Annotated in this window: 45 protein-coding genes, 1 pseudogene and 1 riboswitch (2 of these 47 cut by a window edge); of the genes and pseudogenes, 18 read left to right on the top strand and 28 right to left on the bottom strand. The window is 72.2% G+C overall.

Features of this window, described 5'->3' with window-relative positions; all coding sequences use genetic code 11:
- The 8 genes from FDO69_RS01920 to FDO69_RS01955 form a co-directional block, all read right to left on the bottom strand.
- Window positions 1–540 carry the beginning of an ABC transporter permease gene (locus FDO69_RS01920; RefSeq protein WP_104777798.1) on the bottom strand. 1410 nt of this gene lie to the left of the window's left edge, so only the first 540 of its 1950 coding nucleotides appear in the window; it begins with the start codon at window positions 538–540; the stop codon falls past the left edge of the window.
- Window positions 540–1646, bottom strand: coding sequence for a quaternary amine ABC transporter ATP-binding protein (locus FDO69_RS01925; protein WP_420878476.1), 1107 nt, complete (start codon window positions 1644–1646; stop codon window positions 540–542). Before FDO69_RS01925 ends, FDO69_RS01920 begins: the two co-directional genes overlap by 1 nt.
- Window positions 1643–3175, bottom strand: a complete 1533-nt coding sequence (locus tag FDO69_RS01930) for a GMC family oxidoreductase (RefSeq protein WP_104777799.1) — start codon at window positions 3173–3175, stop codon at window positions 1643–1645. Before FDO69_RS01930 ends, FDO69_RS01925 begins: the two co-directional genes overlap by 4 nt.
- A gap of 114 nt (window positions 3176–3289) precedes the next feature.
- Complete coding sequence (locus FDO69_RS01935) at window positions 3290–4810, bottom strand: aldehyde dehydrogenase family protein (protein WP_104777800.1); 1521 nt, start codon at window positions 4808–4810, stop codon at window positions 3290–3292.
- A 282-nt stretch (window positions 4811–5092) separates the two neighbouring features.
- Entirely contained in the window at window positions 5093–6082 is a 990-nt protein-coding gene (locus FDO69_RS01940) for a malate dehydrogenase (protein ID WP_104777801.1), read from the bottom strand.
- Between the two features lie 409 nt (window positions 6083–6491).
- Window positions 6492–7799: a helix-turn-helix domain-containing protein gene (locus FDO69_RS01945; protein WP_234387810.1), complete on the bottom strand. Its 1308-nt coding sequence runs from the start codon at window positions 7797–7799 to the stop codon at window positions 6492–6494.
- 384 nt (window positions 7800–8183) lie between these two features.
- Entirely contained in the window at window positions 8184–8783 is a 600-nt protein-coding gene (locus FDO69_RS01950) for a DUF3017 domain-containing protein (protein ID WP_234387811.1), read from the bottom strand.
- The gene (locus tag FDO69_RS01955) at window positions 8773–9627 is read right to left on the bottom strand and encodes a bifunctional methylenetetrahydrofolate dehydrogenase/methenyltetrahydrofolate cyclohydrolase (RefSeq protein WP_104777804.1); all 855 of its coding nucleotides are present in this window, start codon (window positions 9625–9627) and stop codon (window positions 8773–8775) included. Before FDO69_RS01955 ends, FDO69_RS01950 begins: the two co-directional genes overlap by 11 nt.
- A gap of 275 nt (window positions 9628–9902) precedes the next feature.
- Here FDO69_RS01955 and FDO69_RS01960 point away from each other — a divergent pair, with 275 nt between their 5' ends.
- From FDO69_RS01960 to FDO69_RS01975, 3 genes are all read left to right on the top strand, one after another.
- The gene (locus FDO69_RS01960; protein WP_104777805.1) at window positions 9903–10484 is read left to right on the top strand and encodes a hypothetical protein; all 582 of its coding nucleotides are present in this window, start codon (window positions 9903–9905) and stop codon (window positions 10482–10484) included.
- Between the two features lie 288 nt (window positions 10485–10772).
- Window positions 10773–12344, top strand: a complete 1572-nt coding sequence (locus tag FDO69_RS01970; RefSeq protein WP_104777806.1) for a protein kinase domain-containing protein — start codon at window positions 10773–10775, stop codon at window positions 12342–12344.
- 121 nt (window positions 12345–12465) lie between these two features.
- On the top strand, window positions 12466–13077 hold the full coding sequence (locus FDO69_RS01975) for an ALF repeat-containing protein (protein WP_104777807.1): 612 nt from the start codon (window positions 12466–12468) through the stop codon (window positions 13075–13077).
- A 69-nt stretch (window positions 13078–13146) separates the two neighbouring features.
- On the opposite strand, the gene purH is transcribed toward FDO69_RS01975, so the two are convergent.
- Together purH and purN are read right to left on the bottom strand one after the other, a co-directional pair.
- Window positions 13147–14709: a bifunctional phosphoribosylaminoimidazolecarboxamide formyltransferase/IMP cyclohydrolase gene (gene purH, locus FDO69_RS01980; protein ID WP_104777808.1), complete on the bottom strand. Its 1563-nt coding sequence runs from the start codon at window positions 14707–14709 to the stop codon at window positions 13147–13149.
- Window positions 14706–15344, bottom strand: coding sequence for a phosphoribosylglycinamide formyltransferase (purN, locus tag FDO69_RS01985; protein ID WP_104777809.1), 639 nt, complete (start codon window positions 15342–15344; stop codon window positions 14706–14708). The genes purH and purN overlap by 4 nt, the downstream gene beginning before the upstream one ends.
- A 322-nt stretch (window positions 15345–15666) precedes the next feature.
- Between purN and FDO69_RS01990 the strand changes: the two genes are divergently transcribed.
- Window positions 15667–16470, top strand: a complete 804-nt coding sequence (locus tag FDO69_RS01990) for a hypothetical protein (RefSeq protein WP_104777810.1) — start codon at window positions 15667–15669, stop codon at window positions 16468–16470.
- A 4-nt stretch (window positions 16471–16474) separates the two neighbouring features.
- On the opposite strand, the gene FDO69_RS01995 is transcribed toward FDO69_RS01990, so the two are convergent.
- Window positions 16475–18259 (bottom strand): cell division protein PerM, encoded by a 1785-nt coding sequence (locus FDO69_RS01995; RefSeq protein WP_104777811.1) that lies wholly within the window; start codon window positions 18257–18259, stop codon window positions 16475–16477.
- Between the two features lie 96 nt (window positions 18260–18355).
- On the opposite strand from FDO69_RS01995, the gene FDO69_RS02000 reads away from it, so the two are divergent.
- Entirely contained in the window at window positions 18356–19621 is a 1266-nt protein-coding gene (locus FDO69_RS02000) for a helix-turn-helix domain-containing protein (RefSeq protein ID WP_104777812.1), read from the top strand.
- 278 nt (window positions 19622–19899) lie between these two features.
- On the opposite strand, the gene sucD is transcribed toward FDO69_RS02000, so the two are convergent.
- The 6 genes from sucD to FDO69_RS02030 all read right to left on the bottom strand — a co-directional run bounded on the left by sucD (window position 19900) and on the right by FDO69_RS02030 (window position 28833).
- Window positions 19900–20784, bottom strand: a complete 885-nt coding sequence (gene sucD / locus FDO69_RS02005; RefSeq protein ID WP_104777813.1) for a succinate--CoA ligase subunit alpha — start codon at window positions 20782–20784, stop codon at window positions 19900–19902.
- 21 nt (window positions 20785–20805) lie between these two features.
- On the bottom strand, window positions 20806–21987 hold the full coding sequence (sucC, locus tag FDO69_RS02010) for an ADP-forming succinate--CoA ligase subunit beta (protein WP_104777814.1): 1182 nt from the start codon (window positions 21985–21987) through the stop codon (window positions 20806–20808).
- Window positions 21988–22555: 568 nt separating this feature from the next.
- A complete protein-coding gene (locus tag FDO69_RS02015) occupies window positions 22556–23626 on the bottom strand; it encodes a hypothetical protein (protein ID WP_104777815.1) in 1071 nt (356 codons plus the stop codon).
- A 199-nt stretch (window positions 23627–23825) separates the two neighbouring features.
- Entirely contained in the window at window positions 23826–24992 is a 1167-nt protein-coding gene (locus FDO69_RS02020; RefSeq protein WP_104777816.1) for a VWA domain-containing protein, read from the bottom strand.
- A gap of 139 nt (window positions 24993–25131) precedes the next feature.
- Complete coding sequence (locus FDO69_RS02025; RefSeq protein WP_104777817.1) at window positions 25132–27522, bottom strand: DUF5682 family protein; 2391 nt, start codon at window positions 27520–27522, stop codon at window positions 25132–25134.
- A gap of 180 nt (window positions 27523–27702) precedes the next feature.
- Window positions 27703–28833, bottom strand: coding sequence for an ATP-binding protein (locus FDO69_RS02030; protein WP_104777818.1), 1131 nt, complete (start codon window positions 28831–28833; stop codon window positions 27703–27705).
- Window positions 28834–28978: 145 nt separating this feature from the next.
- Here FDO69_RS02030 and FDO69_RS02035 point away from each other — a divergent pair, with 145 nt between their 5' ends.
- Together FDO69_RS02035 and FDO69_RS02040 are read left to right on the top strand one after the other, a co-directional pair.
- Window positions 28979–30334, top strand: coding sequence for an SWIM zinc finger family protein (locus FDO69_RS02035; RefSeq protein ID WP_104777819.1), 1356 nt, complete (start codon window positions 28979–28981; stop codon window positions 30332–30334).
- A gap of 154 nt (window positions 30335–30488) precedes the next feature.
- Window positions 30489–32267 carry a DUF5691 domain-containing protein gene (locus FDO69_RS02040; protein WP_104777820.1) on the top strand — a complete coding sequence of 593 codons (1779 nt, stop codon included), beginning with the start codon at window positions 30489–30491 and terminating at the stop codon, window positions 32265–32267.
- Between the two features lie 167 nt (window positions 32268–32434).
- On the opposite strand, the gene FDO69_RS02045 is transcribed toward FDO69_RS02040, so the two are convergent.
- Complete coding sequence (locus FDO69_RS02045; protein ID WP_104777821.1) at window positions 32435–32851, bottom strand: coenzyme B12-dependent isobutyryl CoA mutase small subunit; 417 nt, start codon at window positions 32849–32851, stop codon at window positions 32435–32437.
- Between the two features lie 521 nt (window positions 32852–33372).
- On the opposite strand from FDO69_RS02045, the gene FDO69_RS02050 reads away from it, so the two are divergent.
- A complete protein-coding gene (locus FDO69_RS02050) occupies window positions 33373–34236 on the top strand; it encodes an esterase/lipase family protein (RefSeq protein WP_104777822.1) in 864 nt (287 codons plus the stop codon).
- 219 nt (window positions 34237–34455) lie between these two features.
- Window positions 34456–36018, top strand: a complete 1563-nt coding sequence (locus FDO69_RS02055; RefSeq protein ID WP_234387812.1) for a M23 family metallopeptidase — start codon at window positions 34456–34458, stop codon at window positions 36016–36018.
- Between the two features lie 96 nt (window positions 36019–36114).
- Here FDO69_RS02055 and pcrA read toward each other — a convergent pair whose 3' ends face one another.
- Window positions 36115–38592, bottom strand: a complete 2478-nt coding sequence (gene pcrA, locus FDO69_RS02060; protein ID WP_104777824.1) for a DNA helicase PcrA — start codon at window positions 38590–38592, stop codon at window positions 36115–36117.
- Between the two features lie 315 nt (window positions 38593–38907).
- Window positions 38908–39080, top strand: a riboswitch (cyclic di-AMP (ydaO/yuaA leader).
- Window positions 39081–39088: 8 nt separating this feature from the next.
- Here pcrA and FDO69_RS02065 point away from each other — a divergent pair.
- Both FDO69_RS02065 and FDO69_RS02070 read left to right on the top strand, forming a co-directional pair.
- Complete coding sequence (locus tag FDO69_RS02065; protein WP_104777825.1) at window positions 39089–40258, top strand: C40 family peptidase; 1170 nt, start codon at window positions 39089–39091, stop codon at window positions 40256–40258.
- Window positions 40259–40354: 96 nt separating this feature from the next.
- Entirely contained in the window at window positions 40355–41296 is a 942-nt protein-coding gene (locus tag FDO69_RS02070) for an SLAC1 family transporter (protein WP_104777826.1), read from the top strand.
- On the opposite strand, the gene FDO69_RS02075 is transcribed toward FDO69_RS02070, so the two are convergent.
- The gene (locus FDO69_RS02075) at window positions 41274–41627 is read right to left on the bottom strand and encodes a hypothetical protein (protein ID WP_104777827.1); all 354 of its coding nucleotides are present in this window, start codon (window positions 41625–41627) and stop codon (window positions 41274–41276) included. The two genes, FDO69_RS02070 and FDO69_RS02075, sit on opposite strands and share 23 nt — an antisense overlap.
- A 421-nt stretch (window positions 41628–42048) precedes the next feature.
- On the opposite strand from FDO69_RS02075, the gene FDO69_RS02080 reads away from it, so the two are divergent.
- On the top strand, window positions 42049–43107 hold the full coding sequence (locus FDO69_RS02080; protein ID WP_104777828.1) for a C40 family peptidase: 1059 nt from the start codon (window positions 42049–42051) through the stop codon (window positions 43105–43107).
- A 9-nt stretch (window positions 43108–43116) separates the two neighbouring features.
- Here the strand turns inward: FDO69_RS02080 and FDO69_RS02085 are convergent, their stop codons facing one another.
- Both FDO69_RS02085 and FDO69_RS02090 read right to left on the bottom strand, forming a co-directional pair.
- Window positions 43117–43857, bottom strand: a complete 741-nt coding sequence (locus tag FDO69_RS02085) for a LuxR C-terminal-related transcriptional regulator (protein ID WP_104777829.1) — start codon at window positions 43855–43857, stop codon at window positions 43117–43119.
- Window positions 43854–45146: an ATP-binding protein gene (locus FDO69_RS02090; protein WP_104777926.1), complete on the bottom strand. Its 1293-nt coding sequence runs from the start codon at window positions 45144–45146 to the stop codon at window positions 43854–43856. Before FDO69_RS02090 ends, FDO69_RS02085 begins: the two co-directional genes overlap by 4 nt.
- Window positions 45147–45323: 177 nt before the next feature.
- Between FDO69_RS02090 and FDO69_RS02095 the strand changes: the two genes are divergently transcribed.
- Window positions 45324–46775: a PspC domain-containing protein gene (locus FDO69_RS02095; protein ID WP_104777830.1), complete on the top strand. Its 1452-nt coding sequence runs from the start codon at window positions 45324–45326 to the stop codon at window positions 46773–46775.
- The gene (locus tag FDO69_RS02100; protein WP_104777831.1) at window positions 46762–46992 is read left to right on the top strand and encodes a hypothetical protein; all 231 of its coding nucleotides are present in this window, start codon (window positions 46762–46764) and stop codon (window positions 46990–46992) included. The genes FDO69_RS02095 and FDO69_RS02100 overlap by 14 nt, the downstream gene beginning before the upstream one ends.
- Before the next feature lie 8 nt (window positions 46993–47000).
- Here FDO69_RS02100 and FDO69_RS02105 read toward each other — a convergent pair whose 3' ends face one another.
- Entirely contained in the window at window positions 47001–47531 is a 531-nt protein-coding gene (locus tag FDO69_RS02105) for a DoxX family membrane protein (RefSeq protein ID WP_167526501.1), read from the bottom strand.
- A gap of 143 nt (window positions 47532–47674) precedes the next feature.
- Window positions 47675–49015, bottom strand: a complete 1341-nt coding sequence (locus FDO69_RS02110; RefSeq protein WP_104777833.1) for a hypothetical protein — start codon at window positions 49013–49015, stop codon at window positions 47675–47677.
- 371 nt (window positions 49016–49386) lie between these two features.
- Between FDO69_RS02110 and FDO69_RS02115 the strand changes: the two genes are divergently transcribed.
- Complete coding sequence (locus tag FDO69_RS02115; RefSeq protein WP_104777834.1) at window positions 49387–50115, top strand: hypothetical protein; 729 nt, start codon at window positions 49387–49389, stop codon at window positions 50113–50115.
- Between the two features lie 68 nt (window positions 50116–50183).
- On the opposite strand, the gene FDO69_RS02120 is transcribed toward FDO69_RS02115, so the two are convergent.
- On the bottom strand, window positions 50184–50978 hold the full coding sequence (locus tag FDO69_RS02120; protein WP_104777835.1) for a class II aldolase/adducin family protein: 795 nt from the start codon (window positions 50976–50978) through the stop codon (window positions 50184–50186).
- Between the two features lie 189 nt (window positions 50979–51167).
- Between FDO69_RS02120 and FDO69_RS02125 the strand changes: the two genes are divergently transcribed.
- Window positions 51168–51641 carry a pyridoxamine 5'-phosphate oxidase family protein gene (locus FDO69_RS02125; RefSeq protein WP_167526502.1) on the top strand — a complete coding sequence of 158 codons (474 nt, stop codon included), beginning with the start codon at window positions 51168–51170 and terminating at the stop codon, window positions 51639–51641.
- A gap of 15 nt (window positions 51642–51656) precedes the next feature.
- Here the strand turns inward: FDO69_RS02125 and guaA are convergent, their stop codons facing one another.
- A complete protein-coding gene (guaA, locus tag FDO69_RS02130; protein ID WP_104777836.1) occupies window positions 51657–53237 on the bottom strand; it encodes a glutamine-hydrolyzing GMP synthase in 1581 nt (526 codons plus the stop codon).
- A gap of 318 nt (window positions 53238–53555) precedes the next feature.
- Between guaA and FDO69_RS02135 the strand changes: the two are divergent.
- Window positions 53556–53849: pseudogene (locus FDO69_RS02135) on the top strand (chorismate mutase); the annotation flags it as partial.
- Between the two features lie 712 nt (window positions 53850–54561).
- On the opposite strand, the gene FDO69_RS02145 reads toward FDO69_RS02135, so the two are convergent.
- Entirely contained in the window at window positions 54562–55743 is a 1182-nt protein-coding gene (locus tag FDO69_RS02145; protein ID WP_104777838.1) for a hypothetical protein, read from the bottom strand.
- Between the two features lie 214 nt (window positions 55744–55957).
- Here FDO69_RS02145 and FDO69_RS02155 point away from each other — a divergent pair, with 214 nt between their 5' ends.
- The gene (locus tag FDO69_RS02155) at window positions 55958–56944 is read left to right on the top strand and encodes an LAETG motif-containing sortase-dependent surface protein (RefSeq protein ID WP_167526503.1); all 987 of its coding nucleotides are present in this window, start codon (window positions 55958–55960) and stop codon (window positions 56942–56944) included.
- A gap of 106 nt (window positions 56945–57050) precedes the next feature.
- On the opposite strand, the gene FDO69_RS02160 is transcribed toward FDO69_RS02155, so the two are convergent.
- Window positions 57051–57671, bottom strand: partial view of a GMC family oxidoreductase N-terminal domain-containing protein gene (locus tag FDO69_RS02160; RefSeq protein ID WP_104777841.1) — the final stretch only. 1167 nt of this gene lie beyond the right edge of the window; only the last 621 of its 1788 coding nucleotides appear in the window; its start codon lies beyond the right edge, outside the window; its stop codon occupies window positions 57051–57053.

A 57671-nucleotide genomic window follows, 5' to 3' on the forward strand; every position in this document is an offset into this window, starting at 1 on the left:
CGGGCGCAGGACGCGGTCCATCCGGTCGGACAGCCCGGCGGCGAGACCGAGCACCGCGCCGACGGCGACCGACGCGATGACCGCGACGACCATCAGGGCGAGGGTCTGCATGGTCGGCACCCACATGCCGAGCAGCCCGCAGGCGAGGAACGCGACGGCCGTGCCGAGCGCCAGCTTCACGCCCGCCACGCGCCAGGCGACCAGCGCGCCGATGGCCGTGACGCCCGCCCAGCCGACGGCCAGGAGGGTGAGGTAGACGGCCCGTACGGCGATGACGACGATGTTGCTGACGTGGCCGAAGAAGTAGAGGAACAGCGGGTGGCTGTCGCGGTTGTCGATGATCCAGTCGCTGGCCTTGGCGAGCGGCTGGGAGAAGTCGAGGGTCAGGGCGCTCGGCCAGCTGCCGCTCGCCCAGCGGGCGTTGGCCAGGGGCACGAGGATGGCGGCGGCCACGGCGAGCAGCAGCAGCTTGTGGACGGCCCGGTGCTTGAGGAAGGCGGGCAGGCCGACGCGCGGCGGGGATGCGGTGATGGTCGCCATCACACCGCCTCCTTGGGCTGCCGCGTCCCGGGCGGAGCGAGCTGCTCCGTCCCGGCGACGACACCGAGCAGCGTGTCGGAGTCGACCACGCCCACGCACCGGCCCTTGTCCACGACCCGGGCCGGAGCGCCGGCGCGGGCGACCGCCTCGATCGCCTCGGACACCGTCGCGTCGGGGCGCACGGCCGGTCCGCTGCCGTCCTGGTCCGCCGAGGGGCGGCGCATGGCCGTGCGGACGGTCAGGACCTGCTCGCGCGGGACGTCCCGGACGAACTCGCGGACGTAGTCGTCGGCGGGCGCGCCCACGATCTCCTCGGGCGTGCCGAGCTGGACGACCCGGCCGTCGCGCATCAGGGCGATGCGGTCGCCCAGCTTCAGGGCCTCCTGGAGGTCGTGCGTGATGAAGACCATCGTGCGGCCCTCCTCGTGGTGCAGCCGGATGACCTCCTCCTGCATGTCCCGCCGGATCAGCGGGTCGAGCGCGCTGAACGGCTCGTCGAAGAGCAGGACCTCGGGGTCGGCGGCGAGCGCGCGGGCGAGGCCGACACGCTGCTGCTGACCGCCGGAGAGCTGGCCGGGGCGGCGGTGCTCCATGCCTTCCAGACCGACCTTGGCGACGACCTCGGCGGCCCGCTCGCGGCGCTCGGCCTTGCCCATGCCCTGGATCTCCAGGCCGTAGGCGACGTTGTCGAGGACCGAGCGGTGCGGCAGCAGGCCGAAGTGCTGGAAGACCATCGCGGCGCGGTGGCGGCGCAGTTCGCGCAGCCGGGAGCGGTCCATGGCGCGGACGTCCTCGCCGTCGATGGCGATGGTGCCCGCGGTCGGCTCGATCAGCCGGGTCAGACAGCGCACCAGCGTGGACTTGCCGGAGCCGGACAGGCCCATGACGACGAAGACCTCGCCCTTGCGCACGTCGAAGCTGACGTCCCGGACGGCGGCCGTGCAGCCGGTGCGGGAGCGCAGCTCGGCGGGGTCGAGGGCGGTGAGCTCGGGGTCGGCGGGAACGCGGTCGGCCTTGGGGCCGAACACCTTCCACAGGTTCTCGACGGAGAAGACGGGGGCGGTGTCCATGGTCTGCTCCGTGGGGGGTTCGAGGGTCGCGGTCACTTGGAACCACCACCGATCAGCTCGGCGGCCTTCTCACCGACCATGAGGACTCCGATCATCGGGTTGACGGTGGTCATCGTGGGGAACACGGAGGCGTCGGCGATGCGGATGCCCTCCAGGCCGCGGATGCGCAGCTCCGGGTCGACGACGGCCGACCGGTCGTCGGCGGCGCCCATCTTGCAGGTGCCGGCGGGGTGGTAGACGGTGTGCGCGACCTTGCGGGCGTACTCGCCGAGCTCCTCGTCGCCGGTGACGTCCGGGCCGGGGGCGACCTCGCGCTTGAGCCAGTGGGCCAGGGGCTCGGTCCTGGCGATCTCGCGGGCGATCTTGATGCCGTCGACGAGGGTCTTGCCGTCGTAGTCGTCCTCGTCGGTGAAGTAGCGGAAGTCCAGCGCGGGCTTGACCTCGGGGTCGGCGCTGGTCAGGTAGAGCCGGCCGCGGCTCTTGGGCTTGGGGATGTTCGGGGTCATGGAGACGCCGAACTCCGGCCGCTGGTAGCCCAGTCGCTCCGGGTTGTCCGTGAAGGGGATCTGGTAGAAGTGGAACATCAGGTCGGGGTGCGCCAGTTCGGGGTCGCGGCGCACGAACAGGCCCGCGTCGGAGTCCATCGCGGAGTTCTCCGGGATGGGGCCGTTGGTCTCCCAGACGATGACCGACTCGGGGTGGTCGAGCAGGTTCTCGCCGACACCCGGCAGGTCGTGCGTGACGGGGATGCCCAGCTTCTCCAGATCGGCCTTGGGGCCGATGCCGGAGTGCATCAGCAGCCGGGGCGAGTCCACGGCACCGGCGCACAGCAGGACCTCGCCCCGGGCCTTGACGAGGATCTCCTCGCCGTCCTTGGTGCGCACGTGCACGCCCTCGGCACGGTTGCCGTCCAGCTGGAGCTTGTACGCCCAGGTCTCCAGCATGATCGTCAGGTTGGGCCGCTCGTCCATCACCGGGTGGAGGTAGGCCACCGACGCGGAGGACCGCTTGTTGTTCTCGGGGTGGTAGGCGAGATCGAAGAAGCCGACGCCCTCGGTGAACGGCTTCTTGTTGAAGCCCTCGACGCGCGGCACACCCAGGGCCTCCTGGGCCGCGTCGACGAAGTCGCGGGCGATGGCGTTCCGGTCCTTCTCGTCGACCGGGACGATGTTGTTGAGCAGCCGGGCGAAGTACGCCTCCATCTGCACCGCGCCCCAGCCCTTGGCCCCGGCGGCCTCCCACTCGTCCCAGTCGGCCGGCAGCGGCTTGAAGGCGATCAGGGTGTTGTGCGAGGAGCAGCCACCCAGGACGCGGGCCCGGCTGTGCCGGATATGCGAGTTTCCGCGTGGCTGTTCGGTGGTCGGGTAGTCGTAGTCGAGCTCGCCGCCGAGCAGGCCCATCCAGCGGCGCAGGGTCAGCACGTCATCGCGTCCGACGTCGCTGGGGCCGCCCTCGATGACGGCGACGGTGACGTCCGGGTTCTCGGTCAGGCGGGAGGCGATCACAGAACCAGCGGTTCCGCCGCCTATCACGACATAGTCGTACTCATGACTGGTGTGGGACATGGCGTACTTGCTCCAGTGGGGATGAAGTGAACGAGCTCGGGGGACGGGGACGTTCAGCCCGGGGTGTGGGGGTCAGCCCGGGATGAGGGGTCGGCGGCCCGGCGGGGGCGGGAGTCAGCCCGCGAACCAGCGCACCGGCTTGGGAGCGAGGTTCTGGTAGACGTGCTTGGTCTCTCGGTACTCGGCGAGTCCGGCCGGCCCCAGCTCGCGGCCCACTCCGCTCTTGCCGAAGCCACCCCACTCCGCCTGCGGCAGGTAGGGGTGGAAGTCGTTGATCCAGATGGTGCCGTGGCGCAGCCGGCCGGCCACGCGGCGGGCGCGGCCCGCGTCGGCCGTCCAGACGCCGCCCGCGAGTCCGTACTCGGTGTCGTTGGCGAGGGCGACGGCCTCGTCCTCGGTACGGAAGGTCTCGACGGTGAGGACCGGCCCGAAGACCTCCTCCCGGATGACGCGCATCTCGCGGTGGCAGTGGTCCAGGACGGTCGGCTCGTAGAAGTAGCCGTTCTCGGGGCGCTGCGGGGACGGCTCGGGACGCTTGCCCCCGGAGCGCAGCACCGCGCCCTCCTTGAGGGCGGACTCGACGTACATCTCGACCTTGGCGCGCTGCTGCTCGGAGACGAGCGGGCCGCACTCGACGCCGTCCTCGGTGCCGCGGCCGAGGCGGATCCTCTCGGCGCGCCGGGCGAGTTCGGTGACGAAGCGGTCGCGGACGGACTCCTCGATGATGAGGCGGGCGCCGGCCGAGCAGACCTGGCCGCTGTGGATGAAGGCGGCGTTGAGGGCCTGGTCGACGGCGGTGTCGAAGCCCTCCTCGGTGGCGCAGGCGTCGGCGAAGACGACGTTGGGGTTCTTGCCGCCGAGTTCGAGGGCGACCTTCTTGACGGTCGGTGCGGCGGCCTGGGCGACCTTGGTGCCGCTGACCAGGCCGCCGGTGAAGGAGACCAGGTCGACGTCGGGGTGCTCGGACAGGCGCGCGCCCACCGAGTGGCCGGGACCGGTGACGATGTTCGCGACGCCCTCGGGGAGCCCGGCCTCGACGAGCAGCTCGATGACCGCGATCGTCGTCATCGGCGTGATCTCGCTCGGCTTGATGACGAAGGTGTTGCCGGCGGCGAGGGCGGGAGCGATCTTCCAGCTGGCCTGGAGCAGGGGGTAGTTCCAGGGCGTGATCATCGCGCAGACGCCGATCGGCTCGTGCACGACGACGCTGTGGATGTCGGGCGAGCCGGCGTCCACGACCCGGCCGGGCGCCTCGCCGGCGACCAGGTCGGCGAAATAGCGGAAGGCGTCGGCGACACAGTCGATGTCGACGCGGCCCTCCTCGACGGTCTTGCCCGCGTCCTGGGCCTCCAGCCGGCCCAGCTTCTCGCGGTCCCGCACGAGGAGATCGGCGACGCGCCTCAGCAGCGCGGCCCGCTCGGTGACAGGCGTGTGCGGCCAGGGGCCCTCGTCGAAGGCGCGCCGGGCGGCGGCGATCGCCAGATCGGTGTCCTTCTCGTCGCCCTCCGCGACCACGGCGAAGGGCAGGGCGTCCGCGGGGTCGAGGATCTCGCGGGTGGCCCCGGAGGTGGCCGCCCGCCACTCTCCTCCCGCATGGATGGTTTCACGCGCCTGAAGTTCGGTACTTTCCGCCATGATCGCTCTTCGCCTTCCGTTCCTGATCAGCGCCCCTGTGTCACATTCGTGTCACTAAGAGACCGAGTTCGCCTGCCCTCCTCCCGCAATTGCATGCGCGCCCATGGCCGAAAGTGCGCTGTGTCACGGGAGATGGGGGCAAATCGCCGCAAACCATCCATGCATCAGGTACGTGGCGTCACACCGTGCGAGGTCGGAAGACGTCCGGGTGCGGAAAGGCCGCAGGCCCCGCACCGGAAGCAACCGGTACGGGGCCTGCGTACGAACGCGGAGAGGCTCCGGTCAGATGAGGCCGAGGCCGCGGACCGCCTCGCGCTCCTCCTCGAGCTCCTTGACGGAGGCGTCGATCCGGGCGCGGGAGAACTCGTTGATGTCCAGGCCCTGGACGATCTCGTACGTGCCGTCCTTGGTGGTGACGGGGAAGGAGGAGATCAGGCCCTCCGGGACGCCGTAGGAGCCGTCCGACGGGATGCCCATGGAGGTCCAGTCGCCCTCGGCGGTGCCGTTGACCCAGGTGTGGACGTGGTCGATGGCGGCGTTGGCGGCCGACGCGGCGGAGGACGCGCCACGGGCCTCGATGATCGCCGCACCGCGCTTGGCGACGGTCGGGATGAAGTCCTCGGCCAGCCACTTCTCGTCGTTCACGACCTCGGCGGCGTTCTTGCCGGCGATGGTGGCGTGGAAGATGTCGGGGTACTGGGTGGCGGAGTGGTTGCCCCAGATGGTCAGGCGCTTGATGTCGGCGACCGTCGAGCCCGTCTTCTTCGCGAGCTGGGTCAGCGCGCGGTTGTGGTCCAGGCGGGTCATCGCGGTGAAGCGCTCGGCCGGAACGTCCGGCGCGGCGGCCTGGGCGATGAGGGCGTTGGTGTTGGCCGGGTTGCCGACGACCAGGATCTTGACGTCGTCCGCGGCGTGGTCGTTGATCGCCTTGCCCTGCGGCTTGAAGATGCCGCCGTTGGCCTCCAGCAGGTCGCCGCGCTCCATGCCCTTGGTGCGGGGGCGGGCGCCGACGAGCAGACCGACATTGGTGCCGTCGAAGGCGACGTTCGGGTCGTCGGTGATGTCGATGCCCTGCAGGAGCGGGAACGCGCAGTCGTCCAGCTCCATGGCCGTGCCCTCGGCCGCCTTCAGGGCCGGCGTGATCTCCAGCAGGCGCAGCTTCACCGGCACGTCCGCGCCGAGCAGCTGACCGGAGGCGATGCGGAAGAGCAGGGCGTAACCGATCTGGCCGGCCGCGCCGGTGACGGTGACGTTCACGGGAGTGCGGGTCATGGCGTTCTCCGTATGACAGCTGGCGGTGGGGCGGGGTCCCTGCCCCGGACGTTTGATCGATCTCTTGGCGTCAAGAGATCGATCCAGCGGTCAGGCTATCGCGCATCCGGGATCCCGGACGTCCGGGTCGGTGTGGCCCGGCCCACAACACCGCCCCGGTGCGTACGCATGTGCGCCCCCCATGCAAGAGGCGGCCGCCCGTCCGGGAGAGGAGGACGAAGGCGGCCGCCTGGGGGATACCGACCGTGCCGGACTCCCGTGGGGGTACGGTTCACGTGCCCCGGATTCCGGCGGGCATTCCCCCCTTTCGGAATTTCTCCGCCGCCCAGGTCGGCAGACGCGGCCTGCACCCCCTCACCGGGCTTTCTCCCCGCCCGCCCGGGTCAGCGGATGCCGCCGTGTCGCCCCCTCAGTCGGTGCAGCCCTTCTGTCCGGTTCCCAGCGTCGCGCAGGCCTTGGCGTCGGCGGCGCTCTTCACGGCCACCATCGGGGTGTAGGCGATGCTGTCCCCGGTCGCGGTGATGCTGCCGGTCTGCTTCGCCTTGCCCGAGCCGATCTGGACCTCGTCGCCCTGGGTGGCCTGCGTGATACGCCCCCAGGCCGCCTGGCAGGTCTTGCTGTAGCGGACCTCGACCGTGGTCGTGCCGACGGTCGCCGTCTGCGCGGTGGTCACCAGGTCACCACTGCACCCCATGGCCTCCGCGTCCTTGCCGGTGCAGTCGGCACCGCTGCACTTCACGCCGGGCGGCAGCTTCTGGTCCCTGCTGACGGTCGGCGAGGGCGACGGGGCGCCGCCCTCGGCCTCGTCGCCCCCACCGCCGCCGGTGAGGTAGAACGCGCCGGCGATCACCACGAGCACGCCCACGACACCCGCGACGAAGGTCACCGTCCGCTTCTTGCCCGCGGCGGCGGAGGCGGAAGCCGTGCGGCGCGTCCCCCCTGCGCCACCGGCCCCGCCCGCCCGGTTCGGGACGGCGTCCTGCGGTTCGCCGTACGAGCCCGCCCCCGCACCGGGGGTCCGGCCGGGGCCGCCGGGCGACCCGGCGGAGGTTCCGGGGCCCGAGCCGGGCCGGGATCCCGTGCCCGCGCCGGAACCGGCGGAGCGCCCGCCCGTCGGCGACGGGCCCTGGTACCCGGCCAGTCCCCACGAGTTGACCTCGGGCTCGGCGGTTCGGCCGCTCTCCCGCAGATCCGAGCCGGTGGAGTCCTGGACCTCCGGAGCCGTCGGCTGGGGCGGCACGGTCGGGGCCACACCGGCCGGTCCCGCGATGCCCGGCGTGACCGTGGTGCCGCCGCTCCTGCGGGCGGGCCCGCCGCTGCCCGTGGAGGCCGCTCTGCCCTCACCCGCCGAGGCCGCCTTGCCACCGGCCGAGGGATCGCTGAAGTCCTGCCCGCCGAACTCCCCGAGCGCCGCACGCGCCTGGGAGATCCGGATGGCCTCCATCGTCATGTCGTGCCGCATCTCCGAGCGGCTCCAGGCGCGCTCGGCGAGCTCCCACATCGTGGTCAGGTGCACCGGGTTGGTGCCCGTGACCTCGGCCAGGGCCACGATCGCGCCCTTGGGGGCGAGCAGCCGGCCGTTCAGGTATCGCTCCCACGACGTCTTGCTGTAGCCCGTGCGGTCCGCGACCGACGCGATGCTCAGACCACCGCGGTCCACGAGCCTGCGCAGCTGGCTGGTGAACTCCCTGATCTGTGGATCGAGCTCATCCGGCAAGGCCTTCCAACGAGGCATTGCTCCCCCTCTTCCCCCCGAAACGTGCTGATATTTCTCGCGCTGCTCGCCCCGCGCGCGGCGGCCTCGGCCGAGTCCCCGTTCTGGATACCCACAGGGATGCGCCCAGCCAGGATCTCAGTTCCCTGACGAGGGGCGCACAGGAGCATGGTGACCGCGCGCGATACACCCTGGACCGTCCTGATTGTCCATGCCGACCCCGCTGTCGCACCACTTTGTGTGGTATTGGAAGCCAGACGTACCGGAACTGTCACTTCCGTGCCACAGCGCACTGACAGCCGTTGAACAGGCCGTTCGCGGTGCAGGAAGGTGGGGCGTGGCGGCGGCCCGTCCTTCCTCGGGGGAGAGGACGGACCGCCGTCCTCGTCATTCGCTGGTGACCGTGAAGTGCAGGGTGTCCTTCAGGAACGGGATCTGCAGCCACGGATTCGGCTGTGCCATCAGCGCCAGCATGACGATCACCATGCCCAGCAGGCCGTAGGTGACGATGTCCGTGAAGCGGGAGCGGACGGCGAGCATGCCGACGTCCGGCAGCAGCCAGCGCAGCGCGCCACCACCCAGCAGGGCGGCGCCGATCAGCAGCGTCCCGAGCCGGAACAGGCCGAACGCGGTCACCAGCAGCCCGACCCCGGCCAGCCCCAGCACGGCGAGCACGGGCCACTGCCGCGCCGGCGCGGGAGCGTCCCCGGGCGCTGCCCGGCCGCCGCCCTCGGGGCGCGCGGTGTCCTTGGTGAACAGCGGGAAGCGCCGGGTGACCCGTCGCGGCCGCCCTTCGGCGTCGGGCGCGCTGACGGGGTCCCGGACGGTGAGCTCCTCCGCCGACTCGTGTCCGTGTGGGGCCTCTTGACGGTCCGGGGCCGTGCGTCCGCCCGGGGTCTCGTGCCCGCTCGACGGCTCGTGCCCGCTCGAGGTCTCGTGCCCGCCCCGGACCTCGTGCCCGCTCGGGGCCCGGTGCTCAGCCGGCACTGCGCTCCGCCGCCTCGACCACGTTGACGAGCAGCTGGGCACGGGTCATCGGGCCGACTCCGCCGGGGTTCGGGGAGATCCAGCCGGCGACCTCGGCGACGTCGGGGTGGACGTCGCCCACGATCTTGCCCTCGGCGCTGCGGGAGACGCCGACGTCGAGGACGGCCGCGCCGGGCTTCACGTCCTCGGCACGGATCAGATGGGCGGAGCCGGCCGCGGCGACGATGATGTCCGCGCGCTTGAGGTGCGCCGACAGGTCACGCGTGCCGGTGTGGCACTGCGTCACGGTGGCGTTCTCGCTGCGGCGGGTGAGCAGCAGCGGCATCGGCCGGCCGATGGTCACACCGCGTCCGACGACCACGACCTCGGCACCCTTGATCTCCACGCCGTAGCGGCGCAGCAGCGTCAGCACGCCGTTGGGGGTGCAGGGCAGCGGGGCGGGCTCGTTGAGGACGAGGCGCCCCAGGTTCATCGGGTGCAGCCCGTCCGCGTCCTTGTCCGGATCCATCAGTTCGAGGATGCGGTTCTCGTCGATGCCCTTGGGCAGCGGCAGTTGCACGATGTACCCGGTGCAGGCCGGGTCCTCGTTCAGCTCGCGGACGGCCGCCTCGATCTCCTCCTGGGTCGCCGTGGCGGGCAGTTCGCGCTGGATGGAGGCGATGCCCACCTGCGCGCAGTCGCGGTGCTTGCCGGCGACGTACTTCTGGCTGCCGGGGTCGTCCCCGACCAGGATCGTGCCGAGGCCGGGCGTGACGCCCTTCTCCTTCAGCGCCGCCACGCGGGCGGTCAGATCGGACTTGATCGCGGCTGCGGTGGCCTTGCCATCGAGAATCTGGGCGGTCATGTCCCCATCCTCGCGGATGACCCCGCCACGGTTCCAATCCGACCGCAATACGGGCACCGCGGGGTCCGCCCTCCCGTATCCGCCCATGATCGGCGATGTTGCACTTGCACAACACATCGGGAATGCGGCTGGACAAGCCGGTCAGTGGTGAAGAACGATGAGCCGACAAGTGCCGCGGGCAGTTCAACGGGGGGACGGTCGCAATACTGAAGTTTTTCCTCCGTGCGGATGTCACGCGTCGTCCCCGCACTCGGACCAACGGAGGAAAGTCCCCCATGAGCTACGGCGACCCCAACAACCCCTACGGCGCTCCCCAGGGGCAGCAGCCGCAGCAGCAGCCGGGCTACGGTTACCCGCAGGACCAGGGGCAGGCTCCCGGTTACGGCTACCCGCAGGCGCCTCCGGTCTCCCCCTACGGCGGCCCCGCCGCGCCGACCACGATGCCCGGCTCGGTGGGCGCGGCCCGCGTGATGATGTGGGTCATCGTCGGTCTGCAGGTCGTCGGCATCGCCGTCTTCGCCTTCGCCGCCGCGGCACTCAACGCCGCGAAGGACAACGAGTCCCTCAAGGACGACACAGCCTTCCAGGACCTGGTCGGCAACTCGACCGGTGTGATCTGGGGCTATGTGGTGTTCGGCCTGGCCTGGCTGGTGTTCGCCGCCGTTCTGGCGACGAAGTTCAAGAACGGCGGCAACGGCGCCCGGGTCACCATCCTGGTCTTCGCCATCATCACGGCGATCCTCGGCATCTACCCGTTCCTCCTCGTCGGTCTGGTGCACACCGTCCTGGCCATCCTGGTCGCGGTGTTCGTCGGCAACGCCAACGGCAAGGCCTGGTTCAACCGCCCCCGCTACTGAGGGGGCCCGGTCGACAGGACCGGTTCACGCCAAACACTTCCAAGGGCCGTGTCTCACCCGTACGAGGGGGGCACGGCCCTGGTGCGTCGCCCTAGTCTGACGGTGGTAGCTGTTCAGGCACGGGGAGAGCACCTTGTACAGCATCATCGTGGTACCTCCGCCGACCACGGAGGACGAGCGAAACCGCACCCCCCTTCACATCACGCCCGGTGAACGACCCGCCCGCGGCGGATCCGCGCGCGGCGCCCCCGGGGCCCTCGGCCGTCCCGGCCGGGCCGGGGCGATCCGGTGACCGAGGCGTACGCCGTACCCGTGCCCAAGGGCTACCGGGTCGGGGTCTGGGAGGTGCGCGAGCCCATCGCGACGGGCGCCTTCGGCAGCGTGTACGCGGCCCGGCGCGTCGGTGACGGCACCGGCACCCGGCTGCCGCCCACGGCCGCGCTGAAGTTCCTGCCCACCGGGACGGCCACGCCCCGCCGGCTGACCCATCTGCGCGAGCTGATCGAGCGGGAGGTCGAGCTGTACCGGCGGCTGCGGCATCCGCGGCTGGTGCGGATGTACCAGACGCTGACGGTCGACGATCCGGCCCACCCCGACCTGGACGGCGCCACCGTCCTCGTCCTGGAGAAGGCCGAGGGCTCCCTGTCGGCCCTGCTCGCGGCCACGCCCCGGCCCGCCGCCGGCCCCGGGCTGCTCGCGCAGATCGCCGAGGGCCTCGCCCAGCTCCACGACGCCGGCTGGGTGCACGGCGACCTGAAACCGGCCAACGTGCTGCTGATGGCGGACGGTTCGGTCCGCCTCGCCGACTTCAACATGGCCGCCGAGCTGGAGGGCACCCACGCCTACACGCCGGCCTTCTCCACCCCCGACTACACGCCGCCGGAACTCCTGTGGACCGAGATCGGCGAACGGGGCCGCCGTATCCGTCCGTCCGCCGACATCTGGGCCTTCGGTGTCCTCGCCCACCTCGCGCTCACCGGCTCCTTCCCGCTGCCCGGGGCCACCCCGGCCGCCCGCCGCGACGCGGCCGCGGCGTACGCCCGCGGTGTCGACGCACTGCGGCTGTCGCCCGAACTGCCCGACGCCTGGCGGGAGATCGTGCGCGCCTGCCTGACCCGGACGCACCAGCAGCGCATCGGCGGCGCGGCGCTGCTGCGCCGGGTGACGGCGGCCGCCGGCCCGGGCGGTCGCGCCCTCCGCCTGCCCCGGCTGTCCCCCGCGGCCCGCCGCCTGCGCCGCCGGCCCGTCGCGGCCGTCCTGGCCGGGGCGGTGACGGCCCTGGCCGCCCTCGCCTACGGCATCAGCGTCTGGGCCGGTGCCGGGAGCAGCGGTGGCAGCGGTTCCGGCGCGACGGCGAACGTCTCCGCGGCCGCGTACGGCGCCTCCGAGCTCCGCACCGACCGGGGCGTTCCGCCCGCCTACCGGCTGCTGATCGTCGAGACGGCGCACGACTGCGACCAGAAGGAGGTCACCCCGGTCCTGATCGCCGCCATGCTGAAGGTGGAGAGCGACTTCGACCCGGACCTCTCGGACCCCGACCACGACGAGTACGGCATCGCCCGCTGGACCCCGCGCGTCCTGCGCTGGTGGATGAACGAGGACGGCACCCCCGGCGAGGCGGTCCCCCAGCCCCCCTTCCCTCCCGCCGAGTCCATCCCGGCGATGGGCCGCTACCTGTGCTGGATCACCCCGCGCCTGCACGAGGGCCTGCCCGGTGACCGGCGGGTCCTGATCGCCGCCGCCTACCGCACGTCGTACCGGACGGTGAACGCGACGGGCGGCGTGCCCCCGGACGTACGCGCCTACGCCGGCCGCGTGGCCCACTTCCTGAAGGAGTACGCCCCGCCCGGGAAGAAGTGACCGCCGCTGCGGTTGACGTGTCGTCACGAGCGAGTTGGCGTGCGGTCACAAATGACCGGACCGACCGGGCGAAACATGCGAACATGCTCTCGATTCCCAACAGTTGGAGAGAGGTTCACGCATGAGACTCACCCGCGGTGCCCTGCTCGTGGCCACCGGCGCCCTTGCCCCGGCCCTCCTGTTCACCGCCCCCGCCTTCGCCACGGCCACGGCTCCGACGACCACGGCTCCCACGGCCGCCGCGACGGCGGCCGCCGTTCCGTCGGACGGCACGCCGGTGGACGAGATGTCCCTGGACGACCTCCGGTTCGCCATCGTGCGCATCCTGGCCGATCCGGACTCGGGCCGCCGCGTCACCCGCGAGGCCAACGCGGCGCTCGACGGCACCGTGGAGGGCATGCGGGAGTTCCTGAAGACGGGCTACCGCCTCGCCCAGGCCGAGGACGACCGCGTCGCCATCGCCCGCATCATCGGCGACCCCGACTCCGGCCGCGGCGTCAAGCGCGAAGCCAACGAGGCCCTCGACATCAACACCCCCGAAGCCCTGCGTGCCTTCCTGGAGACCGGTTACCGCCTCGCCCAGGCCGAGGACGACCGCGTCGCCATCGCCCGCATGCTGGCCGACCCGACGATCAGCGCGGCGCTGCGCGCGGCCGCCGAGGAGGTCATCGACGGCACTCCGGAGGAGCTGCGGTACTTCCTGGAGGTCGGGCGGTACGAGGTCGACCGCTGACGCCTGGCCGGCGGCTGACATATACGGAGCGGGCCGGCGTGGTCGCCGGCCCGCTCCGTCACCGACGGCTCAGTGGAAGAAGTGCCGCGTCCCCGTGAAGTACATCGTGACGCCGGCCTTCTGCGCGGCCTCGACGACCAGCTCGTCACGGACCGAACCGCCGGGCTGGACCACGGCCTTGACTCCGGCAGCGGTGAGGATCTCCAGGCCGTCCGGGAAGGGGAAGAACGCGTCCGACGCGGCGTACGCGCCCGCGGCACGCTCGGCACCGGCCCGCTCGACGGCCAGCTTCGCGGAGTCCACCCGGTTGACCTGCCCCATGCCGACGCCTACCGAGGCGCCGTCCTTGGCGAGCAGGATCGCGTTGGACTTCACCGCGCGGCAGGCCTTCCAGGCGAAGGACAGCTCGGCCAGCTCGTCGGCGCTCAGCGCATCGCCGGTCGCCAGCGTCCAGTTGGCCGGGTCGTCGCCGTCGGCCTGGAGGCGGTCGGTGACCTGGAGCAGCGCGCCGCCGTCGATCGGCTTGACCTCGACCGGGGCCGCGGGGCCGTCGGCGCAGCGCAGCACGCGGATGTTCTTCTTCTTCGTGAGGGCCTCCAGGGCCCCGTCCTCGTAGCCGGGCGCCACGATGACCTCGGTGAAGATCTCCGCGACCTGCTCCGCCATCTCCTTGCTGACCGGGCGGTTGACCGCGATCACGCCGCCGAACGCCGACAGCGGGTCGCACGCGTGCGCCTTGCGGTGGGCCTCGGCGACGTCCGCGCCGACGGCGATGCCGCAGGGGTTGGCGTGCTTGATGATCGCGACACACGGCTCGGCGTGGTCGTACGCGGCACGGCGGGCGGCGTCCGTGTCCGTGTAGTTGTTGTACGACATCTCCTTGCCGTGCAGCTGCTCGGCCTGGGCGAGGCCGCCGGTGCCCGAGACGTACAGGGCCGCGGGCTGGTGCGGGTTCTCGCCGTAGCGCAGGGTGTGCTCGCGCTCCCAGGTGGCGCCGAGGAAGTCGGGGAACCGCGACTCGTCCACGGGCGCGTAGGAGGAGGCGAACCAGGAGGCGACGGCCACGTCGTAGGCGGCCGTGTGCTGGAAGGCCTCGGCGGCGAGCCGCTTGCGGGTGGTGAGGTCGAAGCCCCCGCTCTGGACGGCCTTCAGCACGTCAGCGTAGCGGGCCGGGCTGGTGACGACCGCGACCGAGGGGTGGTTCTTGGCGGCTGCCCGGACCATCGAGGGGCCGCCGATGTCGATCTGCTCCACGCACTCGTCGGGCGAGGCGCCGGAGGCGACGGTCTCGCGGAACGGGTAGAGGTTGACGACGACGAGGTCGAACGGCTCGACCCCCAGCTCGGCGAGCTGCCGCTGGTGGTCCTCCAAGCGCAGGTCGGCGAGGATGCCGGCGTGGACCCTCGGGTGCAGGGTCTTCACGCGGCCGTCCAGGCACTCGGGGAAGCCGGTGAGCTCCTCGACCTTGGTGACGGGGACGCCGGCAGCGGCGATCTTCGCGGCGGTGGAGCCGGTGGAGACGAGCTCGACCCCGGCCTCGTTCAGCCCGCGCGCGAGGTCCTCGAGACCGGTCTTGTCGTAGACGCTGACGAGCGCCCGGCGAAGGGGCCGCTTGTTGCTCTCGGCGGTCACTGGATAACTACCTTTCGTCCCTCAATGCGATAGCCGTTGCGGGCGAGGCGCCCCACGACCTCGACGAGCAGCCTTCGCTCGACTTCCTTGATGCGCTCGTGCAGAGCGCCTTCGTCGTCCTCGTCCCGGATGTCCACCACGCCCTGCGCGATGATCGGCCCGGTGTCGACACCGTCGTCGACGAAGTGGACGGTGCAGCCGGTGACCTTGGCGCCGTACGCGAGCGCGTCCCGCACGCCGTGGGCTCCCGGGAAACTGGGCAGGAGCGCGGGGTGGGTGTTGACGAACCGCCCGCCGAACCGCGCGAGGAACTCCTTGCCGACGATCTTCATGAACCCGGCGGAGACGACGAGGTCGGGCTCGTACGCGGCGACGGCCTCGGCGAGGGCGGCGTCCCACTCCTCGCGGCTGCCGTGGTCCTTGACCTTGCACACGAACGTGGGCAGCCCCGCGCGCTCGGCTCGCGCCAGCCCCTCGATGCCCTCGCGGTCCGCGCCGACGGCCACGACCTCGGCCCCGTACGCCGGTGCGCCGGCGGCGGCGATCTCGTCGAGCAGCGCCTGCAGGTTGGTGCCTGATCCGGAGACCAGCACGACGAGGCGCTTGGCGCGCGGGGCCACGGGCTTGGCGGCCACGGTGGAGGCCTTTCTCGGGGGAGCGTCTGTCCAGGGCGGCGGGCACGCGACGCCTTGTGCATCCAGACGTCTTGTGCATTCATACGAATGCTTTGCCTCCCCGGATACGGGGAAGCCTACGAACCGGCCGACCGGCAGCAACGATACCGGCACTGCGCACGGCCCCCACGGGACGGGGGCCGGGCCGGAAGGTAGCGTCTGGACGGAGCCGGTTCGGGAACGACGTCCGGACGTGGTGCGTTCAGGAGGTGACGGACCCGGGTCCGACGCCGCTCCGTCCTGTCCACTCATTCCTCCTCACCAACGGGAAGACGCTCACTTGATGCCGGACCGCAGCCTGCGACTCCTCACGTTCCCCCAGCTGTCACCGCAGGGAGGGGAGCGCGGCGCCGTGCTGCTGCGGGAGCGCCCCAGCTCACCGCCCGACGCGCCTTCGGGCGACGGCGGGCAGGGGCGGAGCCGCGAGTCCCAGGAGGACAACCCCTTCGCCCCGCCGCCCGAGGGCACGCCGGACCGGCCCTGGCAGCCGCGACGCCCGTCGGGAGAGGACTCCCCGGACTCCCCGGATTCCCAGGACGGTGGCGGGCGTGACCGCTCGCCCTGGGGCAGCCAGTGGAGCGACCAGCAGCCCGGCCGCTCCCCCGGCGGTTTCGGTGAGCGTCCCCGCGGCGGGTCCGAGGGCCAGGGCGGCGGACCCCAGGGTGGCGGCCCGAACATGCGCTGGGACCCGACGGACCCCGCGCAGCGCCGGGCGCGCTACGCCCTGCTGTCGGGCATGTGGGCCTTCTTCTTCGCCCTCTTCAGCTGGCCGTACGTGGCGCTGCTGCTCGGCGCGCTCGCCCTCTACTGGGCCATCAGCTCCCTGCGCGCGGGGCCCCGCAAAGCCGACCCGGACTCCCCCGCCCCCGAGCAGCAGGGCGACCGCCGCCCCCAGACGACGGCGGCGGTGAGCGGCCTGGTCACGGCGTCCCTGGCGATCGCCCTGGTCGCCGCGTCCTTCACGGCGCAGCTGGTCTACCGCGACTACTACACGTGCACCAACGACGCCCTCACGAACGAGGCGAAGCAGTCCTGCTCCAAGCTTCTGCCGGAGGAGCTCCGGGGGTTTCTGGAGACGGACGGCTGACGCTTCAGGGGGTTCCCGGCGGTGAGGACCGGTCGGGCGGGGCCGTGGTGTCGTACCGGCCCGGGGCCGGGTCGGGCGGCAGGAAGTCGTAGGGCTCGAAGTCCCTGTCGCGGTCCGGCAGGGCGTCGTACTCGTAGGGAGCGTAGAGCGCGTTCGGGGTGGGGCTCGGGGGATGCGGCACCGACGTCCCGTCGGCCGTCGAAGCGCCACGCCGGGTGCGTCCACCGCCCTCGCCGCTTCCGCCATCGCCCGACGTGTCGACTCCCCGAGCGCCCGCGGCTTCCGGGCCGCCGGCCACCCCCGCGATGCCCGCCACTCCCGTGTGCGTGAACGAGCCGCGGCCGTCGCCCTTCCGGGTCCGCCGCTGCTCTCGGGCACCGTCGGCCGCCTTTTTCCACTGTTCGCCGATCGTCGGCTCCTTCGATCCGGGCGTCCGGCACCGCCAGGCCCGGGCTCCCACTGCCGTGGGGATCGACAGCAGGCCCAGCCAGGCCAGCGTCGCGGCGGCGACCTGCCACCACTGCGGGCCGAAGCGGGACAGCACGGCAGAACCGAGCGGGCCGCCCGACAGTGCGGCCAGTCCCGCGAGCACGGCCGCGCACATCACCGACGCCAGTGCGGCGGCACGGGCGGTGCGGCCGGCCGACCATGGCGCGGCCCGCGTACCACCCGGTCGCGTCCCGCCGCACTCCCCGGATGCCGCCCCCTTCGCCACCGTCCAGCCCACGAACACGCCGGCGGCCAACGGCACCACCCCGGCCGCCCAGTGCAGCGGCGTCCCCTCCCCGGCCTCCGGCACCGCCGCCAGCAGCGGAAACGGCGGCAGCAACAGGGCCGGCGCCGAGGACAGCGGGCCGACCGCATGGCCCGCGCCGAGGGCGAAGCCGGGGCCGAGGGCGTAGGCGGCGCCCCACACCGCCGCGTTCGGGAAGAGGGCCACGCACAGCAGCACCACGGCGAACCGCCCCGACCACCCCTCGGTCAGCCGGAGCAGCCCCGCCTGGGTCGTCGCACCGTGCCCCACCAGCGACACCACCACCAGCAGCGCACCGCCCCCGAGGAGCACCGCCACCCCGGCCGCCGCGGCCCGGGCGGCGATGCCCGGGCGCCTGTCCGGGCCGGGCACCGGCGGGCGTACTCCCGACGGCAGCGTGCCCAGCAGTAGCCGCAGCGGCCGGCCGGGACGTCCGTACGCCGACCACACGCCCGCCCCCGCCGCCACGACGGCGACCAGCGGAACGCACAACCCCGTCCCCACCCACGACGGCCGCAGCACACCGCCCGCGGCATAGAGGGCGGCGGGCGCGGCGACGGCGAGGTAGCCGAGGACCACGCCCGCCCACGCGGTGCGGGGGGAGACCAGGGGCCCATGCGCGACCCCCTCGGCGTCCTCCTCGAGGTCGTCCTCGTCCCCGCCACCGCCCCCGCCGTCCGTGGCGTCCCGCGCCGCCCGGTGCAGCAGCCACACCGGCAGTGCGAACAGCAGCAGGGGCGGCAGACCGAGGGGGGCGGGGACGCCGGAGAGCGTGTCGGTGCGGACCAACTCGGCACCGTGGGCCAGCAGCCACAGCGCCGCCGCCACATGCATGGCGCCACCGGGTCCGCTGTCCGGGTACGGCGAGCTGATCCACAGCAGCGTCACCAGCACGGCGAACGACGCGAGCCCGAGGCCCGCGGCGACCGCGCCCCCCATGAAGCCGTCGCCCAGTCCGGGCGAACGGTCGCGCATCCGGGTGAGCAGGGGTGACGGCGAACGTCGGCGAGCGGTCATCTCGATCACGACCGCCATGCTCCCAACGACACGCGCTTTACCGGCGTAACAGGCGAACCCTCGCTGTGTCGCTAAAAATACGTTTATGTACTTTTCTGGACGGAGGCGAGCCCTGTGACGCAGAGCCCTGCCCTACCGCTCCCACCACCCAGGGAACGCCGACGCCTGCGCGAGGCCGCCTCGCTGACGCGCGCTCAGCTGGCCTCCCGGGTGGGCGTGACCAGCGAGACGGTGCGCGGGTGGGAGACCGGCCGCTCCACGCCACGCGGCCGCAAAGGGGAGAAGTACGCGAGGCTGCTCCACGCCCTGGGCGACGGGGCGGAGGTGACACCTCGTCAGGAGAGCGCCGTGGGCTCGGACGACCCGGAACCGTCACCCGGGGCCGCGTCCGCACGACGGTCCGCACGGGCCCGGCGCAAGGCCGCAGTCACCGGCCGGAAACGGCCCGCCGCGAAGGACCGGGGCCGAGGCCCCGTCACCGTCCCCGACCGGAGCCGCACCCCCGTCCCGCACGGACACCGCGTCATCCTCGCCGAACGCCCGCGGACGAAGCCGCCGCGCAGGCCGGACGACGCCGTCACCGCGCTGACACCCGATCAGGCCTTCGACGCGCTGTACGCCTTCTGCGCCCCCGCCCTCGTCCGGCAGACCTATCTGCTGACCGGCCGTCGCGAACTGGCCCGGGAGTCGGTGGAGCGGGCCTTCCAGATCGCCTGGCAGCGGTGGCCCGAGGTGGCCCGCGACCGCGACCCGGCGGGCTGGGTGCGCGCGATGGCGTACGAGTGCGCGCTCTCCCCGTGGCACCGGCTCCGGCCCCGCTTGCGGCTCCCCGAACCGCCGCCGCCCGATGCGTTCGACCGGGCTCTGAGGGACGCCCTGCTGAAGCTCCCGCCGTCCTACCGCCGCACGCTGGTGCTCTACGACGGGGTCGGACTCGGCCTGCCGGAGACGGCGGCGGAGACGGAGGCGAGCACCCGTGCGGCCGTGAACCGGCTGGTGCACGCGCGCGCGGCGCTGGCCGAGCGGCTGCCGGAGCTCGCGGACCCGGAGACGCTGCACTGGCGGCTGGTCGAACTGGCCTCCATCGAGCGACTGCGGGCCGCCAAACCGCCGGTCGTGCGCAGGGGCGGGGAACGCCGGGCCCGCTTCTGGACCCGGGCCGCCATCGCCTTCACGGTCGCCCTGATCGGCACCACGGCCCTCACCGTCCGCACGGCCCCCACCCACTACGAGCCACCGGTACCACCGGGAGAGACGGTCCAGGGCGTACCACCGCCCGTCGCACCCGGACCGCTGTCCGAGAAGGAGCAGAAGCTGCGCGCCAAGCTGCGCGAGGAACAACAGGGAGGCCCGGACAGACTGCTGCCGCAGCCGCGGTGACGGCGACGGAGGCACGGCACGGATACCGCGGCGGGGGATGGACACACGGCGGCGACGGGTGCACGGACAGGGCGGTGGGACCCAGGGCACGGCAGTGGGGCACAGGCACGGCAGTGGGGCCCAGGTACAGCGGTGGGGCCCAGGTACGGCAGTGGGACCCAGGTACGGCAGTGGGACCCAGGTACGGCAGTGGGGCCCAGGTACGGCGGTGGGCCCGCTCCCCGTAGGGAGCGGGCCCACCCGTGCGCTACAGCGTCGTTCAGCCCGCGGAGCTGTTCTCAGCTGCCGAGAATGGCGCGCGCCAGCTTGGCCGTCTCGGTCGGCGTCTTGCCGACCTTGACGCCGGCGGCCTCGAGGGCCTCCTTCTTCGCGGCGGCCGTGCCGGAGGAGCCGGAGACGATGGCGCCGGCGTGGCCCATGGTCTTACCCTCGGGCGCGGTGAAGCCCGCGACGTAGCCGACGACCGGCTTCTTCACGTTCTCCTTGATGAAGGCCGCGGCCCGCTCCTCGGCGTCGCCGCCGATCTCACCGATCATGACGATCAGGTCGGTGTCGGGGTCCGCCTCGAACGCGGCCAGGGCGTCGATGTGCGTGGTGCCGATGACCGGGTCGCCACCGATGCCGACGGCGGAGGAGAAGCCGATGTCCCGCAGCTCGTACATCATCTGGTACGTCAGCGTGCCGGACTTCGAGACCAGGCCGATGCGGCCCGGCTTGGTGATGTCGCCCGGGATGATGCCGGCGTTGGACTGGCCCGGGGTGATGAGACCGGGGCAGTTCGGGCCGATGATCCGGGTCTTGTTGCCCTTGGACACGGCGTAGGCGTAGAACGCGGCCGAGTCGTGGACGGCGATGCCCTCGGTGATGACGACCGCGAGCGGGATCTCGGCGTCGATGGCCTCGACGACGGCGGCCTTGGCGAAGGCCGGCGGGACGAAGAGGACGGATACGTTGGCGCCCGTCTTCTCGATCGCCTCGGCGACCGTGCCGAAGACCGGGATCTCGTTGCCGTCGATGTCGACGGACGTGCCCGCCTTGCGCGGGTTGACGCCACCGACGATGTTCGTGCCGTCGGCCAGCATGAGCTTGGTGTGCTTCATGCCCGTGGCACCGGTCATGCCCTGGACGATGACCTTGCTGTCCTTGTTGAGGAAGATAGCCATGGCTGTGTAGTCCCTCGTCCCTTACTTCGCAGCAGCCGCGAGCTCGGCGGCCTTGTCGGCCGCGCCGTCCATGGTGTCCACGCGCTGGACCAGCGGGTGGTTGGCGTCGGAGAGGATCTTGCGACCCAGCTCGGCGTTGTTGCCGTCCAGACGGACGACGAGCGGCTTGGTGACGTCCTCGCCCTTGTCCTTGAGCAGCTGCAGCGCCTGGACGATGCCGTTGGCAACCTCGTCACAGGCGGTGATGCCACCGAAGACGTTGACGAAGACGGACTTCACGTCCGGGTCGCCGAGGATGATCTCCAGGCCGTTGGCCATGACGGCGGCGGAGGCGCCGCCACCGATGTCGAGGAAGTTGGCGGGCTTGACCCCACCGTGCGCCTCACCGGCGTAGGCGACGACGTCCAGGGTGCTCATGACGAGACCCGCGCCGTTGCCGATGATGCCGACCTCACCGTCGAGCTTGACGTAGTTGAGGTTCTTCTCCTTGGCGGCGGCCTCGAGCGGGTTGGCCGCGTCCTTGTCCTGGAGGGCCTCGTGCCCCGGCTGACGGAACTCGGCGTTCTCGTCCAGGGAGACCTTGCCGTCCAGGGCGATGACGTCACCGGAGGCGACCTTGGCCAGCGGGTTGACCTCGACGAGGAGCGCGTCCTCTTCGATGAAGGTCTTCCACAGGGTGACCAGGACGTTCTCGACCTTGTCGGCGACCTCGGCCGGGAAGTTCGCGGCCTCGACGATCTGGCGGGCGACCTCGGGAGTCACGCCCACGTTGGCGTCGATCGGCGTCTTGGCGACGGCCTCGGGGCGAGTGGCCGCCACCTCCTCGATCTCCATGCCGCCCTCGACGGAGGCGATGGAGAGGAAGGTGCGGTTGGCACGGTCCAGGAGGAAGGAGACGTAGTACTCCTCCACGATCTCCGGGGCCGTCTCGGCGATCATCACCTTGTGGACCGTGTGGCCCTTGATGTCCATGCCGAGGATGTTGGTGGCGTGCTCGACCGCCTCGTCGGCGGTGCCGGCGAGCTTCACGCCGCCGGCCTTGCCACGGCCGCCGACCTTCACCTGGGCCTTGACGACGGACTTGCCACCGAGGCGCTCGGTGGCTGCGCGGGCCGCCTCAGGCGTGTCGATGACTTCACCGGCCAGCACCGGTACATCGTGCTTGGCGAAGAGGTCCCTCGCCTGGTACTCGAACAGGTCCACGCGCTTCCGTCCCTATCAGTGATCTCGCGGTTCGTTGTCTGCGTGGGCGTGCCGCGAGGGCAACGTGACGTCCGCCGTCTGTCACAAGGGAGGCGCACACGGTGTCCGAGCGCGCGGCATGTCCGTCTCGCAGGTTATCTCTGCTTGCGGGAGGCCTCTAAATCGAGGGTCACACCTGAGCGGTGATACCTGTCACATGATGCCGCGCTCTCTGGCACGGCGTGCCGGGGGTGAGGGGCCTCACCGGGCTGGGGTTGACCCGGTGAGGCCCGCTTTACACCCCCGGAGGAGCACGAAGGCCCTGTTCAGGGCCCGCTCTCCGGGGCCGCGGGTCGCGTGGTCCCCACCCCTATGGGAACCACCCGACCCGTCCACGAGGTTTTCGGTCCGGACCGCCGACGGCTTTCGGCCGTCCGGGCGTGACGCCTCGTGAAGCATGAGGGAAGGGGAGGGGGGAGGGGGGTGCTCTGGGCACCCGGGTGGGTCGGCCGACCGGCCTCTCCCCCTGCGGCCGGGCCGAGGCCGCGACGCCTCGGCGGTCTGTCGCGCCGGCCCGGGAAGAGCCGCGCTAGCCGGGGAAGAGGGGGATGCCCCGGTGGGTGCGCCGGGCACCCGCAATGTCCGTACGGGCCACGGCACCGGGCACGAGCCCGAGCGCCGCCCAGCGGCTGGGGGTGACGCCGTGCACGTCGCCATGACGGGACGAGCCGCTGTCGGCCACGGACCGGTTGATGAGCACGCCGTCGGGTCGACCACCGGGCGAGTGGCCGGGCCCGTTCGGTCCGGCGTGCGTGGACGGTCTCGGGTGGCTGGGGTGGGCTCGGTGGGCGCTGTGGCTGAGGCTGAGGCGATCGGCGTGGTGGATGTGGGTGAAGAGGTTCCTGTGTCGATCGGTGTGACCGAGGTGGCCGAGGTGGCCGATGTGGTCCGCGCGTCTGCCGTGGTGCGCGTGGATGACAGGGGTCGGCGGGCTTGCGGGCGCGACGCGGGGCTCGGTGCCGTGGAGCGGGGTGTACGGCACCGGCACCATCGTCCCGCCCGGCTGCGGATCAGCCGTGACCGGTGTGGGGAGGGGGCGACTGGGGTGTGCCGGACAGTCGGGGAGCCCAGGGAGAGGGAGCGCGGGGAGCACGGACGCTCCCGGGAGCCCTACGTCAGCGGGAACGGCGGACAGGTCCGACAGATCGAGCAGATCCGGCAGCGGGGGCAACTTCAGGTGCGACAGCTGCCGGGGCGGGCCTGGCAGCTCCGGCGCTTCCGCCGGCGCCGGCCGCACCGGCCGCTCCGGGTGCGACGGCCGCTCGGACGACAGCGACTGCGACCGCACCCGTGGGAACGACGACGGCACCTGCGCCCGGGCGCGAGCCGGCCCCTTGCTCACCGGCTCCGCCGCACCACCGCCAGACCGAACGAGCCGGTCTCCCGCCCCGGCCCCCGGGACGGGAACGCCGCTGACGACCTGCCCCGCCCGGCCCTCCGCCAGCGCCCCTGCACCGTTCTCCGCGGACGCCCGCTGCGCCCACAGCACCCCGAGGACCAGCAACCCGCCCACCATCAGCGCCAGTTGCAGCGCACGCCACCCGGCCGCAGTGCGCGGCAGGCGCAACGCGGCATCGGGCAGGGCTGCTGACCAGGCCAAGAGGGGAAGCTTCCTCCCGTGCGACGGAAGCGGTACTGCCCGTCGGCACACGCGCCGTCAGGCAGGCGCCGATCCTCGCACGGGAGTGCGCACGTCGCGCAAGCCCTTACTGCCGATGGACCGTCATGTCCGTTTTGCTGCCGCACGTCGGACGACGATGCGTCGACACGTCGTCATCTGCCCCTTCGTGCCGGGCCCTTCACGCCGCATCCGGTATCGGGAGCGGCCTTTTCTCGATCGCCGCCGCCATGACCTCCGGAAACAGATCGGGCGTGCACGCGAACGCCGGTGCTCCCAGCGCCGCGAGCGCGGCCGCGTGCTCCCGGTCGTAGGCGGGCGCCCCCTCGTCCGAGAGCGCCAGCAGCGTCACGAACTGCACGCCCGACGCCCTCATCGCGGAGACCCGTTTGAGCATCTCGTCGCGTATGCCGCCTTCGTAGAGGTCGCTGATCAGCACGACCACCGTGTCCGCGGGCCGCGTGATCTGCGACTGGCAGTACGCGAGCGCCCGGTTGATGTCCGTGCCACCGCCGAGCTGCGTGCCGAACAGCACGTCGACCGGGTCGTCCAGCTGGTCCGTGAGGTCGACGACCGCCGTGTCGAAGACGACGAGTCGCGTGGAGATCGTCCGCATCGAGGCGAGCACCGCCCCGAACACCGATGCGTACACAACGGACGCCGCCATGGATCCCGACTGGTCGATACAGAGGATGACCTCCTTCTTCGTGGACCGGGCCGCCCGCCCGAATCCGATGAGCCGCTCCGGCACGATCGTCCGGTGCTCGGGCAGGTAGTGCTTGAGGTTGGCCGCGATGGTGCGGTTCCAGTCGATGTCGTGGTGGCGGGGCCGGCTGATCCGGGCACTGCGGTCGAGGGCACCGGTGAGGGTGGCACGGGTACGGGTGGCGAGCCGCTTCTCCAGGTCCTCGACGACCTTGCGCACAACGGCCCGGGCCGTCTCCTTCGTCGTCTCCGGCATCGCCTTGTTGAGGGACAGCAGCGTGCCGACGAGGTGCACGTCGGCCTCCACCGCCTCCAGCATCTCCGGCTCCAGCAGCAGCGTGGCGAGACCGAGCCGGTCGATGGCGTCGCGCTGCATGACCTGCACGACGGAGGAGGGGAAGTACGTCCGGATGTCCCCGAGCCAGCGCGCCACGGACGGCGCCGACGCCCCGAGCCCCGCCGAACGGTCCCGGCCCCCCTGCGACCTGCCGTCCTTCCTGCCGTAGAGCGCGGTGAGCGCCCCGTCCATCGCGGCGTCCCGCCCCGACAGCGCGCAGCCGGTACCGTCCGCCGTGTCGCCCCCGAGGACGAGCCGCCACCGCCGCAGCCGCTCCTGCGCCGGGTCCGTCGCCTCGGCCGTCATCCCCGTCCTCCCTCGTGGGGCCGCTCCCACAGCGGGATCACCGGCACGGTCGTCGACGGCCGCCTTTCGCCCCGGGGCGCGCACGCCTCGGTGCCTCCCGCGTCCGGTGTCGTCGTCCGCTCTCTCAGTGCCTCGGTCGTCATCCCGTCACCCCCGCCAGATGGTTGTCGGTGTTCTCGTCCACGTCGTCCAGCCCGAGCAGCAGCCGCACGACCGGCAGTACGGCGTCCGCGCGCGCCGTGTCGAGGTCGGCCGCGAAGCCGGGTGTGCCGGAGCCGACGGCCGTCACGCCGCCCCCGGCTCCCGGTCCGCGTCGGACCAGTTCTCCGAGGGTCCGGCGCACTCCGGGCTCGTACGCCGAGAACGTCCGCCGCAGCAGGGGCAGTACGTCCGTGAAGGCCGAGGCCGGCACCCCGGTCAGCCACTCGTCGACGAGACCGAGCAGCCGCTCGTCGTGGACCAGGAGCATCCCGCCTCCCGAGCCGCCTCCGACGAAGCCCTCGATCCACGCGGCCGCGTCCGGCGGCGGTGTGCCCGGCGACAGGGCGAGCCCCATCAGCAGTGCCGCCTCGTCCTGGGCCAGCTCCCCGTCGTCCAGCAGGAGCCGCACGGCCCGCCCCCGGATGACCCCGGGCACGGTGTCCCGCCCGGACAGCACGCGCAGCACCGACTGCCAGCGGTTTCTCAGACTGCCGTGTCCCGCGGCGGGGGCGTCGCCCAGAAGGCCCACGGCTCCGTGCACCGCGTCCACATGGCGTCTCATCTCCTCGGCGGCGTCCCCGTCGAGCGCGGCGCAGGCCGGGGGGACGCCGACGAAGACCCGCTCGGCCAGTCCCGCGGCGACTTCCGCCAGAGCAGCGGTGTCGGTGCCGCGCACATCGCCGTAGCGCAGGGAGCGGACCAGGGCCGGGAGCGCCTGGACGAGATGGCCGACGTCGGTGTCCAGGGCCGCCCGGTCGGCGAGGACCCGCATCACCGTCGGCAGGGCGTCGGGCAGTTCGGCCAGGAGGCAGTGCTCGGCGAGCGCGGTGACGTCGGCGAGGCCCTGCGCGGTGACGGCGTCCGCTTCGGTCCTGGCGGTCGCGGCGGACAGGACGGTCGTCCCCCACACTCCGGCCTCGGCGATCCGCACGGACAGCTCGGGCTCCCAGCGCAGCCGCCACGTCTCCCGGAACGTGCCCGTGCTGCCGCGTGAGGCGGCCGGTTCGCCCCACGCGATGCCGAGCAGCCGCAGCCGGTGCAGCAGTCTGCTGCGGGCGGCGTCGTTCTCCTTGCGCAGGTCGAGCTCCACCTCCCGCTCCAGCGCCTCCGGCTTCAGCCGCAGCCGGCGTTGCAGCCGGGTGAGGTCCCGCTGCAACGGCACCGCCGGCGCCGAGGAGGGCACCTCGCCCAGCACATCCCCCACGACCAGCCGGTCCCGCACCAGCTCCAGCGGCACGTCCGAGCCCTCGCACATCACCGCCCGCACCGCGTCGGTCGTCTCGCTCAGGCCGGGCAGCGGACGGCCCCGCATGGCGGCGAGCGTCTCTGCCAGCCGCACCGCCTCGATGACGTGCGCGGAGGAGACGATCCGGTCCTCGGCGCGCAGCAGCCCCGCCACCTTGGTCAGCCACCGCTCCACCGGCCGGTCCGGGGCGCTGAACAAGTGCCCGTACCAGCCCGGGGAGTCGATGCCGGCCCCGTACCCGCTCGCCCGGGACAGCCGGCGGTGGGTCCACGGCACCCAGGTCATGTCCGCCTTGACCTTGGGCAGCCCCTTCAGCAGTGATCTGTCGGCGGCGACGGTGGTCTTTCGCCGCAGTGCGGGCACGTGCCAGGCCCCGCAGACCACGGCGACGCCGCCCTCGAACTCCCGCTGGGCCGCCCGCACCTGGAGCCGCATGTACGCCTCCCGCACCGGGTCGCGGTCGTGTCCCCCGCTGCCGTAGGTCTCCCGCAGCGCGCTCATGGCCTCCTCGAGGGCGGTGAACGGCGCGAGGGCGTCGCCCTCCCCCGCACCGCGGTGTTCCACGACGTCCTCCCACCACCGCTCCGGGTCGTCGTAGCCGGCGGTTTCGGCGAGCATTCCGATCGGGTCGATCCGCGGGTCGGCCGGGCCGGGGCCGGCGTCCCCGTCCGCAGCCGTCTCGGCGTCCGGAGAGCGCTCCGGCCCCGCCTCGTCCTCCTGCCTCCCCCAGGCCAGAGTGTGCGTGGCCGGCAGGTCGATGAAGCGGGCCGGGACGTCGTGCTCCAGGGCCCAGCGGATGGCGACCCACTCCGGGGAGAACCCGGCCAGCGGCCAGAACGCCGAGCGGCCGGGCTCGTCCACGGCGTGGGCGAGCAGAGCGACCGGTGGCCGCATCTCCTCGTCGGCGGCGAGCGGGATCAGCGCGTCGGCCTCGGGCGGGCCCTCGATCAGCACGATCCGCGGCCGGATCTGCTCCAGAGCCGCCCGCACCGCCCGCGCGGACCCCGGCCCGTGGTGCCGCACCCCGAGCAGCACCGGGCCCGCTCCGGCCCCCTGGCCCGCGGCCCTTTCCACACCGGTCACTTCATCCCACCTCCCGTCCCGTCCCGCACGTCCTGTCTCGTCCCGCGCGTCCCGCACGTCCTGTCCCGGGCCGACCGGCGGCCGCCGTCCCGCCCCCCGGCGCCCTGGCCCCGGCGATCGAGGCCGCCCCGCCGTACGGGGCGGCCCGGTTGCCGCCGGGCCCGCTGCGTCCCGCGTCGCTCACACGCTCACCTCGCGGCAGGCCCGGTAGAAGTCCTTCCAGCCGTCGCGCTCGCGGACCACCGTCTCCAGGTACTCCTGCCAGATGACCCGGTCCGCCGCGGGGTCCCGGACCACCGCGCCGAGGATGCCCGCGGCGACGTCGCCCGGCCGCAGCACGCCGTCGCCGAAGTGGGCGGCGAGGGCGAGGCCGTTGGTGACGACGGAGATCGCCTCGGCCGTGGACAGCGTGCCGCTGGGCGACTTCAGCTTCGTCCGGCCGTCGGCCGTGACCCCGTCGCGCAGCTCACGGAAGACCGTGACGACCCGGCGGATCTCGGCGAGCCCGTCGGGCGCGGCCGGCAGGTCGAGGGAGCGGCCGATCTGGTCGACGCGCCGCGAGACGATGTCGACCTCTGCCTCGGGGCTCTCCGGCAGCGGCAGCACCACCGTGTTGAAGCGGCGGCGCAGGGCGCTGGACAGGTCGTTGACCCCGCGGTCGCGGTCGTTGGCCGTGGCGATCAGGTTGAAGCCGCGGACCGCCTGCACCTCCTGGCCCAGCTCCGGTATCGGCAGTGTCTTCTCCGAGAGGATCGTGATGAGCGTGTCCTGCACGTCGGCCGGGATACGCGTCAGCTCCTCGACACGGGCCGTCATGCCCTCCGCCATGGCGCGCATGACGGGGCTGGGCACGAGGGCGTTCCGGCTCGGGCCGTGGGCGAGCAGCCGCGCGTAGTTCCAGCCGTAGCGGATGGCCTCCTCCGGTGTGCCGGCGGTGCCCTGCACCAGCAGCGTGGAGTCGCCGCTGACCGCCGCGGCCAGGTGCTCGGACACCCAGGTCTTCGCGGTGCCCGGCACGCCGAGCAGGAGCAGGGCGCGGTCGGTGGCGAGGGTGGTGACGGCGACCTCGACGATGCGGCGCGGGCCGACGTACTTGGGACTGATCACCGTGCCGTCCGGCAGCGTCCCGCCGAGCAGGTAGGTCGCCACGGCCCACGGCGACAGCTTCCAGCGGGCCGGGCGCGGACGGTCGTCCTGGGCGGCCAGCGCGGCGAGTTCCGCGGCGAAGGCGTCCTCGGCGTGCGGTCGCAACGCCTGGGTCGATTCCGTCTCCCCCGCTTCGACGGACGTCGGCTCCACGGACACAGTCATGGCAAAGTCCCCCTCCAGCTCGGCCGGTTCGGATCTGGCACCAACGTTGCACCACACCACTGACAATGCGTTCCGACCTGCGAAAACGCCCCGGCGGAGCCGCTCGCGGACCCGATTGTCAGTGGCGGGATCTAACGTCGTCGGCATGACTCAGCAGGGGGTGCGCTGGACCGCGGACCAGGTGCTGGCACTGGCGCCTGACGCGGCATCACGCAAAGCGGGAAGCAAACTCGGCGCGGCGGGGCCGTGGTCCGAGGCGGGGTGTTCCGACGAGGGGACGGTGTGGGGGCTGTGCAAGGGCAGCGGAAGCAAGCCGTATCAGACGATCGTCGACATCGCGGACGCCGCGGGGCCCGCGTACAAGTGCACGTGTCCGAGCCGCAAGTTCCCGTGCAAGCACGCGCTCGGCCTGCTGTTGCTCTGGGTGGCCGACGACGCGGTGGTGCCGCCGGGGCAGGCGCCGGAGTGGGCAGGACAGTGGACGGCGGGGCGGCGCAGACGCGCGGAGGAGAAGAAGGCCACGGACGGCTCCGGGGCGCCGTCCGGTGCCGCTGATCCGGAGGCGGCGCGGCGCCGGGCGGAGCGCCGGGCCGAGCGGGTCACGGCGGGCGCGGTGGAGCTGGAGCAGCGTCTGGCCGACCTGCTGCGCGGCGGCCTGGCGACCGCGGAGCAGTCGGGGTACGGCCTGTGGGAGGAGACGGCGGCTCGCATGGTCGACGCGCAGGCCCAGGGCCTGGCAGGCCGGGTGCGGGAGTTGGGGGCGATCCCGTCCACAGGTGCGGGCTGGCCGGTGCGGCTGCTGGAGGAGTGCGCGCTGCTGCATCTCCTCGGTCAGGGCTGGCTGCGCCGCGAGCGGCTCCCAGCCGGCCTCGCGGCCACGGTCCGCTCCCGCATGGGCCTCTCGACCTCCGCGGACGGCCCGCCGCTGCGCGATCGCTGGCTGGTCCTCGCCCAGTACGACACGACGGACCCGCGCCTGACGACCCGCCGGATCTGGCTGCACGGCACCGACTCGCACCGCACCGTCCTGCTCCTCTCTTACGGCGCCGCGGGCCGCGCCCCGGAGCAGGCGCTGCCGGTGGGACTGGCTGTGGACGCCGAGGTGTCCGCGTACCCGGGCCCCGGGCAGCCGCGGGTGGCCCTGGGCGAGCAGTTCGCCCCGGCCGCGCCCTCGGCGATACGTCCGCCGGGCGTGACGACGTCCCAGGCGGTGGCTCGGTACGGCGACGCCCTGCGCGACGACCCGTGGCTGGAGTCCGTCCCGGTGACGCTGGACCGGGTCGTTCCGGCCCCGGACGGCGGCTCCTGGCAGCTGGCGGACGCCGACGAGGACGCGGCGTTGCCACTCACTCCGGCGGCTCGTTCCCGGCGGGGCCTGTGGCGGCTGGTCGCCCTGTCGGGCGGCGCACCGGTCAGGGTCTTCGGCGAATGCGGCCACCAGGGCTTCACCCCGCTGACGGCTTGGCCGGAGGGCCCGGGTGACGCGGTCGCGCTGTGCTGAGCCCGGGGCAGCGGCTCGGCCCGCGCCCCTTCGGCCCGCCTCCCCCCCTCTCACAAACTCACCCGTCCCACAGACTCACGCATCTTTCAGGCATCACGGGACAACCGGTAAGGGCGAGCCTTCAACTACCGGGCGCCCCGCGGAAAGGAAGCTCATGACCAGGACCTCCGCTCCTGTGGACGCGCCCGGCGCGAACGCCTGGGAGGGGCTCGTCACCACCGCCCTGCTCGGCACGGACCGGCGCACCCCGCCGGGCACCGCACCCGGCCCGGACGCACCCACGGCCCTGCTGGACGCGGCGGCGGTGCAGACCGTACGACGACGGGCCGGTCTGCGCCCGGCGCGAGCGGCCGAGCGGCCACAACCGGCTCCGTCGGACACCCGTCCGGCCCTGCCGGCGGCAGCCGCCCGCAGGCTCGCGATGCTGCTGGCCGACCGCTCCGGCCCGTCCGGCGGCGGCCGGCGGGGCACCGCGCCCGACCTGACGGAACTGCTGCCCCAGTGGCTCGCGGCGGCGAACGCCCGTGGTTTTGCACCGCCTCCGCAGCTGCTTCCGGCACTGCTGGACGCGGCCCGGGGGCGTACCGACCTGCGTCCGGCGGCACTGGAGTTCGCGGGGCCCCGGGCCCTGTGGCTGGCACGGCTGAACCCGGACTGGCGGTTCGCCCTGCGCGCGTCCCCGGGGTGCGGCACGGCCCTGCCGCACCCCGGGGACGGCGACAGGGGCCGGCAGCTCTGGCAGGAGGGCCTGTTCGCCGAACGCGTCGCCCTGCTGGCCGCCCTGCGCGCCCGCGAACCGGCCGCCGCACGCGACCTGCTCGCGACGACATGGGCGACGGAACGGGCCGAGGACCGGCTGATGTTCCTCGATTCGCTGCGCGCGGGCCTGGGCCCGGACGACGAGCCGTTCCTGGAACAGGCCCTGGCCGACCGCAGCCGCAACGTCCGGGCGACGGCGGCGGAACTGCTGTCGGCCCTGCCGGGTTCGGCGCTCGCCGCGCGGATGGCGGTCAGGGCGGAGGCGTGTGTGGCCATCGACCACATGCAGCCTCCGCGGCCCCTGCGAACCGGTCCTGAGGACGGGGGACCCGGAGGGGCCGGAGGGACCACACCGGCCACGGCGGCCACGGCGGCCACCGGAGGCACCGGAGGCACCGGAGGCATGGGACCCGGCAGAGCCATGGGGACCGTGGGAGCCACGGAGGCCACCCCGACGATCGCCGTCGAGGCGCCGCACGAGTGCGATCCGGGCATGGAACGCGACGGCGTCGTGGCGAAGGCCCCGGCAGGACGGGGTGAACGGTCCTGGTGGCTCGGCCAGTTGGTGGAGGCGGCACCGCTCGGGACCTGGTCGCGGCGGCTCGGCGGCCGCACGCCCCGGGAGATCGTCGCGCTGCCGGTGGCGGACGACTGGCAGGGCGAGCTGCACGCGGCGTGGTGCCGGGCAGCGGTACGCCAGCGGGACGCCGAGTGGTCACACGCACTGCTCGGCGATCCGTCGGCGCCGGAAGCGGGCGGTCCGGGCGCCGTGTCCCTGGCCGAACGAGCCAAGCTGCTCAGCACGCTGGGCGCCGCCGAGCGGGCCGAATGGGTGGCCGGCTTCATCGGCACGCACGGCCTGTCCGAGGCCTTCCAGTTGCTCGGGGTGTGCGCGGTGCCCTGGGGACCGCCGCTCGGCCGAGCCGTGGTGGACGCCCTCAACATCGCTCGGGACGCGGGGAGTTATCCATGGAGTTTCAGCGGAGTGATGGGACTGGCCGAGCGCTGCCTGGACCCGTCCGAGGCATCCCGGCTCGACGCCCTGCTGGCCGTACCCGACGAGCCGGAGAACGCCTCTCCGGGAGCCGGCGGCTATTGGGCGGAAGCCTTCCAGCGCCTGGTCACGACCCTGCGTCTGCGCGCGGCGATGGCCGCGGAGCTCGGAGCGGCCTGACCCCTGCCCCCGTACGCGGCGACGGGTGCCCTCCCGCGACCGGTTGCCGCCGGGCATGCCGGTGGCCGGGGCGGTCACCGGGGGCAGCCGCTGCCGCACTCCCGCCGAACCAGCCACCCGGGTCGCTCCCGGCCGGACGGGGACGTCCGAGCCGGTCCGCCGGAGGCCTACGCCTGTGCGGGCTGGCGGGCGTTCGTCCGGACCCAGTCCACGATGGACGTGGTCGTCGCGCCGGGAGTGAAGATCTCCGCGACGCCCTTCTCCTTGAGCAGCGGGATGTCCGCCTCGGGGATGATCCCGCCGCCGAAGACCAGGATGTCCTCCGCGTCCCGCTCCCTGAGCAGGTCGATCACCGCCGCGAAGAGCGTGTTGTGCGCTCCGGAGAGGATGGACAGCCCGATCGCGTCGGCGTCCTCCTGGATCGCCGTGCCGACGATCTGCTCGGGAGTCTGGTGGAGGCCGGTGTAGATGACCTCCATACCGGCGTCGCGCAGGGCCCGCGCGATCACCTTGGCCCCGCGATCGTGGCCGTCGAGCCCCGGCTTGGCCACCACCACGCGGATCGGACCGGCTGCCACACCCATCACTGCCTCCATGAAGCGACTACATCCATCCGTACCGACAAGTACCGCACACATCGGGCAAGCCGTACACGCCGCACCGCACGGACTCCCCGCCCCGAACCGTCCGGGCAAGTGAACGAACGTTATCTCCAGGATCCCGCAACCGGCAGTTTCGCGGTGGATACCGAGGGGGAAATCACACGATGGGACAAGCGCAAGGGGAGCCGCATCGAGGTCGCCGTCCCGCCGCGTCATCCACACACCGCGGCGGCAGGGCACTTCGGCGACGACACGCAGGGCAAGCACCGCACACACAGCACGCAGGGCAGGCACGGCGCACCGGCGGGAAGCCTCGTCACCCCACCGATCGGGGACCCCCGTCGCACCACCGGCGTCACACACGCCACACGCCGTTCTCTGCCCCCGCAGCTCACGCGGCTCACGCCGCTCTCGCGGTCATGGCCGACCGTCTTCGCAGCTGCTTTCCACGAGGGCACACGGGGGGCGGAGCCGTCCTGCCGCGTGCCGACAGGAGGTCGGCCATGAAGGTCACCAGGGCTGCTCTGCCCTTTCTCCCGCTCTGCGAGCGCCTGCTGCCGGGCCGGCTGGCGGGAGTCTCCCTGGCCCTCCTGAAGGCCACCGCCCTGGAGATCGCGATCCTGGCCGGGCATGTCCTTCTCTATCCGTCCGGCATCACCCAGGAGCGGCGCGCCCCCGTCCCGGCGCTGCCCCCGGACGGCGCCGCCCAACTGCCCACGCAGGCCAAGCCACCGGTCCTCCTGCTGCACGGCTTCATCGACAACCGCTCGGTCTTCGTCCTGCTGCGCCGCAGTCTCGCCCAGCACGGCAGGCAGCAGATCGAGTCCCACAACTACTCGCCGCTGACCTGCGACATACGTGCCGCCGCCGAACTGCTCGGCCGGCGCGTCGAGGAGATCTGCGAGCGCACGGGGGCCGCGCAGATCGACATAGTCGGGCACAGCCTGGGCGGCCTGATAGCGCGTTACTACGTGCAGCGCCTCGGCGGCGACAGGCATGTGCGGACCCTTGTCACGCTCGGCACGCCGCACTCGGGAACCCGAGTGGTGCCCTTCGCGAACGCGCACCCCATCGTGCGCCAGATGCGCCCCGGCTCACCGGTGCTCGAGGAGCTCACCGCGCCCGCCCCTGACTGCCGTACGCACTTCGTCAGCTTCTGGAGCGATCTGGACCATGTGATGGACCCACTGGAGACGGCCTGCATCGACCACCCGGATCTGATGGCGCAGAACGTGCGCGTGACCGGCATCGGCCATCTCGCCCTGCCCGTGCACCCCGCCGTCGCCAACGGCGTACGGCAGGTTCTCGACACGGCCCTCCCGGGTGAACCGTCCGCCGAACACACCGACGATCTGACAGTCGCCTGAGACTCGTCAGACAGCGATCAGTCGACGCCGCAACACCGATCAACCTCGAACAAACTTCGAACACAGGGCCAAACCCGTGCCCGCCGTCCGCCAAAACACGGCCGAATGCCCGTTTCCTGCGCGCGCGAAACCTGCGGAAGATTGTCGTGCCCGCGTACCGCCGGGTACAGTCGCCGCACTGCTCTGGCAGCCCCTGTTGTCGAGGCGAAAGAGAAGTTGGTGAACGACCGTCACCCGTCGGGGACCATGACCCCGGCTCCGGCTTCCGACGCCGCCTCCGCGCACTACGCGTCGTACAACACCCAGGAAGCCCAGTACGGCGACTTCACCACGTACGGCGACCACACGGCCACCGGATTCGACGCCACCGGCACCACCGCAACCGGTACCCACGGCACCGGTTTCGACACCACCGGGCACACCACCGCGAGTTTCGCGGCCGACCCCCTCTTCGGTGACATGCCGGGCAGCAGCCACGACGCGGGTACGTCGGGTACGTACGACACCGGTCACTGGCCCACGGGCACGCACGAGAACGTGCACTACGACGCGTACGCGGCCCAGCACCACGCCGCCTACGACACCGGCGTCTACGACACGACCTCCTGGACGGCCGAGCAGCCGCTGATGTCGGCCATCCCGTCCCAGGCCCCGTCCCCCGACGCCACCGGGCAGTGGGAAACCGGCGCCTGGCTCCAGCCCGACCAGTCCGGCAACCCGGCCGACCACACCCAGCAGTGGGAGTGGGGCACGCAGACCTTCGACACGGGCGCCTACGACGCGACGCAGTGGAACTCCGACGGCACCGCCGCACCGGCTCCCGACGCCTACGAGCACCCTGCCGAAACCTTCGACCAGCACGAGACCGGGGCCTTCGACCAGGTCACGTACGACGAATCCGCCGAGGCCGGCTACCACGCCCCCGACGCGGACGGCGGCGAGCCGGCCACCACCGGCGAACTGCCCGTCGTCACCCCGCTCCTGGACGGCCAGGAGGACGTCACCCCGGCCAAGTCCTCGCGTGCGGCCTCGCGCACCGGTTCCCGTTCCCGCCGCCGCACGCCCCCCAAGCGCTCGGCGCTGATGAGCATCGCGGTGCCTTCGGCGTGTGTGATGGGTGTCGCCGGGATCGCCGCCGCCTCCGTCGGCACCTTCACCGAGGACAGTGCCGCCGAGGCGCAGACGACCGCGGCGGACGCGCCGCCGGTCAAGCCGGCCACGGCCAACAACAAGCTGGACACGCAGCTGCAGAGCCTCTCCGCCGGCGCCGACGACTTCGCCGACCGGGCCAGCCGCACGCAGGAGCGCATCGACCTCAAGGCCCAGCAGGCCGCCGACAAGAAGCGGGCGGCGGAGGAGGCGGCCCGCAAGGAGCGACTGCGCCCCAAGTTCGCCCTGCCGGTCGCACGGCACGGACTCAGCGCCACCTACGGCCAGTCCGGCATCAACTGGATGTCCCTGCACACCGGCATCGACTTCCCCGTCTCGTACGGCACGACCGTCATGGCCGCGACCGACGGCACAGTGCGCACCCAGTGGAACAGCGCGTACGGCAACATGCTGATCCTGACCTCGAAGGACGGCACGGAGACGTGGTACTGCCACCTCTCCACCTACACGGTGCCCTCGGGTACGAGCGTGAAGGCCGGCGATCCGATCGCGCGCTCCGGCAACTCCGGCAACTCCACCGGTCCGCACCTGCACTTCGAGGTGCGCCCGGGCGGCGGCTCGGCGATCGACCCGCTCCCGTGGCTGCGCAGCCACGGCATCGACCCGACGTAACGTCCCGGCAGCCCCGCCCGCGTCGGGTGACGCCCGGCGGCAGGCAGCCCCCGCCCGCATCGAGCGAGCAGGGTTCCACCGGTTCACCTCACGGCGCTACAGCTTCTCCACCGGCGCGTACCGCAGCAGCAGCCGCTTCGGCTTGGTGTCGCCGAAGTCGATCGTCGCTTCGGCGTTGCCGCCCGTGCCCTTGACCCCGACGACGGTCCCGAGTCCGAACTGGTCGTGCGTGACCCGGTCCCCGACCGCCAGTGACACCACGGGCTTCTCCGAAGTGCGGCGCGTGGCGAAACCGGAGGCACCCGACGCCGACGAGCGCGAGCGGGACGACGACAGTGAGGCAGCCACCGCCGAGACCGGCCCAGAGGCCGCGGGCGCGGTCCCACCCGTCCTCTTCCACTCCACGTGGGTCGGCGGGATCTCCTCCAGGAAGCGGGAGGGCGGGTTGTACGACGGCTGGCCCCAGGCGCTGCGCAGCGTGGACCGCGTCAGGTACAGCCGCTCTCGCGCGCGTGTGATGCCGACGTAGGCCAGGCGCCGCTCCTCCTCCAGCTCCTTGGTCTGGCCGAGGGCGCGCATGTGCGGGAAGACGCCGTCCTCCATGCCGGTCAGGAAGACGACCGGGAACTCCAGGCCCTTGGCGGTGTGCAGGGTCATCAGGGTGATGACGCCGTCGCCGTCCTCTTCGTCGGGAATCTGGTCGGAGTCGGCGACCAGCGCGACCTGTTCGAGGAAGTCGGACAGGGAGGGCTGCTCGTCCTCGCCGCGCTCCTGTTCGAACTCCATGGCGACGGCGGCGAGTTCCTGGAGGTTCTCGATCCGGGTCTCGTCCTGCGGGTCGGTGGACGCCTGGAGCTCGGCGAGGTACCCGGTGCGTTCCAGGACGGCCTCCAGCACCGTGGCCGGCCCGGCGCCCGACTCGACGACGGTGCGCAGGTCCTCCATCAGCGTGTTGAACCGCTTGACGGCGTTGGTGGAGCGCGCGGCCATGCCGTACGCCTCGTCGACGCGCTTCAGGGCCTGCGGGAAGCTGATCTTCTCCCGCTGGGAGAGGGCGTCGATCATGGCCTCGGCACGGTCGCCGATGCCCCGCTTGGGGACGTTGAGGATCCGGCGCAGCGGCACCGAGTCCTCGGGGTTGGCCAGCACGCGCAGGTAGGCCAGGACGTCCCGGACCTCCTTGCGCTCGTAGAAGCGGACGCCGCCGACGACCTTGTAGGGCAGGCCGACGCGGATGAAGATCTCTTCGAAGACACGGGACTGGGCGTTGGTGCGGTAGAAGACGGCGACGTCGCCGGCCTTGGCCTCGCCTGCGTCGGTGAGGCGGTCTATCTCCTCGGCGACGAACTGCGCCTCGTCGTGCTCGGTGTCGGCGACGTAGCCGGTGATCCGCGCGCCGGTGCCCGCCTTGGTCCACAGGTTCTTGGGGCGGCGGGACTCGTTGCGCTCGATGACGGCGTTGGCGGCGCTGAGGATCGTCTGGGTGGAGCGGTAGTTCTGCTCCAGCAGGATCGTCGTGGCGTCCGGGTAGTCCTCCTCGAACTGGAGGATGTTGCGGATCGTCGCGCCGCGGAAGGCGTAGATCGACTGGTCGGCGTCACCCACCACGCACAGTTCGGCGGGCGGGACCTCGGCCTCGGGCGGCACGTCGACGGGGTGCTCGGAGGTGCCGACCAGCTCGCGGACCAGGGCGTACTGGGCGTGGTTGGTGTCCTGGTACTCGTCGACCAGGACGTGCCGGAAGCGGCGGCGGTAGTGCTCGGCGACGTCCGGGAAGGCGCGCAGCAGGTTGACCGTCGTCATGATCAGGTCGTCGAAGTCGAGGGCGTTCGCCTCGCGCAGCCGCGACTGGTACATGGCGTAGGCCTGGGCGAGGGTCTTCTCGAAGCCGTCGGTGGCCTGGGCGGCGAAGTCCTCCTCGTCGATCAGCTCGTTCTTCAGGTTGCTGATCTTGGCGCTGAAGGACTTCGGCGGGAAGCGCTTGGGGTCGAGGTCCAGGTCGCGGCAGACCAGGGCCATCAGGCGCTTGGAGTCGGCGGCGTCGTAGATCGAGAAGGACGAGGTGAAGCCGAGCTTCTTGCTCTCGCGCCTGAGGATGCGCACGCACGCGCTGTGGAAGGTCATGACCCACATGGCGTTCGCACGCGGGCCGACGAGCTGCTCGACGCGCTCCTTCATCTCGCCGGCGGCCTTGTTGGTGAAGGTGATCGCGAGGATCTGGCCCGGGTGCACGTCCCGCTCGGCGAGCAGGTGGGCGATGCGGTGCGTGAGCACACGGGTCTTGCCGGAGCCGGCGCCGGCGACGATGAGCAGCGGAGAGCCGGAGTGGACGACGGCGGCGCGCTGGTTGTCGTTCAGCCCCTCCAGGAGGGTGGCGGTGTCCACCACCGGGCGGGGGGCTCCGTCCCGGTAGTAGGCGTCCCGGTCCGGGGGCACGTCGAACTTCCCGCCGAACAGATCGTCCGGGATCGGCTCCGGAACGTGATCGTCCTCGGGCGGCGGCGGGGGCTCGTCCGCGGGGCCCCGCTGGGCCTGGAGGTTCGCCAGGAAGCTGTCGTCAAAGAGGCTGCTCATCGCTCTCCGAGTCTAGGGCGCCCCACTGACAGCCCGCCGCCGCCCTGGGAAACATCGCCGCACGCCCGGGACCCCGCCGACCACCCGACGGCGTGTTGTCGCCCTCCATGACGGCGCAATCACGCCCTGCTACACACCCGACATCGAGGGATTTTCCATGCTCAATCCCCCTTGATCATTCACTCTCGGCAACGCTCAGGAATAAGGTCACGAAAATGTATCGGGCATATCACCCATCAACCTTCACACGGGCCACACGAGTTGGCTACGGTGCGACCAGGCCGCATGACCCCCACCGGCGAACGTCGCCGGGCCGCGCGGCCTCCGCCGAGTCCGGTGTGCCGCAACGGCAGCCGGAGCCGGGGACCCAACCGTGAACCTGGGGTGAATCGGCCCGACTCCCTGTGCGGAGAAGGCCGTAGGGCAAACCTTCCGAACCACCCGCCCGAACCCGACAGCTAACCCGGTAGGCGGAACATGGAAGGAGTCGCCTCCCTTGGCGTCGCACCGCAAGTCGCGTCCTACGGGTACGCGCATGGCAGGCATACGGACCCCCGCCCTCGCAACGGCGGCCCTCACCTCCGTGGCCCTGCTGTCCCAGTCGGCCAACGCCGCCCCCGAGGCCGACGACAAGCCCAGCCTGGAGGAAGTCGAGAAGAAGGTCGACGACCTGTACCGCCAGGCCGAGTCGGCGACCGACAAGTACAACGCGGCCAAGGAGAAGACCGCGAAGCAGCGCAAGCGCGTCGACACCCTCCTCGACGACGTCGCCCAGCGCACCCAGAAACTCAACGAGGCGCGCGAGGAGCTGGGCTCCTTCGCCTCCGCCCAGTACCGCACCGGTGCCGCCGCCCCGGACACGGCGACGTTCCTGCTCGCGGACACCCCGCAGGACTACTTCGACCAGACCCAGCTGATGGACCGGATGACCGGCCGTCAGAAGGTCGCGGTCGACGACTACGTCACACAGCAGTCCGAGACGATGAAGAAGCGCCAGGAGGCCACCGAGAGCCTCGAGACGCTCACCGAGTCGCAGGGCGACCTGAAGACGGCCAAGGCCACCGTCCAGCGCAAGCTCGCCGACGCGCGCGAGCTGATGACGAAGCTGACCGCCGAGGAGAAGGCCCGGCTCGCGGCGATCGAGAGGGAGAAGCAGGCGGAGGCCGCCCGCAAGGCCGACGAGCTGGCCCGGCAGCAGGCCGCGCAGCACAAGGCGCAGGAGGAGGCCGCCCGGCAACAGGGCGGCGGGTCGGCGTCGTCGGGCTCCGGCTCGTCCTCCTCGACCGCCCCGGCCGACTCCTCGTACGCCACCAAGGCCGACAAGGCGCTCGCCTTCGCCCGCGCCCAGATCGGCAAGCCGTACGTGTGGGGCGCCGTCGGCCCCGGCTCCTACGACTGCTCGGGCCTCACCCAGGCAGCGTGGAAGGCCGCGGGCGTCACTCTGCCCCGCACGACCTACGACCAGGTCGACGCCGGCACCACGGTCCCGCTCTCCCAGGCCCAGCCCGGTGACCTGGTCTTCTTCTACGACGACGTCACCCACGTCGGGATCTACATCGGCAACGGCATGATGATCCACGCGCCGAAGCCCGGCACGTACGTGCGCGAGGAGTCGATCTACTACGACGGCGAGTCGGCGATCCACAGCGTGGTGCGTCCGGCCTGAGTGAGGCCTGAGGGCCGAGAGGTCGCGTCACGTTTTTGAGGGGCACACGCGCGTGCCCCTCTCGTAACGCGGGCGCCGCTCTCTAGCATCGGCGCTATGTCCGGTCCCTCCCCGTTTGCCGCCTGGTGGGCGACGTATGCGCTGGCGACCGGCATCGTGTCGGCCGGTCTCGACTCGGCGGGGTACGCGGTCCTCTCCCACGTCGCCCTGGCCCTGGCCTGTGCGGCCTGTCTGGCGGCGGCCGCGGGCCTCGTCCAGCGGACGCACGGCGAGGGGTGGGTGGAGACCCCGGCCGCACTCACCACCGTGGCGGCGACCGCGGTCCTGGGCACGGGCTTCTCCGCGGCCGGGCAGCAGCCCCTGGCCGAGGCGCTGCTGGCGCTCGCCATGGTGCTCTGGGCGGTGCTCCTCACCGCGGAGGCCGAAGGGCGGCGTGGAACGGTGTTCCTGCGCTGCGTGGCCACCCAGGGGCTCGCCGTGCTCGGCGCCACGCTCGCCGCGGCCGACGCGGTGGCCTGGCTCGCCCACGCGGCCCTGGTGCTGTTCTGGCTGGGGCTCGCGCTCTACTGCTTCGCCCTGTTCCGCTTCCAGCCCCGGCAGGTGGAGGAGGGGCGCGGGGACCACTGGCTCGCGGCCGGCGCCCTCGCCGCCTCCGCGCTGGCCGGGGCGAAACTCCTCGGCGCCGACAGCGCGCGCCTGTACCTGTGGAACGAGGAGAACTTCGACACCCTGCGCACGACGACCGTCACGCTGCTCGTGCTCGCGCTGATCGCCTGCGTGGCCCTGCTCCTCGCCGAGCTCTTCTGGCCCCGGCACCACTACGACGTACGGCGCTGGGCGACCGTGTTCGCAGCGGCCGTCACGGCGGCGGCCACCCTCGCGGTCGCCGCCGCCCTCGACGTCCCCTGGCTCGACGTCGCCGGGGAGGTGCTGCTGTGGATCGCGGTGGCCGCCTGGCTCGGGTGCACCGCCTGGGCTCTCGCCTCCGCCCGGGCCGCCGCGCGGCGCTCCCGGGTCAGGTCCAGAGCACGGCGATGAAGATGTTCGCCGTGGTCAGCAGACCGACCAGGCCGAAGAGGTTCTTGTCCACCTTCTCGTCGTCCCGCTTCACATAGACCAGGCCGAGGATCACGATCAGCAGGGCCAGCTTCACGCCGATCTTGATGTTGTTCACGGTCTGGTCGTCGGCCTGGTTGAGGCCGACCAGGATCACACCGGTGACCAGCATCGTGAGCGCGCCGTGCAGCATCGCGGGCGTGAAGCGGGCGGTACCCTCGCCCATCGCCTTCATCTGGGTGAGGAAGCCGCCCAGGAGCGAGGCGATGCCGATGATGTGGAGGCCGACGAAGAGGTGGATGAGTACGTCCATGAGGCCGGAGCCTAATCAGGGGCTCCGAGGCCACCCGACACCGGCCCAGGGATGCATCAATGCACCCCATAGCACCCGATCACGGTCACTCGCTCACTATTCGACGCATCGGTCATCACGCTGAGTGAAGTAGACGGCGCCAGGGCGGGGTCGTGGTCGCATACGGTCACCGCCGGTCCTCTCCCGACACTTCCGCACACCCACCACCGGCCCGCCACGGTGACGCTTAGCGTCCTCCACCAGGTGCCCGGCTCCCCACCGCCGCCCGGGCCAGGGGCGGCAGTCGGACACCACCGCCGAAAAGTCCGGCGTCGGTCCGCTCCCCCTGTGCGGGCCGTCGCCGGACGCGCAGGCCGCCCGTCCGCTCCCCCCGGCGGCCGCACGCACCCCTAGGCGGTCGAGGAAAGGACGTGGCCTCCAGGTGGCAGCGCACCGAAAGCCCCGACAGCGCGCAATGGGTGGTGGCAAGGCCCGTACGGCCGCCACGATCGCCCTCGCGGGCGCGGCGACGGCGACGGGCTTCGACGGAACCGGACACGCCGAACCCCAGCTCACCCCCGGCCAGGTCAAGGCCAAGGTGGACCGGCTGTACCAGGAGGCGGAGGCCGCCACCGAGAAGTACAACGGCGCGAAGGAGAAGGCCGACGCGGCCGGGCAGCGGCTGAAGGACCTCCAGGACCAGGCGGCCCGCAAGGAGGAGCGGCTCAACTCCGCCCGCGACGCCCTGGGTTCGGTGGCCGCCGCGCAGTACCGCGCCGGCGGTCTCGACCCGGCGGTGCAGCTCGCCCTGTCCGACGATCCCGGCCGGTACCTCGACAACGCCGAGTTCGTCGAGCGGGCCGGCACCCGGCAGAACGCCGCCGTCGCGGGCGTGCGCAAGCAGCTCCGGGAGATCGAGCAACTGCGCGGCGCCGCCCACATCGAGCTGACCTCCCTGAAATCACGGCAGACGGAGCTGAAGCGGCACAAGAAGACGATCACCGGCAAGCTGGGCTCGGCACGGCAGCTGCTGTCCCGGCTCGACGCGCAGGAACGTTCCCGGCTGGGCGTGTCGCAGGACCGCGCCTCGCGCGCCACGAGCGTCCGGGACACTCTCGCGGCCCCAGGCTCCGCCTCGTCCCAGGCACCCGGCTCCCGTGCGGCCGCGGCCGTCTCCTACGCCCACCAGAAGCTCGGCAGCCCCTATGTCTGGGGCGCCACCGGCCCGAACGCCTTCGACTGCTCGGGCCTCATCCAGGCCGCGTACCGCGCGGCGGGCGTCTCCCTGCCCCGCACGACGTACTCCCAGATCGCCGTCGGCCGCCGCGTCTCCCGCTCCGAACTCCTCCCCGGCGACCTGGTCTTCTTCTACGCCGGCATCAGCCATGTCGGCATCTACGTGGGCAACGGCCGGATGATCCACGCCCCCAACCCGTCCGCACCGGTCCGCGTCGCACCACTGGACGAGATGCCGTTCGCGGGGGCGACGCGGGTGGTGTGAGCGCCGAGGTCAGACCAGCCGTCGAGCCGTCGCCCAGCGGGTCAGCTCGTGCCGGTTGGACAGCTGGAGCTTGCGCAGCACCGCCGAGACGTGCGACTCGACCGTCTTCACCGAGATGTACAGCTGCTTGGCGATCTCCTTGTACGCGTAGCCCCGCGCGATGAGCCGCAGCACCTCGCGCTCGCGCTGGGTCAGGCGGTCCAGGTCCTCGTCGACCGGCGGTGCGTCCGTGGAGGCGAAGGCGTCCAGGACGAACCCGGCCAGCCGGGGGGAGAAGACCGCGTCGCCCTCCTGGACGCGGAAGATGGAGTTCACCAGGTCCGCGCCGGTGATCGTCTTGGTGACGTAGCCGCGGGCGCCGCCGCGGATCACCCCGATCACGTCCTCCGCCGCGTCCGACACGGACAGCGCGAGGAAGCGGACCGGCTGCTCGGTGTCGCCCATCAACGGGGCGCATCGCCGCAGCACTTCGACGCCGCCCCCGCCCGGCAGGTGCACGTCGAGGAGGACCACCTCGGGGCGGGTCGCGGTGATGACCGTGACGGCCTGGTCGACGTCCGCGGCCTCACCGACGACCTCGACACCGGTCTGCCCGGTCTGTCCGATCTCCGCCTGGACGCCGGTGCGGAACATGCGGTGGTCGTCGACTAGGACCACGCGAACATGACGCCCCGGGCCGCCGCCCTCCTGCGCGGGCCCCGCCACCTCCGCCGATCCCGCCGTACCGTTCGCCTCGGTCGGGTCGCTCATGACGTCTTCTCCGCCCTCTCCATCTCCAACTCGACCTCCGTGCCGCCGTCCGGCACCGCGCGCAACCGCGCCGTGCCGCCGTTGCGCTCCATGCGGCCGATGATCGATTCTCTGACACCCATCCGGTCGGCGGGTATCGAATCGAGGTCGAAGCCGGGGCCGCGGTCCCGGACGGACACGAAGACCGTCTTCCCCTCAACCTCGGCGAAGACCTGCACGGCGCCGCCCTCGCCACCGTACTTGGCGGCGTTCACCATTGCTTCCCTCGCGGCCTGCATCTGTGCGGCGATCCCCTCGTCGAGCGGGCAGTCACCCACGACCACGACCTCGATGGGCACGCCGTGCTTGTCCTCCACCTCGGCCGCGTTGCGCCGGACGGCGTCGGCGAGGGTGGTGGGCTCGTCGGCCTCGTCCTTGCCCGTGCCTTCGGGCTTGTAGAGCCAGGTGCGCAGGTCCCGTTCCTGGGCGCGGGCCAGGCGGCGGACCTCGCCGGCGTTCTCCGCGTTGCGCTGGATCAGGGTCAGGGTGTGCAGGACCGAGTCGTGCACATGGGCGGCGACCTCCGCACGCTCCTGGGCGCGGATGCGCATCAGGCGTTCCTCGGAGAGGTCCTGGGTCATGCGCACCAGATACGGCCCGGCGAGCAGCGTTATCCCGACGAGGACCGCGAGGGCCGCCTGCAGGACGGAACCGAGGTGTGCCGTGGAGCCCTGGAGGACGAAGACGCCGGAGACGCCCGCCGCCACCAGCAGCACCCCGCCCACCGAGCGCAGCAGCGTGACCGTGCGCCGACGGCGTCCGACCTCGGCCCAGCGGGCCCGGCGGGCGTTGTCCGCCTGCCGCCAGACCAGGGCGACGCCCGCGCCGACGAGCACGGTCGGCCAGAGGTAGGCCCGGGCCCCTCCGCTGAGGTTCACGTTGCCCACGAAGACCATGGCCACCACGACCATGAGGAGCAGGGCCACGATCTGGCCCTTGTCGGGTCTGCGCGCGACGCGTCTGCGGCGGCCGTCGGGCGATGTCTCCGCGGTCACCGGCGACGGAGGCTTCTGCGCCTCGACCCCGCCGACGCCGAGCGGGACGAAGAACCAGAACGCGGCGTACAGCAGCGCGCCGAGACCGTCGGCCATGAACAGGCCGACGAAGACGAGCCGTACCCAGATCACGGGCAGCCCGAGATGCCCGGCGAGGCCGCGCGCCACGCCCCCGAGCCAGCGTCCGTCACTGCTGCGGTAGAGCTTGCGCGGCGGCCGCGGTTCGGCGAGTGGCGCTGCTGCGGCTTCCGACATGCCATTGATGGTCACACGTGCGGGAGGCCGGAGCATCAGGGTCTGCCCCTGAGGCTCCCCTGATCTCCACGGGCCGCCCCTCGAACGCCTCCCGAGCCGCCTCTCAGGGCCGATATCAGGGTCCGGCCAGGGTCGTTCCGGCTCCCGCCGGGCCGCCGCGCCCGTCACCATGGACCCATGACCGATCACGAGCACGCCGCGACGGGTCCGGGACCCGGCTCCGGCCCACGCCCCGCCCCGGGCGCAGGGCCGCAGGATGCCGCGCCCGCCGCGGGCTCCGCACCCGGGCGCGCGGACGCGGCAGGACAGGAAGGAGCACCCGGTACGGCCGCCCCCGCCGAGGAAGCCGTCCCGCCCGGGCCGCCCCACGCGTTCCGCCGCGACCGCCGTCACAAGGCCCTGGCCGGCGTCTGCGCCGGGCTCGGGCGGCAGTGCGACATGGACCCGGTGATCTTCCGCATCACCCTCGCCGTGCTCTCCGCCACGGGCGGCCTGGGTCTCATCTTCTACGGCTTCGCCTGGCTCTTCGTCCCGTACGACGAGGAGGAGAACGAGGTCCGCAAGCTGCTCACCGGCCGCGTCGACGGCCAGGCCCTGGCGGCCGTGCTGTTCGCGCTGGTCGGCTGCGGGGTGTTCCTGACCATGCTGAACAACGGCGGGGTGCTGACCTTCGCCGTCGTCCTGTCCCTCGTCCTCGCGGGTGCCGGGTACTGGTCGCGCCAGCGCACCGCCCCCAGCCCCGATCCCCTGGCCGCCCAGGCCGTCGCCGACGCCCCGCCGGAGCCCCAGGCGCCGCCGGTGTTCCTCACCACCCCCTCCTGGTGGCGCGACCCGATCGTCAAGGACGGCACCCACATCGGCGGCACGGGCTATCTGTGGGGCCCGCGCGACACCCGCGACCTGGACGCCGCCGCAGCCGTCAACATCGGCCTCGGCGTCCGGCCCCGCGCCCGTGCGGAGATACCCGCCGAGCGCCCCCGGCCGCCCCGGCCACGCGGCCCCCGCTGGATCGGCGGCTGGATCTTCCTGCTGGCCCTGCTCGCCGGAGCTCTGGGCACGAGCCTCACCTGGGACGGGCATCCGCTCGGCACCAGCCTGCAGACGGGCCTGTCCTGTGCGCTCGCCGTTCTCGGCCTGGGCATAGCCGTCAGCGCCTTCCTGGGCCGGACCGGCGCGGGATCGATCTTCCTGGCGATCATCACGGCCGGTCTGCTGGCCGGCGCGGCGGCTCTGCCCAGAAGCGTCGACACGCACTGGGTGCGCACCACCTGGCAGCCCGCCACCGTGGCGGACGTACGCCAGCGCTACGACCTGGGCACCGGCGTCGGCACCCTGGACCTGAGCAGGCTGGACGTGTCCGGGAAGCAGACGGTGACGACGCGGGCGGAGATCGGCATGGGCAAGGTCAGGGTGCTGGTGCCCGACGACGTGACCGTGCGGCTGAACGTGGAGGTGGGCGTCGGTGACCTCCAGTTGCCGGGCGACGACCCGAAGGACGTGGACGTGCAGCCGGGACGGCACAAGGAGATCACCCTCTCCCCCGCCGGGGGCGTAGGGAAGTCCGGCACCATCGATCTGGACCTCCAGGTCGGCATGGGACAGGCGGAGGTGACCCGTGCTGCGTCATGAGGTTCAACCCGGGAAGCTGGTGGCCGGCACCGTCCTCGTGCTGGCGGGTGTCCTCTACGCCGGTGACGCGGGCGGTGCCTGGCAGACCCCGTGGTTCGTGGCGATCCCCCTCGTCACGGGCGGGCTGTGCCTGGCGGGGGCGGTGGCACTCCTGACGGGCCTGGTGCGCCGGCGCCGTCAGGGAGGCCGTGCGGGCGCGGACCCGGTCCGACGGTGAGCGGCTCCCTACTGGTAACCGCCGCCGCGGTGCCGTCGTCGTGACCGCAGCGCGGCGTCGAGGGAGAGCAGGGGCGCACCCGCCAGGATCAGCGGGGTCCAGGCCATGAGGTAGGCGAGGTCGTTGCCGTAGTAGTACGGGTCGGAGGCCCAGCTCACGGTCAGCCACAGACTGAGGGAGATCAGCGCACCGCCGAGAGCGGCCAGACGGGCGAGCAGGCCGAGCAGGGTGCCGATACCGACGGCGAGTTCTCCGAAGGCGATGGCGTAGCCGAATCCGACGGGGCTCTTGAGGGAGAGGTCGACCAGGGCGGGAATGGCGGAGGAATCGCGTACGGCACGCATCATGTCGCCGATCGACCCGGTACCGGAGTCCCTCATGAAGGCGCTGTCGGTGAGTTTGTCCAGGCCGGCATAGATGAAGGTGACGCCGAGGAAGATGCGCAGCGGCAGGAGGGCGTAGCGGGTGGCGTTGTCGCGCCAGCCTCCCCCGTTGCCGAAGTGGGGGGTGTGCGTGTCCGTTCGCATACTGTGCGTCATCGCTGCCATCCGCCTCTCGCCCGCCGTGCCGAGACCCCCTCAAGAGACGATACGTACGGCGAACGGACCGCGCTCAATCATGGGCGAACTGTTCAGGTCGTCCTGCCGGGGGCGGGGTGCCACAGGGGCGTGGGCGACGGCACTCACTCCGTCACGTCGACCGCGTACCGGTTCGTCTCCACCCCCGCCGCGGTGACCACCTGCACCTCCACCCGTCCCGGTTCCACGTCCGCCGGCACCGGCACGGTCAGCAGCGTGTCCGTGGGGTTGCGAAACCCGCCGGGCACCGGCACCAACGGCACGTGGACGTGCACCGCCCCCACGCGCACGACCATCCGGGCCAGCCGGTCGGCCCCCTGCGCCCCCGGCGGCACGAACCCCGCGCCGCGGATCTCGATGTCGTCCCCGGTGCGGATCGGCCCGTCCAGGTCACCGGCCTCCCGGGACCGGACCACGGAGAGGATGACAGGCCGGCCGCCCTCCGCGTACTTGCCGGCCAGATACGTCGCGCCCGACACCAGCACCACGACCGCCGGCCCCCACGGCAGATCCGGCAGCTGCTCCGGGTGCCTGGCCAGCCGTACCGCCGCGAAGACCAGGGCGACCGCGCTGATCGCGACGTACTGGATGTCGGCGAAGGTGCCCCGCCCCGCGTCGTCGGTCAGCAGGTCGGCGGCCCGTGGCCGGTCGGCACGCACCTTCTGCAGCCGTTGGCCCAGCACCCGCAGCCCGACCACCCGCCGCACGAGCACGGCGATCCCGCAGACCACGGCGAGCACGGTCACGAGCCCGGCGCCGCGGGCGATGTCCAGCCCGGAGAGCAGCGTGTCCCGCTCCCGGTGCCGGGAGGCGGCGGCCAGCCGGCCCGCGAGGACGAGCACCGAGTAGGCCACGAAGAGCACCCACGCCGCGGCGACCGTACGGGACGTGGACAGCCGGTTGTCCTCACCGATCAGGGGCGCCAACACCCCGCCCTTCGCCCGGTGGAACCAGGACGCGGCGGTCAGGGACAAGGCCGTCACCAGCGCGGCGGCCAGTGCGGCCGTACGCGCCGCAGTCCAGCCCGCACCGACCGCGGTGAGGGCCTGCCCGAGCAGCAACAGCACCACGGCGGCCCCCACCACCCCCGCCGTGCGCCGCCACAGGCCGGTCAGCCAGGCCTGCCCCTCGGCCCGCCCCCGCTCGGCGACCTGCTCGGCGGACTGGGCCAGTTCCTCCGAGATCCACTGGCGGGAGGCCGACGCGGAGTGGGCCACCGCGGCCGGCAGTCCGAGCCCGGCGGCGAACTCGTCCCGTCGGCGCAGGAACGCGGCCACGGCCCGCCGGTGTCCCTCTCGCGCCCCGTGCGGGCAGTCCCCGCAGGCGCACCCGCCCTGGTGTGCGCCGCCGGACCCGACCGGGTGACCCCCGCCGTGGCCGCCCGAGTACTTCTCGGCGCGGGCGCCCGCGTCCCCGCCGCCCTGCCTCGCCTCCCGCACCGCCACGCCCGACGCCCGCCTTCCCGCGAACCAACCACCGCCGGCCTTCCGGATGCCGGAAACACCGCTGTACAACTGCCCTGCGCCGACTGCGAATTGTGCCCTACACCACCCGGTTCACGTCCGCTCGGTCTGGTCAACACGGGTGAAGTTCGGCGCGCCCTGTTGACCCGGCCGAGAGGGTTCCCCCAGGGCGCAGATCATCCAGCGTGACGGCACCCTGGATCCTCGACGGCGACGTGGGTTCTGTCGGCGCCGTCCAAGAGGGCATCTCATGTGGTTGACTCGGCATTCTGTGGGTCATGGTGGGGCCGAGAGCGGGCCTGCGTGGTGAAGTTGGGGACTGACAACTTCGCCGGCAGGGAGCGTTTCTTCCGATGACCGCACAGCCCGCACGCCCTGAGCGCACCGGTCCCGGGACCGCCTCGGTCATCAGGGTCTCGCCGTTCAAGCCTTCGCTCGTGAAAGCGGTGTTCAGGGACGTGACCCCGATGCACGTCTCTCGGTCGGCCGCGTGGGCCGCCGCGTCGGTGACGCGGACCGTGCTGACGGAGATCATCGACGGCGCGAGGAGGGCGGCGGCAGAGGAGGCCCGCAAGAAGCTGGTTCCCGGGGACCTTCTCTCTGCGATCGGCCGGAACGTCGAGCTCGACGTGGGGAACCAGTGGTACTGCCACAGCCCGACGTTCCACGGCAAGCGCAGCAGGTCGCGCGAACCGGGTGCTGTGGTCGGCGCCCACAGGTTCGAGGCCGGGGTCAAGAAGTTGCTGCGCAGCCAGGGGGCGACGGCCGTCCCGGTGATGGTCCGCGACCTGGACGGAATCGCGAGCGCGTTCCTGACGGACCTCGCCCGGGACGCGGCCATGGTCGTCCGCGAGGGCGGGGTCAAACGATTCGGTTCGGTCACCCTGGAGATACCGGGCGAACCGGCCCCACCCCAGCTCCTGGAGGATTCCCTCCTGGCCCTGTCCGTCCGCAGGGGGGACAGGCGGACCATCGGCAGGGATGACATCCTGGCCGCCACCACGATTCAGTTGTTCGGCGGTGTCAGGCAGCGAGCCCTCACCGAAGCACGCACGGCGACACAGAACACGTCGGCCGGCTGAGCGGGTGCGGCCGACATCGCCGCCCGCACCCTCATCGGCTACCGCGGACCCGCCACAGGACATGGCCTCTAGGCCAGCAGGCCCGGCTCGCTCCGGCTGATGTCCTCCCACATCGGCTGGTAGTTGATCCACGCCACCAGGTCGCCGCCCAGCTGCTCTCGCGTCGCCACCGCCATCCGGTGATCGATGCGGACGGGCCGCCCCGCCGCCTGAGCCGTCAGCTGCACCTGGCAGGAACGCTCCATCGACACGAACCACCAGGCCGCCGCGTCCACCGAGTCGCCGACGGTCAGCAGCCCGTGGTTGCGCAGCACGAGCGCCTTGCGGGAGCCGAGCACCTCGGCGATGCGCCGCCCCTCCTCGGCGTCGACGGAGACCCCGGTGTACGTGTCGTAGAGGGCGTGATCCTCGTAGAAGGCGCAGCTCTCCTGGGTGATCGGCTCCAGGAGTTCGCCGAGGGCCGCGAGCGCCCTGCCGTGCACCGAGTGGCAGTGGGCGACGGCGACCACGTCCGGCCGGGCGGCGTGGACCTGGGCGTGCACGGTGAAGGCGGCCTGGTTGACGTGGTAGGCGCCCTCGACGACCTGGCCGTCCTGGTTGGCGAGCACGAGGTCGCTCACGGTGACGTGCCGGAAGGGCATCCCGAACGGGTTGACCCAGAAGCAGTCGGTGAACTCCGGGTCGCGGGCGGTGATGTGCCCGGAGACGCCGTCCTCGAAGCCGAGTCGCCCGAAGATCCTCAGGGCGCCCGCGAGCCGTTCCTTGCGGTGCCTGCGCTCGTCCTCGACCGACTCGTGCATCGGCGGCATGGCGAACCGCAGCCGGTCGGTGGGCAGCGGCAGGGGCGGCGTGGGCCCGTGCATAGGTCCTCCAGCAGTGGTTCTGCGTACGGGCGGAAATTACCGTCCGTGAGGCCGGGAAGGACAGAAGCGGTTCGTGAAGATGCCACGAGCGCCCCTGTGAGCATCCTGTGCCCATGCGTGTGCCCCCTGGCTCCCACACCCCACGAATAGCCGACAGAGGATGTCGGGATTCGGCGCGACACTCTTCCCATGACAGTGAACTGGGCGGCTTTCGCCGCGGCCGAACCGGGCCTGGCCGACACCGTCGAGAAGCGTTTCGGCGCCCATACGCACCACATCCTCGCCACCCTCCGTAAGGACGGCTCGCCCCGCACCAGCGGGCTGGAGGTGCGGTTCCTGAACGGCGAACTGTGGCTCGGCATGATGCCGGACTCGCTCAAGGCCCTCGACCTGCGCCGCGACCCGCGCTTCGCGCTCCAGGCCAATCCCGGGGAGGGCACGGGCATGGGCGGCGGCGACGTCCGGGTCAGCGGCCGGGCGATCGAGGTCGACGACGTGGAGACCAAGGCCGGATACGTCGAAGAGGTGGAACCGCCGGAGCCGTTCCACCTCTTCCGCACCGAGCTGACCGAGGTCGTGAGGACCTACGTCGAGGACGACACGTACCTCGTCGTCCAGGTCTGGACGCCCGGCGCTCCCCTGCGCACGATCAAGCGCACCTAGGGGCCGAGCGGGAGGTCACTCCCACTCGATGGTGCCCGGCGGCTTCGAGGTCACGTCGAGGACGACGCGGTTGACGTCCTTCACCTCGTTGGTGATCCGCGTGGAGATCCGGGCGAGGACCTCGTACGGCAGGCGCGACCAGTCGGCGGTCATGGCGTCCTCGGACGAGACGGGGCGCAGCACGATGGGGTGGCCGTAGGTGCGGCCGTCGCCCTGGACGCCGACGCTGCGGACGTCGGCGAGCAGGACCACCGGGCACTGCCAGATGTCCCGGTCGAGGCCGGCCGCGGTGAGCTCCTCGCGGGCGATGGCGTCGGCCTCGCGCAGCAGGTCCAGGCGCTCCTTGGTGACCTCGCCCACGATGCGGATACCGAGGCCGGGGCCGGGGAACGGCTGGCGCTGGACGATCTCCTCCGGCAGGCCGAGCTCCTGGCCGACCATGCGGACCTCGTCCTTGAACAGCTTGCGCAGCGGCTCGATCAGCTGGAACTCGAGGTCCTCGGGCAGGCCGCCCACGTTGTGGTGGGACTTGATGTTGGCCGTGCCGGTGCCGCCGCCGGACTCGACGACGTCCGGGTAGAGCGTGCCCTGCACCAGGAACTCCACGGCCGGACCCTCATCGGCGATGATCTCGGCCTGCGCCTGCTCGAAGACCCGGATGAACTCGCGGCCGATGATCTTCCGCTTCTCCTCGGGGTCGGAGACCCCGGCGAGCGCCTTGAGGAACCGCTCCTCGGCGTCCACGACCTTCAGCTGCACGCCGGTCGCGGCCACGAAGTCCTTCTCGACCTGCTCGGTCTCGCCCTTGCGCATCAGGCCGTGGTCGACGTACACGCAGGTCAGCTGCGAGCCGATGGCCTTCTGGACGAGGGCCGCGGCGACCGCGGAGTCCACGCCGCCGGACAGGCCGCAGATGGCGCGCCGGTCACCGACCTGCTCGCGGATCGCGGCGACCTGCTCCTCGATGACGTTGCCGGTCGTCCAGTTCGGCGTGAGGCCCGCGCCCCGGTACAGGAAGTGCTCCAGCACCTGCTGCCCGTGCGTGGAGTGCATCACCTCGGGGTGGTACTGGACGCCGTAGAGCTTCTTCTCGTCGTTCTCGAAGGCGGCGACCGGTACGACGTCCGTGGAGGCCGTGACGGAGAAGCCCTCGGGGGCGGCGGAGCAGGCGTCGCCGTGCGACATCCAGACGGGCTGCTCGGCGGGGGTGCCCTCGAAGAGGGTGGAGGACACCTTGGAGACGTGCAGGTCGGTGCGGCCGTACTCGCGGGCGCCGGTGTTGTCGACGGTGCCGCCGAGGGCGCTCGCCATCAGCTGGAAGCCGTAGCACATGCCGAAGACGGGGACGCCGGCCTCGAAGATCTCGCGGTCGAGGCTGGGCGCGCCCTCCGCGTAGACCGACGAGGGGCCGCCGGAGAGGATGATCGCCGCGGGGTTCTTGGCGAGCATCTCCTGGACCGGCATGGTGCTCGGCACGATCTCGCTGTAGACCCGCGCCTCGCGGACACGACGGGCGATGAGCTGGGCGTACTGCGCGCCGAAGTCGACGACCAGAACGGTGTCGGCGGCGTTGGCAGCTGGAGTCGCTGATGACACGGGGTGCCTTCCGGCGGTGGGGCGGGGGTCTTGTGCCACCCGATTCTACCGGGGGGCCGCCGGGCTCCTTCCGTGCACCGGACCACCACCCCGTCTCAGGATGCGAACCGGCTTGGACGGCCCCGGGACGGGGTGCATACTTGCCCCCATGTTCCAGCAGCAGACGTTCGTCTTTACCTATGGCATCCGGCCCGCCGGACGCCATGGTCGTGCTGCTTGAGCTACTGACAAGCGACTTCCCAGGCGCCCCGGGCCGACAAGGCCCGGGGCGTCTGTCGTCGTCCGGGCCCTGCCGCCCCGGGGCAGCCCCCCGACGACGAGGAGCCCCCTATGACCGCCATCGACGTGACCGGCGCCCGCACCCCCGAGGCCGCGGACGTGATCACCGGCGCGCGCGAGCGGATCGACGCGCTCGACGACCGGATCATCGGTCTGATCCAGGAACGGGTGGCCGTCTCCGCCGTCATCCAGGAGGCACGGATCGCCTCCGGCGGCCGGCGTGTGAACCTCTCCCGCGAGATGGACGTCCTCGGCCACTACAGGGAGGCGCTGGGCAAGCCGGGCACCGCGCTCGCGATGACCCTGCTGGAGCTGTGCCGCGGCAAGATCTGAAGCGGCCCCGCGGGTCCGGCGGGTCCGGCGGGTCCGGCGGGTCCACGAAACCCGACAGGGACGACAGGCCCGGCGGGTTCGACGGGTCCGGGATCCGTGTTCCCGGGACAGACGTACGCCTCCCTCTCACCCGTACGGCGCGTGACCGCCCCCGCACCGCGTCGTTGGTCCCGGTGTCCGTGCCAGCCAGGGGCGGGCCCGAAAGAACCACGCGTGGCTCACTGGGGCGATGAGACGCACGGATCGTGCCGTGCGTCGTGGGACCTCGCTCCAGGGAAGTGACCGGACGGCAGGGGACAGCAGCCCGGTCACCCATGAGAACGGTCGGCTCCGGGGACGCCCGGGGCCGACCGGCGGACCTTGCATAAATGCACAAGTCTGGGTCAAACGGTTGCGGGCGCCGCGTTCATCCAGCACGATGCGTACACAGCCCAAGTCCCCTCGCGGACACCCGCATTGCCCCACTGCCAGAGGTACGGACCAGCGGCGCAACCCCCCGGCGCCGCTTCCAGGCACCGGCGCTGCCCTGACGTCGGTGCTGACGAGAAGAAGGGCCCCGCGGCTCCACCCCGCGGGGCCCTTCGCTCTGCGCAGGTACCGGTCCCCGTCCGGCCAGGTCGGGTCAGGTGCGGGTCACCGTCCGGCCGGGTCCGGCCAGGTCAGGTCAGGTCAGGTGCGGGTCACCGTCCGGCCAGGTCACCGTCAGGTCAGGTCAGGTGCGGGTCACCCTCCCGCAGTGGCCACCGTCGCCGTGGTCGATGTCCTTGCTCCGGTCGTACGGGTCCGTCGCCGGGCCGCTCGGGTCCGGGCCCGCGGACCGGCTCGACGGGAACCCCGGGTGCAGGTAACCGTCGTAGACGTCGCAGGAGGAGTTGCCGATCTCCTGGTCGTACTTCACCAACAGGAGCCGGCCCGGTGTGACCTTGTACCGGGCGGGGTCGGCGAGTTCGACGTCGAGGACTCTGCGCACGATGGTGCGGGTGACCTCGGGAGGGCCGTCGGCCCGCACGACGGGGTAGACGAAGGTGTAGTCGGCGCGCACCGCCACGCCTCCCTGCGAGCCCTTCTTGAACGTCATGCGCCCGCGGGCCTTGATCACGTCGCCGACCGGCCGGATCTCGTCGGGGTCGAAGCGGCTGAACAGCGTCACCGGGTCGTGCTCCCTGCTCGGGGAGCGCAGCCCGGTGTCGAGTTCGTCGAAGAGTTCGGGCTGCTTGGGGTCGAGCACGGAGAGCGCGGCAGCGGGGCGCGCCCCGCGTACGGTCTTCGGGTCGAGGTTGGCGCCCACGAGCAGCTTCTTGGTCAGCTTCAGCGCCTCCTCCACCCGGTCCGCGGGGACCGCGCCGACGGCCTTCGCCTCCGGCAGGACGATGCCGGCCTCGCCGTCGGCCCAGCGCAGGGCCGGGGAGCCGGCGAACGGCCGGTCCAGAGTGGGGGTTTCCGGGTCCGACGCACCGGGCGCGGCGGTCGGCGCCGCCGTCTCCGCGGGCAGCGGTGAGGCCTCGGCGGCCCCGGAACCCCCGGTGCCGAAGGGGTCGCCGGGCAGGAGTGACGGCTTCAGGGCGACCAGCACCACGGCCGCCGCGACGGTCACACCGAGCACGGCCCACAGCTTGCGGCGCCGGGCCGCACGGCCGTTCATCTCCTTCCCCCAAGCTCTCGACTTCGCTCGAGCAGGGGCGACCCCCATGGCGGGGCCGGTACGCCACCCGGGAGGCTGTTCGCCCCGGGCGTCCTGTTCGCGCAGCCGCTCGGTCACCATGCGGGCCCGCGCGGACGGCTCCTTCGGAGCGGAGGAACGGATGTCCCGCTCGGTGTCACGGGTGAACTGCTCCCAGACGTCGTCGGGGAGCCCGGAGGCCGACGACGGATCGTCGGACGGTTTCTCAGGCACGAAGTCAAGATCTAAGCGGGTGGCAAGCGCCTTCACAAGAAGGTCTCGGGTGTGACCCAGCGCACATAAAAATTCTGTGAATGGCAGCACAACCATTCACAGGTTTCACGGATCAAACCAGCCGAACCAAGGGCCACTCCCGCGCCCCACACGCGGAGGCCTCCCCCAACGTTCGTACCGCATCCCGCGGTACGCCGGACTCTCCGAGGTCTTCATGAAGCTTCGCCGCGCCATGGCAGCAGCGGCCGCAACGGCGGTCATAGCCCCGGTGGCACTGCTCGCGGCACCGGCCGCGTACGCGACCGACGAAACCACGCCTACGCCGAGCGCGTCCGTGAGCGAGTCCGCTCCCGAGACGTCGGCCTCGCCTTCCGCTTCCGAGTCCACGCCCGCCGCGAGCACCACGCCGGCTCCGAGCACGTCCGCGAGCGCGTCCGCTCCCGAGACGTCGAGCTCGCCGAGCGCGTCCGCGAGCGAGTCCTCCCCGTCGCCGAGCGCGTCCGAGCCGGAGGAGTCGGAGTCCCCGGACCCCGAGCCCTCGGTGTGCGAGGACACCAAGGTCGACGTCGGCATCTCCGGCCTGCCCGGCAAGATCGCGGCGGGCAGCGGCTGGCACAAGTTCTCCCTGAACGTGCTGAACAACTCCGACTCCACCCTGAACGACCTCGACTTCTTCGCCGGGGCCTCCCCCGACAAGAACGGCGAGGAGCTGTTCACCAGCAAGCAGGTCCAGCTCCAGGCCTGGGACCCCCAGGACAAGACCTGGGTCGACCTCAACGAGGGCGGCTACGCGGTCGGTTACGTCGGCTACACCGACGAGCTGAAGCCCGACTACGAGGTGGACATCCCGCTGCGCCTCAACGTCAGCAAGTCCGCCCCGGTCGGCGCCGGCTTCTCCCTCGGCGCGACGATCTACGGCGACAACGACGCCGAGTGCACCGGCTTCGGCGACGTGTCGTACAAGTTCCAGATCGTCTCCTCCGGTACGGACACCGACGGCACCAAGCCGCAGGAAGGCGGCAAGGCGCCCGTCACCGACGAGAAGCCGAGCGGCAACACGCCGGAGGTCACCGGCAGCCTCGCCGAGACCGGCTCCAGCTCCGCCCTGCCGATGATCAGCCTCGTCGGCGGTGCCGCGGTCGTCGCCGGTGCCGGCGCGATCTTCGTGGTCCGTCGCCGCAAGGCCGGCGTCCAGGCGTAAGCCACAGCGGCCGACAGGCCGCAGCACCAAGCAGAAGAGGGACCTGCGCTCGGAGGGGGGTGCAGGTCCCTCTTCTGTGTCGTCTTCTGAGTGAGGATCCCGGCGACTACTTCTTCGGCGGCACGGTCGGCATGCCGAGGAAGGGCAGCCGCAGCGCGCCGAACGCCTCCGCCGGGACCGCCGGGGACTTCGGCTCGACCGGCTGGAGCCGCTCGTAGGCCGTGCCCTGCTTCGGGCGCGGGTCGGGCTCACCCTTGTTGGGCCAGTACGACATCGCCCGCTCGGCCTGAGCGGTGATGGTGAGGGACGGGTTGACGCCCAGGTTCGCGGAGACCGCCGCGCCGTCGACGACCGAGATGCCGGGGTGGCCGTAGAGGCGGTGGTACGGGTCGATCACGCCGGACTCGCGGGAGTTCCCGATGGGGCAGCCGCCCAGGAAGTGGGCGGTGAGCGGAGTGCCCATCAGTTCGCCGACGTTGGAACCCGCGAAGCCGTTGATCTCGGCGGCCAGCGCCGACGCGCCCTCCGTCGCGGCCTTGATCTGCTTGGGGTTGGGTGCGCCGTGGCCCTGCCGGGCGGTGAGCAGACCGCGGCCGACTCCCGACGGCTTCAGATACGTCGTCAGGGAGTTGTCCAGCGACTGCATCACCAGGCCGATGATGGTCCGCTCCGACCAGCGGCGGTTGGACAGCGAGCGCAGCACCAGCAAGGGGTGTTTCGCCGCGTG

Source organism: Streptomyces tibetensis, assembly GCF_007655005.1.
Taxonomy (GTDB): Bacteria; Actinomycetota; Actinomycetes; order Streptomycetales; family Streptomycetaceae; genus Streptomyces; species Streptomyces tibetensis.

Bases quoted from the DNA above. Each gene is read 5' to 3' on its own strand.
- FDO69_RS01930 (WP_104777799.1), bottom strand. From the start codon at position 3,175: ATGTCCCACACCAGTCATGAGTACGACTATGTCGTGATAGGCGGCGGA.
- FDO69_RS01935 (WP_104777800.1), bottom strand. From the start codon at position 4,810: ATGGCGGAAAGTACCGAACTTCAGGCGCGTGAAACCATCCATGCGGGA.
- FDO69_RS01940 (WP_104777801.1), bottom strand. From the start codon at position 6,082: ATGACCCGCACTCCCGTGAACGTCACCGTCACCGGCGCGGCCGGCCAG.
- FDO69_RS01955 (WP_104777804.1), bottom strand. From the start codon at position 9,627: ATGACCGCCCAGATTCTCGATGGCAAGGCCACCGCAGCCGCGATCAAG.
- FDO69_RS01960 (WP_104777805.1), top strand. From the start codon at position 9,903: ATGAGCTACGGCGACCCCAACAACCCCTACGGCGCTCCCCAGGGGCAG.
- FDO69_RS01975 (WP_104777807.1), top strand. From the start codon at position 12,466: ATGAGACTCACCCGCGGTGCCCTGCTCGTGGCCACCGGCGCCCTTGCC.
- FDO69_RS01990 (WP_104777810.1), top strand. From the start codon at position 15,667: ATGCCGGACCGCAGCCTGCGACTCCTCACGTTCCCCCAGCTGTCACCG.
- FDO69_RS01995 (WP_104777811.1), bottom strand. From the start codon at position 18,259: ATGGCGGTCGTGATCGAGATGACCGCTCGCCGACGTTCGCCGTCACCC.
- sucD (WP_104777813.1), bottom strand. From the start codon at position 20,784: ATGGCTATCTTCCTCAACAAGGACAGCAAGGTCATCGTCCAGGGCATG.
- FDO69_RS02020 (WP_104777816.1), bottom strand. From the start codon at position 24,992: ATGACGGCCGAGGCGACGGACCCGGCGCAGGAGCGGCTGCGGCGGTGG.
- FDO69_RS02030 (WP_104777818.1), bottom strand. From the start codon at position 28,833: ATGACTGTGTCCGTGGAGCCGACGTCCGTCGAAGCGGGGGAGACGGAA.
- FDO69_RS02035 (WP_104777819.1), top strand. From the start codon at position 28,979: ATGACTCAGCAGGGGGTGCGCTGGACCGCGGACCAGGTGCTGGCACTG.
- FDO69_RS02040 (WP_104777820.1), top strand. From the start codon at position 30,489: ATGACCAGGACCTCCGCTCCTGTGGACGCGCCCGGCGCGAACGCCTGG.
- FDO69_RS02045 (WP_104777821.1), bottom strand. From the start codon at position 32,851: ATGGGTGTGGCAGCCGGTCCGATCCGCGTGGTGGTGGCCAAGCCGGGG.
- FDO69_RS02050 (WP_104777822.1), top strand. From the start codon at position 33,373: ATGAAGGTCACCAGGGCTGCTCTGCCCTTTCTCCCGCTCTGCGAGCGC.
- pcrA (WP_104777824.1), bottom strand. From the start codon at position 38,592: ATGAGCAGCCTCTTTGACGACAGCTTCCTGGCGAACCTCCAGGCCCAG.
- FDO69_RS02070 (WP_104777826.1), top strand. From the start codon at position 40,355: ATGTCCGGTCCCTCCCCGTTTGCCGCCTGGTGGGCGACGTATGCGCTG.
- FDO69_RS02075 (WP_104777827.1), bottom strand. From the start codon at position 41,627: ATGGACGTACTCATCCACCTCTTCGTCGGCCTCCACATCATCGGCATC.
- FDO69_RS02085 (WP_104777829.1), bottom strand. From the start codon at position 43,857: ATGAGCGACCCGACCGAGGCGAACGGTACGGCGGGATCGGCGGAGGTG.
- FDO69_RS02090 (WP_104777926.1), bottom strand. From the start codon at position 45,146: ATGTCGGAAGCCGCAGCAGCGCCACTCGCCGAACCGCGGCCGCCGCGC.
- FDO69_RS02095 (WP_104777830.1), top strand. From the start codon at position 45,324: ATGACCGATCACGAGCACGCCGCGACGGGTCCGGGACCCGGCTCCGGC.
- FDO69_RS02105 (WP_167526501.1), bottom strand. From the start codon at position 47,531: ATGACGCACAGTATGCGAACGGACACGCACACCCCCCACTTCGGCAAC.
- FDO69_RS02115 (WP_104777834.1), top strand. From the start codon at position 49,387: ATGACCGCACAGCCCGCACGCCCTGAGCGCACCGGTCCCGGGACCGCC.
- FDO69_RS02120 (WP_104777835.1), bottom strand. From the start codon at position 50,978: ATGCACGGGCCCACGCCGCCCCTGCCGCTGCCCACCGACCGGCTGCGG.
- FDO69_RS02125 (WP_167526502.1), top strand. From the start codon at position 51,168: ATGACAGTGAACTGGGCGGCTTTCGCCGCGGCCGAACCGGGCCTGGCC.
- FDO69_RS02155 (WP_167526503.1), top strand. From the start codon at position 55,958: ATGAAGCTTCGCCGCGCCATGGCAGCAGCGGCCGCAACGGCGGTCATA.